Annotated in this window: 46 protein-coding genes (1 of these 46 running past the window's edge); 22 read left to right on the forward strand and 24 right to left on the reverse strand. The window is 57.1% G+C overall.

Annotated elements, in window-relative coordinates:
• Positions 1–238: 238 nt before the first annotated feature.
• The 3 genes from ACL2XQ_RS25125 to aegA all read right to left on the reverse strand — a co-directional run bounded on the left by ACL2XQ_RS25125 (position 239) and on the right by aegA (position 4,242).
• Positions 239–1,522, reverse strand: coding sequence for an acid phosphatase (locus ACL2XQ_RS25125; RefSeq protein ID WP_413739816.1), 1,284 nt, complete (start codon positions 1,520–1,522; stop codon positions 239–241).
• 161 nt (positions 1,523–1,683) lie between these two features.
• A complete protein-coding gene (locus tag ACL2XQ_RS25130; RefSeq protein WP_410013061.1) occupies positions 1,684–2,211 on the reverse strand; it encodes a 4Fe-4S dicluster domain-containing protein in 528 nt (175 codons plus the stop codon).
• An 18-nt stretch (positions 2,212–2,229) separates the two neighbouring features.
• A complete protein-coding gene (gene aegA, locus ACL2XQ_RS25135) occupies positions 2,230–4,242 on the reverse strand; it encodes a formate-dependent uric acid utilization protein AegA (protein WP_413739817.1) in 2,013 nt (670 codons plus the stop codon).
• 409 nt (positions 4,243–4,651) lie between these two features.
• Between aegA and ACL2XQ_RS25140 the strand changes: the two genes are divergently transcribed.
• Complete coding sequence (locus tag ACL2XQ_RS25140) at positions 4,652–5,866, forward strand: MFS transporter (RefSeq protein WP_413740552.1); 1,215 nt, start codon at positions 4,652–4,654, stop codon at positions 5,864–5,866.
• Between the two features lie 25 nt (positions 5,867–5,891).
• On the opposite strand, the gene ACL2XQ_RS25145 is transcribed toward ACL2XQ_RS25140, so the two are convergent.
• The 3 genes from ACL2XQ_RS25145 to ACL2XQ_RS25155 all read right to left on the reverse strand — a co-directional run bounded on the left by ACL2XQ_RS25145 (position 5,892) and on the right by ACL2XQ_RS25155 (position 7,678).
• Positions 5,892–6,449, reverse strand: a complete 558-nt coding sequence (locus ACL2XQ_RS25145) for a DcrB family lipoprotein (protein ID WP_410013063.1) — start codon at positions 6,447–6,449, stop codon at positions 5,892–5,894.
• Between the two features lie 81 nt (positions 6,450–6,530).
• Positions 6,531–6,965, reverse strand: coding sequence for a GNAT family N-acetyltransferase (locus ACL2XQ_RS25150; protein ID WP_410013064.1), 435 nt, complete (start codon positions 6,963–6,965; stop codon positions 6,531–6,533).
• 47 nt (positions 6,966–7,012) lie between these two features.
• Positions 7,013–7,678 carry a 7-cyano-7-deazaguanine/7-aminomethyl-7-deazaguanine transporter gene (locus ACL2XQ_RS25155; protein ID WP_413739818.1) on the reverse strand — a complete coding sequence of 222 codons (666 nt, stop codon included), beginning with the start codon at positions 7,676–7,678 and terminating at the stop codon, positions 7,013–7,015.
• Between the two features lie 181 nt (positions 7,679–7,859).
• Between ACL2XQ_RS25155 and tusA the strand changes: the two genes are divergently transcribed.
• Positions 7,860–8,102: a sulfurtransferase TusA gene (tusA, locus tag ACL2XQ_RS25160; RefSeq protein WP_410013066.1), complete on the forward strand. Its 243-nt coding sequence runs from the start codon at positions 7,860–7,862 to the stop codon at positions 8,100–8,102.
• Here the strand turns inward: tusA and ACL2XQ_RS25165 are convergent, their stop codons facing one another.
• A complete protein-coding gene (locus ACL2XQ_RS25165; protein WP_410013067.1) occupies positions 8,103–8,729 on the reverse strand; it encodes a lysoplasmalogenase in 627 nt (208 codons plus the stop codon).
• A 225-nt stretch (positions 8,730–8,954) separates the two neighbouring features.
• Here ACL2XQ_RS25165 and ACL2XQ_RS25170 point away from each other — a divergent pair, with 225 nt between their 5' ends.
• Positions 8,955–9,278: a DUF1820 family protein gene (locus ACL2XQ_RS25170; RefSeq protein WP_410013068.1), complete on the forward strand. Its 324-nt coding sequence runs from the start codon at positions 8,955–8,957 to the stop codon at positions 9,276–9,278.
• A gap of 16 nt (positions 9,279–9,294) precedes the next feature.
• On the opposite strand, the gene ACL2XQ_RS25175 is transcribed toward ACL2XQ_RS25170, so the two are convergent.
• Both ACL2XQ_RS25175 and rsmD read right to left on the reverse strand, forming a co-directional pair.
• Positions 9,295–9,582 (reverse strand): DUF1145 family protein, encoded by a 288-nt coding sequence (locus ACL2XQ_RS25175; RefSeq protein WP_410016695.1) that lies wholly within the window; start codon positions 9,580–9,582, stop codon positions 9,295–9,297.
• Positions 9,572–10,180: a 16S rRNA (guanine(966)-N(2))-methyltransferase gene (rsmD, locus tag ACL2XQ_RS25180; RefSeq protein ID WP_410013069.1), complete on the reverse strand. Its 609-nt coding sequence runs from the start codon at positions 10,178–10,180 to the stop codon at positions 9,572–9,574. The genes ACL2XQ_RS25175 and rsmD overlap by 11 nt, the downstream gene beginning before the upstream one ends.
• A 227-nt stretch (positions 10,181–10,407) precedes the next feature.
• Between rsmD and ftsY the strand changes: the two genes are divergently transcribed.
• The 5 genes from ftsY (at position 10,408) to ACL2XQ_RS25205 (ending at position 15,450) form a co-directional block, all read left to right on the forward strand.
• A complete protein-coding gene (gene ftsY / locus ACL2XQ_RS25185) occupies positions 10,408–11,829 on the forward strand; it encodes a signal recognition particle-docking protein FtsY (protein ID WP_413739819.1) in 1,422 nt (473 codons plus the stop codon).
• Between the two features lie 45 nt (positions 11,830–11,874).
• Positions 11,875–12,543 carry a cell division ATP-binding protein FtsE gene (gene ftsE, locus ACL2XQ_RS25190; RefSeq protein WP_410013071.1) on the forward strand — a complete coding sequence of 223 codons (669 nt, stop codon included), beginning with the start codon at positions 11,875–11,877 and terminating at the stop codon, positions 12,541–12,543.
• The gene (ftsX, locus tag ACL2XQ_RS25195) at positions 12,533–13,519 is read left to right on the forward strand and encodes a permease-like cell division protein FtsX (protein WP_410013072.1); all 987 of its coding nucleotides are present in this window, start codon (positions 12,533–12,535) and stop codon (positions 13,517–13,519) included. The genes ftsE and ftsX overlap by 11 nt, the downstream gene beginning before the upstream one ends.
• Positions 13,520–13,731: 212 nt before the next feature.
• Positions 13,732–14,589 (forward strand): RNA polymerase sigma factor RpoH, encoded by an 858-nt coding sequence (rpoH, locus tag ACL2XQ_RS25200; RefSeq protein WP_410013073.1) that lies wholly within the window; start codon positions 13,732–13,734, stop codon positions 14,587–14,589.
• Between the two features lie 357 nt (positions 14,590–14,946).
• Positions 14,947–15,450 (forward strand): hypothetical protein, encoded by a 504-nt coding sequence (locus ACL2XQ_RS25205; RefSeq protein WP_413727530.1) that lies wholly within the window; start codon positions 14,947–14,949, stop codon positions 15,448–15,450.
• Between the two features lie 84 nt (positions 15,451–15,534).
• Here the strand turns inward: ACL2XQ_RS25205 and panM are convergent, their stop codons facing one another.
• Entirely contained in the window at positions 15,535–15,936 is a 402-nt protein-coding gene (gene panM, locus ACL2XQ_RS25210) for an aspartate 1-decarboxylase autocleavage activator PanM (protein WP_410013075.1), read from the reverse strand.
• Between the two features lie 399 nt (positions 15,937–16,335).
• On the opposite strand from panM, the gene ACL2XQ_RS25215 reads away from it, so the two are divergent.
• From ACL2XQ_RS25215 to livF, 5 genes are all read left to right on the forward strand, one after another.
• Positions 16,336–17,445, forward strand: a complete 1,110-nt coding sequence (locus tag ACL2XQ_RS25215) for a branched-chain amino acid ABC transporter substrate-binding protein (protein ID WP_410013076.1) — start codon at positions 16,336–16,338, stop codon at positions 17,443–17,445.
• 81 nt (positions 17,446–17,526) lie between these two features.
• Positions 17,527–18,453 (forward strand): high-affinity branched-chain amino acid ABC transporter permease LivH, encoded by a 927-nt coding sequence (gene livH / locus ACL2XQ_RS25220; protein WP_331120756.1) that lies wholly within the window; start codon positions 17,527–17,529, stop codon positions 18,451–18,453.
• A complete protein-coding gene (locus ACL2XQ_RS25225; protein ID WP_410013077.1) occupies positions 18,450–19,721 on the forward strand; it encodes a high-affinity branched-chain amino acid ABC transporter permease LivM in 1,272 nt (423 codons plus the stop codon). The genes livH and ACL2XQ_RS25225 overlap by 4 nt, the downstream gene beginning before the upstream one ends.
• On the forward strand, positions 19,718–20,497 hold the full coding sequence (gene livG, locus ACL2XQ_RS25230; RefSeq protein WP_410013078.1) for a high-affinity branched-chain amino acid ABC transporter ATP-binding protein LivG: 780 nt from the start codon (positions 19,718–19,720) through the stop codon (positions 20,495–20,497). Before ACL2XQ_RS25225 ends, livG begins: the two co-directional genes overlap by 4 nt.
• On the forward strand, positions 20,497–21,216 hold the full coding sequence (gene livF, locus ACL2XQ_RS25235) for a high-affinity branched-chain amino acid ABC transporter ATP-binding protein LivF (protein WP_410013079.1): 720 nt from the start codon (positions 20,497–20,499) through the stop codon (positions 21,214–21,216). Before livG ends, livF begins: the two co-directional genes overlap by 1 nt.
• A 319-nt stretch (positions 21,217–21,535) precedes the next feature.
• Here livF and ACL2XQ_RS25240 read toward each other — a convergent pair whose 3' ends face one another.
• The 3 genes from ACL2XQ_RS25240 to ACL2XQ_RS25250 form a co-directional block, all read right to left on the reverse strand.
• Positions 21,536–22,744 (reverse strand): IS256 family transposase, encoded by a 1,209-nt coding sequence (locus tag ACL2XQ_RS25240; RefSeq protein WP_413740493.1) that lies wholly within the window; start codon positions 22,742–22,744, stop codon positions 21,536–21,538.
• A 224-nt stretch (positions 22,745–22,968) separates the two neighbouring features.
• The gene (locus ACL2XQ_RS25245; RefSeq protein WP_413739820.1) at positions 22,969–23,202 is read right to left on the reverse strand and encodes a hypothetical protein; all 234 of its coding nucleotides are present in this window, start codon (positions 23,200–23,202) and stop codon (positions 22,969–22,971) included.
• A gap of 243 nt (positions 23,203–23,445) precedes the next feature.
• Positions 23,446–25,899, reverse strand: a complete 2,454-nt coding sequence (locus ACL2XQ_RS25250) for an AsmA family protein (protein WP_413731649.1) — start codon at positions 25,897–25,899, stop codon at positions 23,446–23,448.
• Positions 25,900–26,151: 252 nt separating this feature from the next.
• Here ACL2XQ_RS25250 and ACL2XQ_RS25255 point away from each other — a divergent pair, with 252 nt between their 5' ends.
• Positions 26,152–27,093 (forward strand): sugar kinase, encoded by a 942-nt coding sequence (locus ACL2XQ_RS25255; protein WP_413739821.1) that lies wholly within the window; start codon positions 26,152–26,154, stop codon positions 27,091–27,093.
• A 95-nt stretch (positions 27,094–27,188) separates the two neighbouring features.
• Here the strand turns inward: ACL2XQ_RS25255 and ACL2XQ_RS25260 are convergent, their stop codons facing one another.
• From ACL2XQ_RS25260 to hmsP, 3 genes are all read right to left on the reverse strand, one after another.
• On the reverse strand, positions 27,189–28,673 hold the full coding sequence (locus ACL2XQ_RS25260; RefSeq protein ID WP_413721672.1) for a M16 family metallopeptidase: 1,485 nt from the start codon (positions 28,671–28,673) through the stop codon (positions 27,189–27,191).
• 273 nt (positions 28,674–28,946) lie between these two features.
• Positions 28,947–30,221, reverse strand: a complete 1,275-nt coding sequence (locus ACL2XQ_RS25265) for a dicarboxylate/amino acid:cation symporter (RefSeq protein WP_410013027.1) — start codon at positions 30,219–30,221, stop codon at positions 28,947–28,949.
• Positions 30,222–30,441: 220 nt separating this feature from the next.
• Positions 30,442–32,448 (reverse strand): biofilm formation regulator HmsP, encoded by a 2,007-nt coding sequence (gene hmsP / locus ACL2XQ_RS25270; RefSeq protein ID WP_410013026.1) that lies wholly within the window; start codon positions 32,446–32,448, stop codon positions 30,442–30,444.
• 805 nt (positions 32,449–33,253) lie between these two features.
• On the opposite strand from hmsP, the gene ACL2XQ_RS25275 reads away from it, so the two are divergent.
• From ACL2XQ_RS25275 to ACL2XQ_RS25305, 7 genes are read left to right on the forward strand one after another with little or no spacing between them, the layout of a single operon-like run.
• Positions 33,254–34,096 carry a hypothetical protein gene (locus ACL2XQ_RS25275; RefSeq protein WP_413731647.1) on the forward strand — a complete coding sequence of 281 codons (843 nt, stop codon included), beginning with the start codon at positions 33,254–33,256 and terminating at the stop codon, positions 34,094–34,096.
• Complete coding sequence (bcsQ, locus tag ACL2XQ_RS25280; protein ID WP_410013024.1) at positions 34,087–34,890, forward strand: cellulose biosynthesis protein BcsQ; 804 nt, start codon at positions 34,087–34,089, stop codon at positions 34,888–34,890. Before ACL2XQ_RS25275 ends, bcsQ begins: the two co-directional genes overlap by 10 nt.
• Before the next feature lie 17 nt (positions 34,891–34,907).
• Positions 34,908–37,007 carry a UDP-forming cellulose synthase catalytic subunit gene (gene bcsA, locus ACL2XQ_RS25285; protein WP_410013023.1) on the forward strand — a complete coding sequence of 700 codons (2,100 nt, stop codon included), beginning with the start codon at positions 34,908–34,910 and terminating at the stop codon, positions 37,005–37,007.
• Between the two features lie 20 nt (positions 37,008–37,027).
• Positions 37,028–39,556 carry a cellulose biosynthesis cyclic di-GMP-binding regulatory protein BcsB gene (gene bcsB / locus ACL2XQ_RS25290; protein WP_410013022.1) on the forward strand — a complete coding sequence of 843 codons (2,529 nt, stop codon included), beginning with the start codon at positions 37,028–37,030 and terminating at the stop codon, positions 39,554–39,556.
• Positions 39,557–39,605: 49 nt separating this feature from the next.
• Positions 39,606–43,541, forward strand: coding sequence for a cellulose synthase subunit BcsC-related outer membrane protein (locus ACL2XQ_RS25295; RefSeq protein ID WP_413739822.1), 3,936 nt, complete (start codon positions 39,606–39,608; stop codon positions 43,539–43,541).
• 2 nt (positions 43,542–43,543) lie between these two features.
• Complete coding sequence (gene bcsD / locus ACL2XQ_RS25300; RefSeq protein ID WP_410013020.1) at positions 43,544–44,023, forward strand: cellulose biosynthesis protein BcsD; 480 nt, start codon at positions 43,544–43,546, stop codon at positions 44,021–44,023.
• Positions 44,024–44,037: 14 nt separating this feature from the next.
• The gene (locus ACL2XQ_RS25305) at positions 44,038–45,039 is read left to right on the forward strand and encodes a glycosyl hydrolase family 8 (protein WP_413729226.1); all 1,002 of its coding nucleotides are present in this window, start codon (positions 44,038–44,040) and stop codon (positions 45,037–45,039) included.
• Between the two features lie 61 nt (positions 45,040–45,100).
• On the opposite strand, the gene ACL2XQ_RS25310 is transcribed toward ACL2XQ_RS25305, so the two are convergent.
• The 8 genes from ACL2XQ_RS25310 to ACL2XQ_RS25345 form a co-directional block, all read right to left on the reverse strand.
• Positions 45,101–45,817: a VUT family protein gene (locus ACL2XQ_RS25310; RefSeq protein ID WP_413739823.1), complete on the reverse strand. Its 717-nt coding sequence runs from the start codon at positions 45,815–45,817 to the stop codon at positions 45,101–45,103.
• Positions 45,818–46,224: 407 nt separating this feature from the next.
• Positions 46,225–47,235: a dipeptide ABC transporter ATP-binding subunit DppF gene (dppF, locus tag ACL2XQ_RS25315; RefSeq protein WP_410013014.1), complete on the reverse strand. Its 1,011-nt coding sequence runs from the start codon at positions 47,233–47,235 to the stop codon at positions 46,225–46,227.
• A complete protein-coding gene (dppD, locus tag ACL2XQ_RS25320) occupies positions 47,232–48,212 on the reverse strand; it encodes a dipeptide ABC transporter ATP-binding protein (RefSeq protein ID WP_410013013.1) in 981 nt (326 codons plus the stop codon). Before dppD ends, dppF begins: the two co-directional genes overlap by 4 nt.
• A gap of 10 nt (positions 48,213–48,222) precedes the next feature.
• Positions 48,223–49,125: a dipeptide ABC transporter permease DppC gene (gene dppC, locus ACL2XQ_RS25325; protein ID WP_410013012.1), complete on the reverse strand. Its 903-nt coding sequence runs from the start codon at positions 49,123–49,125 to the stop codon at positions 48,223–48,225.
• Between the two features lie 11 nt (positions 49,126–49,136).
• Positions 49,137–50,156 carry a dipeptide ABC transporter permease DppB gene (gene dppB / locus ACL2XQ_RS25330; protein ID WP_410013011.1) on the reverse strand — a complete coding sequence of 340 codons (1,020 nt, stop codon included), beginning with the start codon at positions 50,154–50,156 and terminating at the stop codon, positions 49,137–49,139.
• A gap of 195 nt (positions 50,157–50,351) precedes the next feature.
• Positions 50,352–51,959 (reverse strand): dipeptide ABC transporter periplasmic-binding protein DppA, encoded by a 1,608-nt coding sequence (gene dppA / locus ACL2XQ_RS25335; RefSeq protein ID WP_410016688.1) that lies wholly within the window; start codon positions 51,957–51,959, stop codon positions 50,352–50,354.
• Between the two features lie 897 nt (positions 51,960–52,856).
• Positions 52,857–54,014 (reverse strand): sigma 54-interacting transcriptional regulator, encoded by a 1,158-nt coding sequence (locus ACL2XQ_RS25340; protein WP_413729224.1) that lies wholly within the window; start codon positions 54,012–54,014, stop codon positions 52,857–52,859.
• A gap of 1 nt (position 54,015) precedes the next feature.
• Positions 54,016–55,629: a sigma 54-interacting transcriptional regulator gene (locus tag ACL2XQ_RS25345; RefSeq protein WP_413729223.1), complete on the reverse strand. Its 1,614-nt coding sequence runs from the start codon at positions 55,627–55,629 to the stop codon at positions 54,016–54,018.
• Positions 55,630–56,672: 1,043 nt separating this feature from the next.
• Between ACL2XQ_RS25345 and ACL2XQ_RS25350 the strand changes: the two genes are divergently transcribed.
• Positions 56,673–57,671 carry the 5' portion of a hypothetical protein gene (locus ACL2XQ_RS25350; protein WP_413739824.1) on the forward strand. Its footprint extends 675 nt past the window's final position, so only the first 999 of its 1,674 coding nucleotides appear in the window; its start codon is at positions 56,673–56,675; its stop codon lies off the right edge, out of view.

Here is a 57,671-nt window from a genome sequence, read left to right on the forward strand (position 1 = left end):
GCTCGGTTCCTCGGTCCATAAGCGCTCTCCCGACAGCCTGGACAGTCACTATGCCATGATGCCGGTAGGACTAAATTCGCGAGGAGTATAGTGTGAAATGACCAGGCTGGCAGAATATATCGTTCATTTCGTCAATTTAGCGGCCTGGTTGGCGCCAATGGCGGCATTTTTGGCGTTTTATTCCGCAGGTTTGATCCGCCGCCGGATTGCCGCAATGGGGCGGAGGCCGCGCCGGCCTTTATCGACGGGCCGCTGTGCCGATCGCCGCGTCATGTAAATCAAGGCGTTGCCAAAAATTCTGCTCGCCGTTGCCCCCGGACAGGGGATAGCCGTCCGCCAGGGCGGTTTTTACCAGCAACGCGCGTCGCTGCGCGCCGGAAAGGCCAGGCAGCGGCGCTTCCAGCAGCACCTCCGCGCCCGCGGGCACGCTGACGGGCCTGGCGGCGGTTTTCTGCGCCGGCAGGCCGTAGGTCATGGTATAGCGATAAAACGCCGTCATGGCGCTATCGCGATAGGGGTCGCTCCCGGCGTCGCTTTGGGCGCAAGCCGCCAGCGCCATGCCGCATTCTTTTTCCAGCGCGCCGCGCAGTTGGCTTTTGGCCTGCTCGAACAGCGCGCGGTATGGCGCGTCATTCAGGAAATGCGCCACGTTGCGCTCGGCAACCATCCGCGAACCAATGATATCCAATGGATAATGTACGCCCAGCACGATACGGGAATAGCCGTAACGGGCGCCGCGATCGAGAAGCGGCACAAACCGCTCGGGCAGCATCTCCGCCAGCAGCAGGGCATCGGTATAACCGGTATTGGTATGGCCGCTGGGAAAAGCGCCGGCGGTGGCGGTATAAGGATGGCCGTCTTTTACCACGCTGTCGTCCGGCACCAGATGGATTTGATTGGCCGGACGTAAAAAGGGCCGGTCATAATTAAAATGATCCTTGGCGGCCGAGGTACTGATTTCCGAGTTTTTGATTAATGCGGCGGCCTTGGCGATTTCGCCTTTTTCATAGGCGTCGAGAAAGGCTTTGCCCAGGCGCGGGCCCAACGCGTCGGCGAGGAAAAACAGGTAATTCTGCCCTTCGGCGTCCACCAGCGCCTGCCGGCGCTGTCCCTGGGTGGCGTCGCGGTTAATCTGGGTGACCGTGGCCAGGCTTTGCGCCTGTACCGCCGGCGATAACCGCGTGAATTCCTCCAGCAGCGCGATGTCGGCCTGCTGGTTCTGCTTGACGGCAAAATCATAACCGCTGGCGGCCAGCCACTGCTTATCCGCTTGTTTTGGCGTTTGTTTGGCTTTGTCCAATTGGGACCGGGCCAGCGTGGCGGCGCCGCCTTGCAGGGCCTGGCGCAAGTCCTGCTGGATACGCTGCTCAAGGGCGACAAATTGCGGATCCTGGCTGGCCGGCGTGGTGGCGTCGACGATGGCGACGGTGCGGCGCGGATCCAGGGTCGTGGACTGCGCCAGGGCCGGGCCGATAAATAATATCGCCGTGGAGGCGATAACCAGGGAAGTGAGAGAGCGCATGGCGAATCCTTCTGTTTTATTTCGCGGGGGAAAAGCAATTAACATCACGAAATAAAACTAGGCCGGATTTATGACAGTTTAATGTCAGCGGGGCACTGGCGATAAAAGGCGGTTTGCCGCCATGGCGCGGGCATCAGTTCAACCCGGCCGCGGCCGCGATATTATCCACCGAGGCCGGGCAGCGCGCCGTTGGCCGCATCCCGCTGCCTTTGCCGCAGCCGGCGTGCCAATTCGTCCGCGCGCATCAGTTCCAGCGCGCCGGTGGGACAGGCTTCGACACAGGCAGGTCCCCGCGCGCGCCCGCTGCAGATATCGCATTTGTGCGCCGTGGCCCGATACGACGCCGGCCGGGTCGCGGTCGCGGCCACGGAGACGGCGCTAACGGAAATCATGCCGTAGGGGCAGGCCAGCGCGCAGGATTTGCAGCCGACGCATAACGACTGCAGCACCTGGACGCTATTGTCGAGATAACGAATGGCGCCGGTGGGGCAGGCGTTGGCACAAGGGGCGTTTTCGCACTGGCGGCAAAGCACCGGCGTGGTGATGCGGGAGGTTTTGACCACCTTGAGGCGCGGCGCAAAATTCTGCGGACTGATGCCGCGTTCACCGCCGTGCGCCGTGGCGCAGGCGATCTCGCAGGTGCGGCAGCCGATGCACTGGCTGCTGTCGGCGATAATAAACTGGTTCATCGTTCGCTCCCGCCGCCCTTAGCGCACATGCAAATAACAGCTGATGCTTTCGGCGGCCTTGCGCCCTTCGGCGATGGCGGTCACGATCAGATCGGCGCCGCGCACGATGTCGCCGCCGGCAAAAATCTTGGCATTGCTGGTCTGGTAGGGATAGCCGGAGACCGTGGGCGCCACGACCCGTCCCTGCTTATCCAGCACCACGTTATGATCCGCCAGCCAGTTCATGCGGTGCGGCTTGAACCCAAACGCCATGATCACCGCGTCGGCGGCGATCAAATGCTCGGAGCCGGCCACCGGCACCGCCTGGCGCCGGCCGTTTTCATCCGGTTCGCCCATGGCGGTGGTTATCATGGTGACGCCGGTAACCCGGCCCGCCCCGTCGACTTCAATGCGCAGCGGCTGCTGGTTGAACATAAATTCCGCCCCTTCCTCACGGGCGTTTTTTACCTCGCGCTTAGAGCCGGGCATATTTTTTTCATCCCGGCGATAGGCGCAGATCACCTGGCGCGCGCCGTGGCGCAGCGACGTCCGCACGCAGTCCATGGCGGTATCGCCGCCGCCCAGCACCAGCACGGTTTTACCCTCCAGGCTGATATAGGTATGCTCGTCGGTATCGGGATATCCCATCAGGTGGCGGGTATTGGCGATCAGGAAAGGCAGGGCGTCGAGCACGCCTTCGGCCTGCTCGTTGTCAAGCCCGGAACGCATCGACTGGTACGTGCCGACGCCCAGGAACAGCGCATCGAACTCGCTTAACAGTTGCTCCATGGTGATATCCCGGCCAATTTCCGTATTGAGCCGGAATTCGACGCCCATGGCGCTGAAAATCTCGCGCCGGCGGCTCATAACGCTTTTTTCAAGCTTAAAGGCCGGGATGCCGAACGTCAGCAGCCCGCCGATTTCCGGGTACCGGTCGAATACCACCGGCGTAATGCCGTTGCGTACCAGGATATCGGCGCAGCCAAGGCCGGCCGGTCCGGCGCCGATGACCGCCACCCGTTTGCCGCTGGGTATCACCTGCGACATATCCGGCCGCCAGCCCATAGTGAACGCCGTTTCGGTAATATAACGCTCGATATGGCCGATGGTCACCGCTCCCTGGCGGTCGTTTAAGGTACAGGACTGCTCGCACAGGCGATCCTGTGGACAGACGCGGCCGCAGACTTCAGGCAGGCTGCTGGTTTTGTGGCTCAGTTCGGCCGCTTCCAGGATCCGTCCCTGATGGGCCAGCTTAATCCACTGTGGAATCGCGTTATGCAGCGGGCAGGTCCACTGGCAAATGGTGCGTTCGCCGCAGTTAAGGCAGCGCTCGGACTGTTCGCCAATCTGCGTTTCGTTAAACGGCTGGTAGATTTCGGCGAAACTGGTTTTGCGCTGTTCAAGCGGGATTTTGGCCGCTTCCAGCCTGGGCGTGCGCGGCATATCAAGCAGGTTAACCCTGGGATGCCGGCTGCGCGCCTGGCTTGCGGGCGGCGAGCTGACCGGGCGTGCGCCGGCCAGCAGGTAGCTGGCGGGATCTTTTAACGCGGCGGCGAAGCGCTTTTGCTGCTGACGCACGGCGATCTCCTGCTCATCCACCAATGTCAGTGCCTGTGTCGGGCAGGCGCCGACACAGGCGGGCGTGTAATTTTCCGCCGCGCACAAATCGCATTTTTGCGCCTCGGTTCTTTCATAGGCCTCGGCCAGACGCTGGCTGGCGGGCTGTACGGTCTCGGTCACCACCGTCATCATGCCGAACGGGCAGGCGATAACGCAGCTTTTGCAGCCGATGCATTTTTCCTGCAATACCTGGATGGAATCATGGCTGCGCACTATGGCGTCGTTGGGACAGGCGCTGGCGCAGGGGGCGTCTTCGCAATGATGGCAGGAAACCGCGATACTGGCTTTTGTGCCCTTGATGACCCTAAGCCGCGGCGTAAAGTATTCGCGTTTGCTGGGGAACTGGCCGCCATGATGGGCAACAACACAGGCCACTTCGCAACTGCGGCAGCCGATACAGGTTTCTGACTCTGCCACGATAAATCGGTTCATACGTCTTTCCTGCCGCGGTAGGCCCCACGGCGCAGCGTTATAGGTATTTTGCCCGTGCCGGTACGGGCGTGCCGCCAAAATAATAGCCCTATCTTTATAATGGTTACTGTTTCTTTAATGCAATCTTTTTTCTCGGCGAAAGGCGAAAGTTCGCTGCTTTTGCTACCTGGATGCAGCCGTTTTGTGCAGGTCGTGAAATAAACCGGCGGTCGTTGGGGTAAATGCCCAAGGCGGGAGGGCGCGGATTTTCAGGTATCGCCCGGTCGGCAAAAGATGCTTTTTTGGGCAAATGTCTGGAAATTTAGGCATCGCCACCATGATCGCCCGGGGACATTTCGTTATACTTGTTAATTATTTGTTCACCGGGCGGGTCCCGGTACAGCCGCCCTTTGCCGTGAGTATGATGTCGATGCCTGGTTCTTCACCTCAGCAGGCCGCCAGCGGATGGCGTCTTAATCTGAATATTCTCTCCATCGTTGTCTTCAACTTCGTGAATTATTTATCCATTGGCCTGCCGCTGGCGGTATTGCCCGGTTATGTGCATAACCATATGGGCTACAGTGCGTTTTGGGCCGGCCTGGTGATCAGCCTGCAATATCTCGCTACCCTTCTGAGCCGTCCCTGGGCCGGGCGTTATGCCGACCGGGTCGGGCCGAAGCGCATCGTGGTGTTGGGCTTGTTCGGCTGCCTGCTGAGCGGGGTATTTTACCTGTTGTCATTGCTGGGCGACGCCCTGCCGGTCGCGGCGTTAATCCTGTTATGCGCCGGACGGGTGATACTGGGCATCGGGCAAAGTTTTGTCGGCACCGGCGCCACCCTGTGGGGGGTGGGCGCGGTCGGCTCGCTGCATATCGGCCGGGTGATCTCCTGGAACGGCGTGGCAAGCTACGGCGCCCTGGCCGTAGGCGCGCCGCTGGGGGTATGGTTGTACTATCTGGGCGGCTTGGGATTAATGGCGGCGGCGATCATTGTGGTTTGCGCCTTGGCGATTATGGCGGCGGTGCGCAAACCGCCGGTGAAGACCGCCACCGGTAAGCAGATTCCCTTTAGCGCGGTGGTGGGGCTTATCTGGCGTTACGGGCTGGTGCTGGCGTTCGCGTCCTGCGGGTTTGGCGTGATCGCCACCTTCATTACCCTGTTTTATGGCGATAAAGGCTGGGACGGCGCCGCTTTCGCCCTGACGCTGTTCAGCGTTGCGTTTGTCGGCACCCGGCTATTTTTTCCCAACAGTATTAACCGCTATGGCGGATTACGGGTTTCCATGGCCTGTTTTAGCGTGGAAGCCGCCGGCCTGCTGCTGGTGTGGCTCTCAGGCTCGCCCTGGATGGCGGAGGTGGGCGCGTTCCTGACGGGCGCCGGTTTCTCGTTGGTTTTCCCTGCGCTGGGGGTGGTGGCGATGAAGGAAGTGCCGCCGCAGAACCAGGGCAGCGCGCTGGCCACCTTTACCGCGTTTATGGATTTATCGCTGGGTATCGTCGGACCGCTGGCGGGCGTGTTGATGGCCCATGCAGGCGTTTCGTCGATTTATCTTTCAGCCGCCCTGCTGGTGCTGCTGGCACTGTTGATGACGCTGTCGCTCAGGCGGCGGGTGCTGCGCAACCACGCGTCCGGCCAGGCGCGTTAGAGCCGGCCCGCGGGGGCCGGACGGTTTATTTTACCACCAGGGTATTGAGGATAGACTCAGCCGCGGTTTGCGCCGTTTGCTGGTTTTCGGCGGGGAGGGTGATTTGCATGGTCAGCAGATGATTATCCACCCGGCCGATGACCACCGACGAATAGGCCGGTTTGCCGCCGCTGGAGACGATGCTGTCCAGCTGCTGAAACGTTTGGCCATTGACGGTAACGGCTTTATTGGTGACGACCTGCAGGTCCGGGTCGCGCGAGCGCTGCTGATCTTCCAGCCGCTGGGCCAGTACATCCAGCCCTTCGGTGGTATTATCGCCGAGGATGACGATCACCGCCTTGTGGCCCGTTTCATCGGCATAGACGTGCATATTATTGGCCTGGGTGCCCACCTTGCCGCTCTGATCGCTCATATCCCCGGGCAGGGCGAAGGTGAGCTTGCCGTCAAGCAGGCTGACTTTGGTTTGTGCCTGGCTATGCGCCGCGCCGTTGTCGACCGTGGCGTTGCGATCGTTTTTATTGTCACAGGCCGCCAGCCCGAAAACCAGTAAACCGATGCCGAGATACTTCGCTGCTTTCTGCATAAATTTCCTTAATGACTCCATTTATTCAGCCGTTCAGCTGTTTATAATCCGATGCGCTTGGGAAAGGCAACCAACTGATTGTCATAACTTTTTCTCAAGCCAAACCTGATTTTCCCCTTCATCATCCTGCGTTCCGTTCCGCGTCGGCAGGTAATGATTTGATATAAGAAACAATAGCATCCCCTGGAAGCTGCTGCGCGTATTTACGTTAATGGTGTGATATCCCTGCGCTTTTGCCCATGTTTCCTGCGCGGCCAGCAGCGCCCGCGCCACTCCCTGACGGCGGAAATCGGGCAAAACGCCCGCCAGCCACAGGTGAAATTCGCCGGCATTAAGGGCATATCCCGCAATAAAGCCTACGGGGCGGCCGTTGATCTCGGCGATAAGCAATTGATGCGGCCGGTGCTGCAGCCGCATTTCGATATCCATCAGGGAGTGGTGCGCATTCAGCTCCGGCAACTGAGCATACAATAGATGGATCTCTTTCGCGCTGGCGGTACGGTGGTTAATTATCATGGCAATCTCCCAAAAGCGAGTAAGCCAAGAATAACGCAATATGGAGGTTAACTCAGTTGGAGAAATCCGTTATTGCCCGGCCGTGCCATCCGTTTAAGCAGCATATTCAGCAAGATACCGTACATCGGCAGAAAAAACACCATGCTTATCAGTAGCTTGAAGCTATAATCCACCAAGGCGATCTCCACCCAATGCGCGGCCATAAACGGATCGGTGCTTTTATAAAACGCGATAAAAAAGAACGCCAGCGTATCGCTGATATTCCCAAGCAGCGTGGAGGCCGCCGGCGCCACCCACCACGGAAAACCGCGGCGCAGCCGGTTAAAGACATGGACATCCAGGATCTGGCCCAGGGCGTAGGCCATAAAACTGGCGCAGGCGATGCGGGCGACAAACAGATTAAGCTGCGCGAGCACGGCCATACCCTGCCATTCCCCCTGGTAAAACAGCGATGAAACGATATAGGAGATCACCAGCGCCGGCACCATTACAGCCAGGATAATCCTGCGGGCCAGCGGCGCGCCGAATATCCGTACCGTCAGGTCGGTTGCCAGGAAGATAAAAGGAAAAGTAAAGGCGCCCCAGGTGGTTTTGAAGCCGAAAACAGCAATCGGCAACTGCACCAGATAATTGCTTGAGGTGATAATGATAATGTGGAACAGCGCCAGCCAGAGCAGCGCATGCAGCCGCTGGCGCGGGGTAAATTTGAACATATATGGCCTTTTTTTGATAAATGGGGTGAGGGAACCCAGAACAAGAGATGCGCCGTTCAGCTATTAATTAACCACTTATGGGCGCGGCGCGCATAATACCTGCTTGTATTTAAAATGCAACCGTTGAGTTTATCATCAAATTCAGCCAAGCTTGCACAGACTCACGAACGCTGGAAATTTTATGTCTGACTGCTTTGCCGATGCCGACCTCACCCTTGATGCCCAGGGCCTGCGCTGCCCTGAGCCGGTTATGATGGTGCGTAAAACCGTCCGCCAGATGCAAACCGGCCAAACGCTGCTGGTCATCGCCGACGATCCGGCCACAACCCGCGACATTCCCGGCTTCTGCCGGTACATGGAACATGCCCTGCTGGCGCAGTCGACCGGGGAATTACCCTACCGTTATCTGTTGCGCAAAGGCTAATCAAAAATACAGGGACCGCACAATCAGGAAGTGGCCGGCGAAATAACTGGCCGCAATCACCGCTTTCGCCGCCCCGAAAGGGTAACGGAAATGGCTGATAAGCCACAGCACGGTGGTCAGCAGCAGCAGGCACGCGCCCGCCAGCAGTGAAAAACTGTGATCGGTGCTGCGGGCAAAGTACTGTTCACCGGCGATCCATACCATCAGCAGGGTCATGCCGATATACGTACAAATCGCCCAGCGCAGCTCCGCCAGGCGCGACCACAGCACGGCAATCAGCGCCGCGCCGATAATCAGCAGCACCACGGGCAGCGGCCAGAAGACGGTAAAGGTCATCTGGCTGGCGAACCCTATGGTATACAGCAGGTACGATAAGAAATAGGCGCCGATAACGTACATCATGCGTTCATTGGTCAGCAGCAGCAGCGCATCGCCGACCATGGTCGCCACCAGGCCGAGGATAATCAGGTAACCGGCGACGGTCAGCACCGGCGCCTGCGCCGCCAGGGCCAGGAGCAGCAGCAGGGTAACCGGCTTGAATAACCAGCGTTGCCATACCGGGCCTCGATAGGTGGCGTCGACAAACAACCAACCTGAAAAAACGACAGCGATAAATGACCAGAGCATAGTGTTTTTATCCTTATGTGCAGTGAGGGGGCGTTCCCTGATGTCTCATTTGGTACGATTAGCGCAGAGAAATTATGACGATCGTAAATTCAGTGTAGGGGATCGATATGGGTTTAACCCAGATTTAGGGACTGAGTGTGTTGTTACGGCGCTTTATGCTATGTTAGCGCCAGAATTTTTCCATGCAAATGACAATTACCCAGAAATGTGGGAGATAGCCGGGTTATGAGCAGCGAACTGCCCTTATATCGGATTCAATTTATCAATAACGGCAAAAACTATCAGCTTTATGTGCGCGAACTCAGCCAAAGCCCTATGTTCGGCTTTATCGAAATCGGCGAGTTTGTGTTTTACAGCCAAAGCGCCGTGTTGGTCGACCCGTCCGAAGAAAAACTGAAAACCGAATTTGCCGGCGTCAGCCGCAGCTATATTCCGCTGCACGCGGTGATCCGCATTGATGTCGTGACGGAAAAAGGCAGCGCGCGTATTTCCGATCTTGGCGATAATGTCACCACGTTCCCCTATTTTCCCGGCAAAAAACCCTCTTAAGCGCTCGTCCCGCGCGCTATTTATCCAGGCCGGCCGGCTTTTGCGCGCGTTGTTTCTTTTGCCAGGCCAGCATTTCAAATACGCCGAATAAAAACATGCGCGCCTGGAAAAGACGGCTGAGCTTGGGTTCGTCGCGGGTCAGGGTGGCTTTGAGCAGCGTGAGCTGTAACCCGTGCATAATCACCATAAAAATCATGGCGATATCAAGAAAATATTTTAACGGGCGCGGAAAGGGATGGATCAGGTTAAACACCAGGAATCCCCAGATAAGCAACATCAGTAAACGGCCCAGATTAATCCACATCATGTCGCTCCTGAAAGGGGCCATCTTGACGAATGTACAACCGGCAGGCCACCTGGCCGGCGACTTTTTCGCGGTGCAGGCGCCAGTGCGCGGGCGTCGCGACGTCGTGGTTTTCCGTTTCGGTCTCGAGATAAATCCAGGCGCCGGGCGCCAGCCAGTGATGCTGTTCCAGTAATTGCACCGTCTGGCCGATAAGCCCGCGGCGAAAAGGGGGATCGAGAAAGACCAGATCGTGCGGGGTACCCGGCTGCGCCAGCCAGCGCAGGCTGTCGGTCACGACAACCCGGCCGTTGGCGGCGCCCAGCAACTGCATGTTTTTATCCAGCTGGGCGGCTACGGATCGGTCTTGTTCCAGCAGCGTGGCGGCGCCGGCGTGACGGGACAGCGCCTCCAGGCCCAGCGCGCCGCTGCCGGCAAAACAATCCAGGCAGCGCGCGCCCTGGATCATCGGCGCCAGCCAGTTGAACAGCGTTTCCCGCACCCGGTCGGTGGTAGGGCGCAGCCCCGGGCTATCCGGCACCGGCAGTTTACGCCCGCGCCATTGACCGCCGATAATGCGGATTTGCCCGGCAGGACGCGAAGGGATTTTTTTTGCCATAGATGTCTTATTGTTCGCCAAATCAGTCAAAAAACCGGGTCAGGGTCTGTTGCCGGCTATTCTACCGGGCCGGCGACGCTTGGGGAATGTTAATTCGCTCTTGTTCGCCGACGGCGGGGAAAAGCCAACGCCAGGCGTGTTGAGCGGCCGCGAAGGTGATAAACTATCAGGTTTATCAGTCACGTTATTCATCCGCCATGATTCTTCGGCGAGGAGTGTAGTCGCAAATGGCAAAAGAGAAAAAACGCGGTTTCCTTTCCTGGTTAGGCATTAAGCGGCAGGATGACGAACCGGAACAGGAAAAACCGGTTGACCAGGATGCGCCGATCGCGGCCGATGACGCCGCCGCGTCATCGCCCCCGGCCGGCGAGGCGGCGGCTCGCGATACGGCACGGGATATCGTCGATATCACCGAACAGGTATCGGCGCGACAAACGGAGGGCGACCACGCCGGGCGTGATGACGCGAGTCTGGCCCTTGCCGAAGATGTCCGTCCCGAAGATACGCAACCGCCGGCGCAGGACGATATCACCGTGGCCGACGGGGATCGCGCCGGATATGGCGAATCAGGCCTGGCCCTCGCAGAAGACGTCCGTCCCGGCGAAGGGGCGTTGGCGGCCGCGGAAGATCTCGCCTGGCGCGACGAGGATAGCGTCGGCGTTCCGGAGATCGACGGGGCCGGCGGCGTGCCCCTGACCGAGCAGCAACGCCCGACCCGGGAAGGTTTTTTCGCCCGCCTGAAGCGGGGGCTGCTCAAGACCAAACAAAACCTCGGATCCGGATTTATCGGATTGTTTACCGGTAAGAAAATAGACGATGATTTGTTTGAACAGCTTGAAGAACAATTGCTGATTGCCGACGTGGGGGTGGAAACCACCCGCAAGATTATCGCCGGCCTTATCGAGCATGCCGACCGCCGGCACCTGAAGGACGCGGACTCGCTTTACGTCAAATTAAAAGAAGAAATGGGCGCCATCCTCGCCAGGGTCGATCGGCCGCTGGACGTGGGCGGCAAGACGCCGTTTGTCATTTTGATGGTCGGCGTCAACGGCGTCGGCAAGACCACCACCATCGGTAAATTGGCGCGCCAGTACCAGGCGCAGGGCAAAACCGTGATGCTGGCGGCCGGCGACACCTTCCGCGCGGCGGCGGTGGAGCAGCTGCAGGTCTGGGGCCAGCGTAACCGGATCCCGGTTATCGCCCAGCACACCGGTGCCGATTCCGCATCGGTCATCTTTGATGCCATCCAGGCGGCCAAGGCCCGCGGCGTTGATGTCCTTATCGCCGATACCGCCGGGCGCCTGCAGAACAAAAGCCATTTGATGGATGAACTGAAGAAAATCGTGCGGGTCATGAAAAAGCTGGACGACGACGCCCCCCATGAGGTTATGCTGACCCTGGACGCCAGCACCGGCCAGAACGCCGTCAGCCAGGCGCGGTTATTTAACGAAACGGTGCCGCTCACCGGCATTACCCTGACTAAACTGGACGGTACCGCCAAAGGCGGCGTGATCTTCGCGGTGGCCGACCAGTTCGGTATCCCGATCCGTTATATCGGCGTGGGCGAGGGCATTGAGGATTTGCGGCCGTTTAACGCCCCGGATTTTATTGAGGCGCTATTTTCACGGGATGTTACACAAGAACATTGATTGGTTGCCCAACAGGGTCCATTTTGCCCGAGAGGATTAATTAGGATGATTCGCTTTGAACAGGTCAGCAAAGCGTATCTTGGCGGACGACAGGCGCTGCAAAGCGTCAATTTTCATCTTCGTCCCGCCGAGATGGCCTTTCTGACCGGCCATTCAGGCGCGGGGAAAAGTACCCTGCTGAAACTGATATGCGGTATTGAACGGCCTAGCGCGGGTCATATATTTTTCGGCGGCCACGACATCAGTCGCCTGAAAAATGGCGAGGTGCCCTTTTTACGCCGCCAGATCGGCATGATCTTTCAGGATCATCATTTGCTGCTCGATCGCACCGTCTATGACAATGTGGCGATGCCGCTGATTATCGCCGGCGCCAGCGTCGAGGATATCAGGCGTCGCGTTTCGGCGGCCCTGGACAAGGTCGGCCTGCTGGATAAGGCGCGTAATTTCCCCATCCAGCTGTCGGGCGGCGAACAGCAGCGGGTCGGCATTGCCCGGGCGGTGGTGAATAAACCCGCGGTGCTGCTGGCGGACGAGCCTACCGGTAATCTGGATGACGCCTTGTCGGAGGAGATTTTACGCTTGTTTGAGGAATTTAACCGGGCCGGCGTGACGGTATTGATGGCCACCCATGACCTGAGCCTGATTGCCCGGCGGCGCTATCGCATCATGTCCCTTAGCCAGGGCAGGTTAGACGGGGGCCAGGATGGTGAATAAGCTTAACCGGCCCAAGGGCGCGCGCAGCGCCAAGCCGTTAAAAAACAAAAGTAAGGCGCTGCAAAGCGGCTGGCGCGAGCAATGGGGCTATGCCTGGAAAAGCGCGCTGGCGGATTTGCGCCTGCAGCCCCTGGCGACCTTATTAACTATTGCGGTAATTGCCATTTCGTTGACCTTGCCCAGCGTATGTTATCTGGTATGGAAAAATGTCAGCCAGGCGGCGGAGCAATGGTATCCCGCGCCGCAGTTGACCGTCTACCTGGACAAGGCCCTGGACGACGACGCGGCGCTTAAGGTGCTGGGAAGGCTTAAGCAGGAAGCCGGCGTGGAAAAGGTCAACTATCTGTCCCGCGAGGAGGCGATGGGGGAATTCCGTAACTGGTCGGGCTTCGGCGGCGCGCTTGATATGCTGGAGGAAAATCCGTTGCCCGCGGTGGCCATTATTACGCCTAAGCTGGATTTTCAGAGCGCCGACACCCTCAAGACCCTGCGCGACCGGGTCGCGGCGGTGCCGGGAGTGGATGAAGTCCGCATGGACGACAGCTGGTTTGCTCGCCTGGCGGCGTTAACCGGGCTGGTGGGGCAGGTTGCCGCCACCATTGGTCTGCTGATGATTATCGCGGTGTTCCTGGTTATCGGCAACAGCATCAGGCTGAGTATTTTCAGCCGCCGCGAAACCATTAATGTAATGAAGCTGCTGGGCGCCACCGACGGCTTTATCCTGCGGCCGTTTCTTAACGGCGGCGCGCTGCTGGGCCTGGGGGGCGCGATTTTGTCGCTGATCCTTTCGGAAACACTGGTCTGGCGGCTGGAGTCGGTGGTGGCGAAGGTCGCCGCGGTATTCGGCACCTCCTTTGCGCTGCACGGACTGGACTGGGAAGAGACGCTGCTGCTGCTGCTGATTTCCGCCATGATAGGCTGGGTGGCCGCCTGGATGGCGACGGTGCAACATTTACGTCATTTTACACCCCAATAACGTTTTTTTGTTATAATAGGGCATCGGATGTTGCGACCGCACGAGCTGATCCCCGTAGATAATGGTTATGAACTAAAATCGCTGTGAGCTAAAAATGGCAATGAACTAAGGTGTTCATCCCCGGTCTCATTAATGGCTAGCTGATTAATGAGGCCCATCAACCGGGCGCGCCATAAGGCAGCAGCATCAGAACATATTACGAGAGGACTTGAATGATTAAAGATATGCAAGCTTTAGCCCTGATTCCCCAAGGCAGTCTGGAAGCCTATATCCGGGCAGCCAACGCCTATCCTATGCTTACAGCGGAGGAAGAGCGGTCATTGGCTGAACAGCTGCATTATCAGGGCGACCTGGAGGCGGCCAAGCGGCTAATCCTGTCACACCTGCGCTTTGTCGTTCATATTGCGCGTAATTATTCCGGCTACGGCCTGCCGCAGGCCGACCTGATCCAGGAAGGCAACATCGGGCTGATGAAGGCGGTCCGCCGCTTTAACCCCGAAGTCGGGGTGCGCCTGGTTTCCTTTGCCGTCCATTGGATCAAGGCCGAAATCCACGAATATGTATTGCGCAATTGGCGCATCGTGAAGGTGGCCACCACCAAGGCGCAACGCAAGCTGTTCTTCAACCTGCGCAAGAGCAAGCAGCGCCTGGGGTGGTTTAACCAGGACGAAGTGGAGATGGTGGCCAAAACCCTGGGCGTGACCAGCAAGGACGTGCGGGAAATGGAATCGCGCATGGCGGCGCAGGATATGACCTTCGATCCAACGCCGGATGAAGAAGCCCGTGACGGGCAAGCGATGTCCCCCATGCTGTACCTGCAGGACAAGTCCTCCGACTTTGCCGACGGTATCGAGGAGGATAACTGGGACGATCATGCGGCGGATAAGCTCAGCGTGGCGCTGGAAGGGTTGGATGAACGCAGCCAGCACATCATCCGCGCGCGCTGGCTTGACGATGACAACAAATCCACGCTGCAGGAGCTGGCGGATAAATATGGCGTCTCGGCGGAACGCGTGCGCCAGCTGGAAAAAAACGCCATGAAAAAGATGCGTCTGGCGATAGAATCCTGACGGGTTTTTCAATCAAATCATAATTCCAAACGGCCGGTATATATACCGGCCGTTCTCATTTTCAACTCCCGCCCGCTCATCAATAAGTGCCGTATTAAATATTTATTTAGTTAAATAACTCTGCAATAAATTATGAATGTAATGGAATATTTTTTTGTACTTAATGATGAATATTATTTTTACTAAAAATAGGCAGGGAATAACAATTTTCTGATTGATGTAGTCATCGTTATTTTATTATTGAACAAGCCTGCCTTTATCATCCCTATTGAAGTCGATAAACTTAACGGGTAAAGTTATACATAATCCGCTTATAATATTCTGCTATAGAGAAATAAAATAGTAACAGGAGATAATATGGAAAAGGTTAATGGGAATATTCCCACTGACAATGGAGTGATCGCATTTACGCCCCCACCTGCCGACAGCATGGTCGCACATAATACGATACTGGCCGGAAGACTACGCAACGCCGGAAACGCGCCCGGTTGCACAGCACTGAATCAGTGTCATCACCCCATGGGCCATTATCCAATGCCAACGGCCATCTATCTCCCCGTTTATCCCGTCTATATGGGATGTTATACGCCGGGATATGTTTATCCGCCCCGGGCTATGGTGCATAACCAAATAAACCTGTCTGTCTGCACTTCGCCTGAAATAGCCGCTTATCCGCAAGAGAGCCGGCAGCAAGCCGTTGGTAAAGAAAGACTCCCGGTTTTTCCCAGCCGGTTCCAAGGTACCTATCGCGGCCCGATACGCAACAAGAAAGATATCGCTAAGCCATCCATGCCTAATCCTGTTGACTCAGCTATTGATACCGGCTCATTAAATGAAAGTAAGAAATTCATATTAAAGTGAGCGGAATAATATAAATAGCCATAGTGGTATGTGATCATGCTGCCGCTTTACCCGCCCTAATGCATTCCCGGAAGCCGGCTGGAATCAACGGCGTTTGTGCCAGCCGTCCGGCTCCTGGCAAAAACCGCAGGCATCCATAAACTGCGCCATCACCGCCAGGTCTTCGAAGTATTGGTTATTGCCTAGCCACCAATGATTGATTTCCGGCAGCAGCCGCTGCACTTCCGTCATAAGATAGAGCCCTACGCCGCGGCGGCGGGTTACCGCGCGCACCTGCGGCGCCACCAGGCGGCCTTCGTTCCATTCGTTATCAATGATCACCTGCACCGCGCCTAATAACCTGTCGTTAAAACGGGCGGCGAACACCGCGTGCGAGCCGGAAAGGCGGGCGTTGAGCAACGCGATATCGGTATTTGGCCAAATTTTCGCCAAATCAATCATATCCTGCGGGGTAAAACGGGATAACTGCTCAATAGTCAATTTCATACGTGTAATCACTTAAGACATAAAAAAATAATGTAGCGAATTTGTTGACAAAAGATTGTCTAAATCTTGCGATGATTAAAATAGCAATAAGTGATGCCCATCACAATAATTCCGGGTAAACGATCTCCTTGAATAGCCTAACCTAGCACGACCCGCTAGAAGATGATGAAAATACCGATAATAATATCATTATTTTGTGCTGTCCATGCAGGTTATTTCTGAAAGTATAAGTTGATTTACAGCATAATATTTCTGTTTAATAATATGAAAAATAAAGCTTATTAGAGAAACTTCGCAATCTGTAGGCTAAAGCATTATTACATATAATAAAAATACCAAATAGCGGTGAAAAACCGGCCAAAAAACAGGCAGCAAACACAACAAAACGGAGAACAGTGGATGAAATTCAACAAAGGCAACGCTTTGCTGGCCGGCTGTATGGCCATGGCAATGAGCCATTCCGTCTGGGCACAAGATATCAAGGTCGCCGTGGTCGGCGCAATGTCCGGTCCGGTTGCCCAATATGGCGACATGGAATTTACCGGGGCGCGCCAGGCCATTGCCGATATTAACGCCAAGGGCGGGGTAAAGGGCAACAAACTGGTGGGCGTCGAATATGATGACGCCTGCGATCCAAAGCAGGCGGTGGCGGTGGCCAATAAAGTCATCAACGATGGCATAAAGTATGTCATCGGCCATCTTTGCTCCTCCTCCACCCAGCCGGCGTCCGATATCTATGAAGACGAGGGCGTCATCATGATCACCCCGGCGGCCACCAATGCCGACCTGACCACGCGCGGCTATAAGATGATTATGCGTACCACCGGCCTGGACTCCGATCAGGGGCCGACCGCCGCGAAATACATCCTTGACGCGGTCAAACCTAAACGCATCGCCGTGGTTCACGACAAACAGCAGTACGGCGAGGGTCTGGCGCGTTCGGTACAGGACAGCCTGAAGAAAAATGGCGGCAACGTGGTGCTGTTCGAAGGGATCACCGCCGGTGATAAGGATTTCTCAACCCTGGTGGCGCGCCTGAAGAAAGAGAACGTTGATTTCGTTTATTTCGGCGGGTATTACCCGGAAATGGGGCAAATCCTGCGCCAGGCTAAACAGGCCGGACTGACCACCAAATTCATGGGGCCGGAAGGGGTAGGCAATTCCTCGTTATCCAACATCGCCGGCGCCGCCTCCGAAGGCATGCTGGTGACCCTGCCGAAGCGTTATGATCAGGTACCGTCCAACCAGCCGATAGTCGCCGCGCTGAAGGCGAAAAAGCTCGATCCCACCGGTCCGTTCGTCTGGACTACCTATGCGGCGGTACAGTCCCTGGCGGCCGGTATGGAAAGCGCCGGCATGGAACCGGCCGATATCGTCAAGGACCTGAAAGCCAGGACCGTGGAAACCGTTATGGGTCCATTGAGCTGGGATGAGAAGGGCGATCTGAAAGGATTTGAGTTCGGCGTATTTACATGGCACGCAGACGGTACTTCCACACCGATTAAATAATCTGCCGTTCCTCCCTGGTTAAAAAAATATCGCCGCTCCCGTTGGCCTCGCGTCACCGGGAGCGGCTTCGAAGGTTAAGGTATGTCCGAGCAGTTCCTTTATTTTATGCAGCAGTTGTTCAACGGCCTGACGTTGGGCAGCACCTATGCATTGATTGCCATTGGCTACACCATGGTTTACGGCATTATCGGCATGATTAACTTCGCCCACGGCGAAGTCTATATGATCGGCAGTTATGTCTCCTTTATTGTTATTGCCGCGCTGATGATGATGGGCATCGACGCCGGCTGGCTGCTGATCGGCGCCGGGTTTATCGCCGCCATCGTGATTTCCAGCGCCTACGGCTGGAGCATAGAACGGGTGGCCTATAAGCCGGTACGCTCCTCCAAGCGCCTGATTGCCCTGATTTCCGCCATCGGCATGTCTATTTTCCTGCAAAACTACGTTAGCCTGACGCAGGGTTCGCGGGATTTGGCGCTGCCGAGCCTGGCCAGCGGCCAATGGGTGCTGGGCGAAAGCAATGGTTTTGTCACCAGCATCAGCACCATGCAATTTACCATCTGGGCGGTGACCTTTGTCGCCATGCTGGCCCTGACGTTGTTTATTCGTTATTCACGCATGGGCCGCGCCTGTCGCGCCTGCGCGGAAGATTTGAAAATGGCCAGCCTGCTCGGCATCAGCACCGACCGGGTTATTTCACTGACCTTTGTGATTGGCGCGGCGATGGCGGCGGTGGCCGGCGTGCTGCTGGGCCAGTTTTATGGCGTCATCAACCCCTATATCGGCTTCATGGCCGGCATGAAGGCGTTTACCGCCGCGGTGCTGGGCGGTATCGGCAGCATTCCCGGCGCGATGCTAGGCGGGTTGATCCTGGGGGTAGCAGAGGCGCTGACCTCGGCCTACCTGAGCAGCGAATATAAAGACGTGGTCTCGTTTGCGTTGCTTATCGTGGTGTTGCTGGTGCTGCCCACCGGCATCCTGGGCCGTCCGGAGGTTGAGAAGGTATGAAGATCAACCATTTATTAAACGCGCTGTTCTGCGCGTTTATGCTGCTGGTGCTGGCCGCCTTTATGATGGGTATGCGCCTGAGCCTGGACGGTACCCACCTGGTGGTGCATAACGCCGGTGCGGTACGCTGGTATTGGATCGGTGCCGGCTGCGCGGTGGTGTTCGTGTTCCAGCTATTGCGGCCGGTTTTCCAGCATAGCCTGAAAAAAATCAGCGGGCCGTCCTGGGTATTGCCGAGCTTTGACGGCTCCACGCCGCGCCAGAAATGGCTCGCGCTGGTGATGATCCTGGCCGCCATCGCCTGGCCGTTCCTGGTATCGCGCGGCACGGTGGATATCGCCACCCTGACGCTTATCTATGTGATGCTGGGCCTGGGGTTGAACGTGGTGGTGGGATTATCCGGCCTGCTGGTACTGGGCTATGGCGGATTCTATGCCATCGGCGCCTATACCTACGCGTTGCTGAATCATTACTGCGGCCTGGGTTTTTGGGAAAGCCTGCCCCTGGCGGGGCTGGTCGCCGCCGGTTTTGGCCTGTTGCTGGGTTTTCCTGTGCTGCGCCTGCGCGGCGATTATCTGGCCATCGTTACCCTGGGATTTGGCGAGATTGTCCGCATCCTGCTGCTTAACAATACCGAGATAACCGGCGGGCCGAACGGGATCAGCCAGATCCCGAAACCCACCTTTTTTGGCCTGGAGTTTAACCGCAGCCCGCGCGACGGCGGTTGGGACACCTTCCATAACTTTTTTGGCCTGACCTACGACCCCAGCGACCGGATTATCTTTTTATATATGGTGGCGCTGCTGTTGGTGATTTTAACCTTGTTTGTGATAAACCGTCTGCTGCGCATGCCGCTGGGCCGGGCCTGGGAGGCGCTGCGCGAGGATGAAATCGCCTGTCGTTCGCTGGGCCTGAGCCCGACCCGTATCAAACTGACCGCCTTTACCATCAGCGCGGCGTTCGCCGGTTTTGCCGGGACGCTGTTTGCCGCGCGCCAGGGTTTTGTCAGCCCGGAGTCGTTTACCTTCGTCGAATCCGCCTTTGTGCTGGCCATTGTGGTGTTGGGCGGTATGGGGTCGCAGTTCGCGGTGATCCTGGCGGCCATCCTGCTGGTGGTGTCCCGCGAGCTGATGCGCGACCTGAACCAGTACAGCATGCTGCTGCTGGGCGCGTTGATGGTGCTGATGATGATCTGGCGACCGCAGGGCCTGTTGCCGATGAAACGTCCGCAGATGAAAATGAAGACCGGTAAAGGAGCGCAGGCATGACGTCCACGGCATTGCAGCCCCTGTTATCCGTTAAGGCGTTGACCATGCGTTTTGGCGGTCTGCTGGCGGTTAACCAGGTTGAACTGGAATTATTCCCCGGCGAAATCGTGTCGCTGATCGGCCCCAACGGCGCCGGTAAAACGACGGTGTTTAACTGCCTGACCGGGTTTTATCGTCCCACCGGCGGCACTATCATGCTGCGCGATCAGCATCTGGAAGGGCTTCCGGGCCAAACTATCGCCCGTATGGGGGTGGTGCGAACCTTCCAGCATGTGCGCTTATTCCGGGAAATGACGGTAATCGAAAACCTGCTGGTGGCGCAGCATCAGCATCTTAAAAGCGGCGTATTTGCCGGCTTGCTGAAAACCCGCGCCTTCCGCCAGGCGGAAGCCGAGGCGCAGGATTATGCCGGCGCCTGGCTTGACCGCGTGGGTTTACTGGAGTTGGCTAACCGTCAGGCGGGTAACCTGGCCTATGGCCAGCAGCGCCGGCTGGAGATTGCCCGGTGCATGGTGACGCGCCCGTCGCTGCTGATGCTTGATGAGCCGGCCGCCGGCCTGAACCCGAACGAGACCGCCGAGCTGAACCTGCTGATTGCCGAACTGCGGTCACAGCATAATGTATCGGTGTTATTGATTGAGCATGATATGAAGTTGGTGATGGGTATTTCCGATCGCATTTATGTGGTTAACCAGGGCATGCCGTTGGCAAAGGGTACGCCCGCCGAGATTCGCAGTAACCCGGACGTGATTCGGGCCTATTTGGGAGAGGCCTGATGACTCAGGATACCGCTATGCTGTCATTGCACCGGGTGTCGGCGCATTACGGTAAAATCCAGGCGTTGCATGAGGTGAGCCTGCATATTAATCCGGGCGAGATCGTGACGCTTATCGGCGCCAACGGCGCCGGCAAAACCACGTTGTTGGGTACGCTGTGTGGTGATCCGCGCGCCTCCAAGGGCCGGATTATGTTTGAGGGCGGCGATATTACCGATTGGCCAACGGCGCGGATCATGCGTGCCTCGATTGCCATCGTGCCGGAAGGGCGGCGGGTGTTTTCGCGGATGACGGTGGAAGAGAACCTGGCGATGGGGGGGTTCTTTGCCGACCGTCCGCAGTATCAGCAGCGGATTAAGCGGGTGTTCGAGCTTTTCCCGCGTTTGTATGAGCGTCGTGTGCAGCGCGCGGGCACCATGTCCGGGGGCGAGCAGCAGATGCTGGCCATTGGGCGGGCGTTGATGAGCCAGCCGCGATTGCTGCTGCTGGATGAGCCTTCGCTGGGACTGGCGCCGATTATTATCCAGCAGATATTCGATACCATCGAGCAGTTGCGTCAGGAGGGGATGACTATTTTCCTGGTGGAGCAGAATGCGAACCAGGCGCTGAAACTGGCTGACCGCGGCTATGTGTTGGAAAACGGCCATGTGGTGCTGGAGGATAGCGGCGAGGCGTTGCTGGCGAACGAGGCGGTGCGCAGCGCTTATCTGGGCGGGTGAGGTTATGTTGCCGCGGCGGGGGTTTGGCTGATGCTTGCGGCAAGGGTTTGGTTGACGCTTGCGGGGAGGTTTATGTTGCCGCGGCGAGGGTTTGGCCTGATGCTTGCGGGGAGATTTATGTTACCGCGGTGAGGGTTTGGCTGACGCTTGCGGGGAGGTTTATGTTGCCGCGGCGAGGGTTTGGCTGATGCTTGCGGGGAGGTTTATGTTGCCGCGGCTGGGGTTTCGCTGACACTTGCGGGTGAGGTTTATGTTGCCGCGGCGAGGGCTTCGCTTGCCATGCGTTCGAGCCTGTTTAGGAATCTGTGTAAACGCCTTTTTATAAATGACCACTTAAACGATCTCCAAATTCTATACTAAAACGATTCAATGCCATCTTCCACTCCCTCACCGGCATCGACCATTTTTTTGACGCCGCCTGGATGGCCAGCCACACCACTTTTTTTACCGATTCGTCTGACGGGAATACCTTGCGTTTTTTAATAGCGTGTCGGATCACGCTGTTTAGCGACTCGATGGCGTTTGTGGTGTAGATCGCTTTGCGAATGTCTTCCGGATAGGCGAAGAATGTCGCAAGGTTAGTCCAGTTAGCCTGCCAGCTCCGGCTTACTTGCGGATAACGGGAGTTCCATACGCTGGCGAACGTCTCCAGCGCCCGCTGTCCCGCTTCCTCCGTCGGTGCCTGGTACACTGCCTTCAAGTCTCGCATGACGGCCCTGGCGTCTTTCCAGGAGACAAAGCGCAGGCTGTTACGCACCATGTGTACGATACAAAGCTGAATGCAGGTCCTCGGGTAGACCGTATTAATAGCGTCAGGAAAGCCTTTCAGGCCATCGACGCAGGCGATAAAAATATCCTGTAATCCCCGGTTTTTAAGCTCGGTCAACACGTTTAGCCAGAACTTCGCGCCTTCGTTCTCTGCCATCCACATGCCCAGCAGTTCCTTTTGGCCTTCAATGTTAATTCCCAACGCCAGATACACGGATTTATTGATGACGCGACCGTCGTGGCGAACTTTTACCACGATGCAGTCCAGGTAAATGATGGGATAGAGCGTATCGAGTGGGCGATTCTGCCATTCAGTGACCTGCTCCAGAACCGCCTCAGTGACTTTCGATATCAGTGCTGGTGAGACATCCGCATCGTACATTTCCTTAAACATCGCCGATATCTCACGGGTGGTCATGCCTTTGGCATAAAGCGCCAGGATCTGGTCATCCATTCCGGTAATACGGGTCTGATTTTTCTTCACTAGTTGGGGCTCGAAGGTCCCTTCGCGATCACGAGGTGTCCTCAGCTCTAGCGGGCCATCACCTGTGGTAACCGTTTTAGAGGAATAACCGTTACGGGCGTTGGAACCCGATTTGAGCTGATTTTTCTCATAACCCAAATGGTGAGTCAGTTCAGCTTTAAGGGCAGCCTCAACACTTAATTTTTTTAAAAACCGATCAAATTGGCTCAGATCCTCAGGGGTTTTGAGACTTTTAGCCAGCTCAGTTGCGAGAGCCTGTAGCAATTTTTCGTCCATAAATTCACCTAATTCTAATGATGGATTGAACATATCAAAATCAGGCGATTACACAATCTTATGTACAGGCTCGATGGATTGAACATATCAAAATCAGGCGATTACACAATCTTATGTACAGGCTCCGCAGCGACGCGCGACCTGCCGGGCGCGCGGAGGTCAAGGAGGCCGTCGCGCTACGGCCTCTTTGTCGCTTGCCGGCACCCGGCACGACATAAAACAGCCTAACGCATGGCAAGCGAAACCTTCGCCATGGCGACATAAATCGCTCCGCACACGACAAGCGAAACCTCCACCACGGCGACATAAATCGCCCCGCACACGACAAGCGAAACCTCCGCCATGGCGACATAAATCGCCCCGCACACGACAAGCGAAACCTCCGCCACGGCGACATAAATCGCCCCGCACACGACAAGCGAAACCTCCGCCACGGCGACATAAATCGCCCCGCACACGACAAGCGAAACCTTCGCCACGGCGACATAAATCGCCCCGCACACGACAAGCGAAACTCACACCGCGGCGACATAAATCGCCCCGCCAGCCGCAAACGAAGCCCCTAACGAGGCGACATAAACAGCGCGACATTTACTTCCCGGGGCGGCCAATATTGCCGGACCGCATCAGCCCCATCACGCGTCAGGACCGCGATCGCAAAATCTCCACTCGGCATATTAAAGGGAGAGCGTGCCGCCCTGTTATTTTTTGTTTTTCATTTCCTGCAAAATCGGACCGCACTGATTCTCTTCACCACCGCTGGGCGAAATCAACGCCAGCAGCGCCGCCGCCGGCGCCAGAACCGCGCCAAGCGCCACCGCCGCCGCCCCGCGCGCAATCAGCGGGCCGGGTTTTACCCCGGCGTCCGGGTTCTTAAAGGTGCCGCGCACATACAACGGCGAGCGCAATGTCACGATACGCATCCCTTTACTGTCCGGATTGATGGATAAATCCAGCCGTTCGCTGGAAAAATTAGTCGTGCCGGCAATATTGATGACCGCATTCTCTGTATCAAACACAAACAAGCGCGGCGTAGCCAACCCGTTACGCACCCCCAGGTCCGCCGCCGCGCAGTTAATCTTCACCTGTTCGTCGCCAAACAGTTTGCCGACCACATAGTTACCCACGTTCAGGCCGGCGATTTCCATCAGATTACGGCTGATAACGCCGTCGTTCATCAGAATACGCACATCGCCATTGGCGCTGCCCAACAGCGCGGCCACGGAATTACCGGTGCCGGTAAACTGCGCATCGCCGTTCAACTGCCCCATGCTGCTGCGCATGGCTTCCACGTCGGGGAACAACGCCTTAAGCTGCAGTCCGCGCGCGTGCAAATCCGCCCGGCCCCGCATCGGCGTCTTGTTGCCCTCAAGCTTAATGGTGGAATTCAGGTTGCCGCGCGCCATGCCAAAACGCAGCGGGTCAAGCAGCAGCACGCCGTCATCTAGCTTAACGTGGGTATAAAGATCGCTGATTGGCAGGTTTTTGCCGTGTTCGATGCGCTTGCCGGTGAATTTCACATCCGCGTCCATGGTATCCCACTTGGCGGTATCGAATTTATCGTAGGGCAGCACCTTATCCGCCGGCTGTACCGACTGGGTTTTGGCTTTCTGCTTACCGCTTTCCGTGCCGGAATCCGCGCCGATAAGCGGCCCCAAATCGGCAAAGCGCAGTTCATTCGACACCACTTCCCCGGTCAGGGAAGGTCGCGGTTTACCCTGCACGAACTCCAGCGTGCCGTGGATATCGCTTGAGCCGATTTTGCCGTTAAATTTCTCATAGCGATAATGCCCGGCCTCCTTGCCCTGGAAATGGGCAATCAGGTGCCCGTCCGTTGAATACGGCGGTGAATCCGGCAATACGACACCGGTCAGGGCATGCAGATCCCCCAGGTTATCGCCCGCCAGCCGCAGCCGCAAATCCAGGCCGCCCAGGTTCATCGGATCTTCCAGCGTCCCCTGGATAGCGACCCGGGTCGCGCCGGAGCGCACGTCCGCCTGCAAAGGGAAGGGCCGGCTGGCGCTGCGCAGCGCCAGCATACCGCCGATTTTACCGTCGCCGCTCAGGGGCTCGTTGTTATATTTCCCCGTCACCTTCCAGCCGAAGATATAGTCGTCGGTACGCCGCGCCGCGCCGCTGCCATCCGGATTGACGGCGGTATCGTCCTTGGCCGTTTTTTCATCGCCGCCGGACTTGGCCGCGGTATCGGCCTTGGCCGTTTTTTCATCACCACTGGACTTGGCCGCGGTATCGGCCTTGGCCGTTTTTTCATCACCACTGGACTTGGCCGCGGTATCGGCCTTGGCCGTTTTTTCATCACCACTGGACTTGGCCGCGGTATCGGCCTTGGCCGTTTTATCATCACCACTGGACTTGGCCGCGGTATCGGCCTTGGCCGTTTTTTCATCACCACTGGACTTGGCGGCGGTATCGGCCTTGGCCGTTTTATCATCGCCGCCAGATTTGGCCGAGGTATCATCGGCCTTGGCCGTTTTGTCGCCGCCCGCGCTGGAGGCGTCGCCCCGGGTGGTATTATCCTTGGTGCTGGCGCCGGCCAGCTCCGCGTAAGGGATAGGCTTGCCCAGCGGATTGACCGTCATATGAATGTCGGCCTTGGTTATCGGGTCGAGAAAGTCAATTTTCCCCTGGTCAAAGGCAATATCGTCCACCTTGAATGACCAGGCGGAAGGCGGCGTGTCCTGCTGCGGCTGATCGCTGTTGGCCAGGTTAAAGGTCCAGTTGTTCTTACCGTTGGCCAAACGCTTTAACGCGGCGTCGGGGCTGAAAAGAGTAATGCGCGGGAGGTAGATCTCCTTATGCAGCAACGCCAGCGGCGACAGACTGGCCTCCACCCGTTTCAGCCGGGCGGTATAATCGCCGGGCACGTCGGGCGGGTTGCCGAGTACCACGTCTTCCGCATGCAGATGCGGCCAGGGGATCCATGCCCGCCATCCCGCCTCGTCCCGCTGGCGCGACCACTGTACGCCCAGGTCGCCGTTAATGGCGAAGGGCCGGTGCAGCTCGGCGGTAACCTTTTCATTGATCGTGGGCTTCAGGCGATTCAGATCGTAGGTGGCGATAAAAATAACGATGGCAATCAATACCACCACTAAGAATAATACAATGCCTAAGATCGCCTTTTTCGTCCGGGTCATGGTGATAACATTCCTCATTAAACGGCCTTATGTCATTAATCATAGTTGAGGATTTCGGACCTGAGGCAGGATAATGATTGAATTTGTTACTGAAAATAGTGATTATCCCTGAACAAGGGCCCCCGCAGGGCGCGATCTAAGTCATGAAAAATTAAAACAACGTTTCAGTGCTATTGACGGCGGCGACCAATCTAGTGAGACTAAGTGCGTTAACCCCTTTCTATTCACTTTATTCATACAGGCTCGCAGTAAATGACAACCAAAAACATTGCCGTTATCGGCGAATGCATGATTGAACTGTCCGAAAAAGGCACCGATGTTAAACGCGGGTTTGGCGGCGATACGCTCAATACCTCGGTGTATATTGCGCGGCTGGTCACATCGGGCGAGTTGGACGTACATTACGTCACCGCGCTCGGCACCGACACCTTCAGTGAAGACATGATCGGCGCATGGCGGCAGGAAGGGGTGAAAACCGATCTTATCCAGCGCCTGGATAACCGTTTGCCGGGCTTATATTATATCGAGACCGACGCCACCGGCGAGCGCACCTTCTATTACTGGCGTAATGAAGCCGCCGCGCGCTACTGGCTGGAAAGCGCGGATTCAGAGCGTATCTGCCGGGAGCTGGCGGGTTTTGATTATCTTTATTTGAGCGGCATCAGCATCGCCATCCTCAGCGCCGAAAGCCGCCGGCGCCTGCTGGCGCTGCTGAAAACCTGCCGGGATAACGGCGGCAAGGTCATCTTTGACAATAACTATCGTCCGCGCCTGTGGGCGAGCAGGGAAGAAACCCAAAGCGCATATCGGGATATCCTCACCCACACCGATATCGCCTTCCTGACCCTGGACGATGAAGATATGCTGTGGGGCAAACAGCCGGTGGACGAGGTCATTAAGCGCACCCGCGGCTGGGGCGTGCAGGAAATTGTCATCAAACGCGGCGCCGAGTCCTGTCTGGTAACGACCCGGGAAGGGGAACTGCTGGACGTGCCGGCGATCAAACTGCCGAAGGACAAGGTGGTCGATACCACCGCCGCGGGCGACTCGTTCAGCGCCGGCTATCTGGCGGTGCGCCTGACCGGCGGCGATGCGGTCTCTGCGGCCAAATGCGGCCACCTGACCGCCAGCACGGTGATCCAATATCGCGGCGCCATCATTCCACGCGACGCAATGCCCGCAATACCTGCATAAGCCCATGATGCGTGAGGCGGCGAATGCCCTTTCCTGGCTATCGCCGCCATCATGCCCGCCGTTATTGCGTTGAAACCAGCCCCGCCCAGCCCGCATCAAGACGGCGGCGGGATATCCGTGACTTCCGGTTTGCTCTCATCGACGGCTGCCGGCTGCGGTCCCGGCGCCATGATATGCTCGTAGGTTTCCTGCAGCGCCTTCATATTCATTTCCGGCTCGCCCTTGGGCTGCATCAGCACCAGCGTGGCGTTTTGCGATAGCTGCGAGCGCAACTCTTCATTAAGCATCTGCAGCGTCAGCTTAGACAAAAACGCGTTGCGCAGCTTCTGGTACTGCTCCGGCGCGATATCCACCACGTCATTTTGCTGTGAACGCAGACGCTGGCTCATTAATATGTCGGTATCGGTACGGGCGTAAGTGGCGAACAGCGTGCCCAGCTCGCCGGTCTTGCGCGCCATAAGCGCGTCGAACTCCGCCTTGCTCAGGCCGTTATTGCGCAGGTTCGCCAGCTCATGGGAAACGAAGGTCAACGCGGCCGCCAGGTTGTCCATGGCGGTGTCCATATGCACGGCGCACTGGGAGCGCTGGTAATGCACGTTACAATCGAAACGCAGGTTGGTCTGCTTCAGGTTGCTGTCTTGCATGGCCTGCTGGACATGCCAGAACAGCGCCTCGCGGGCCAGATCGCTGCGCCAGTAGCGATCCAGGGAGCGCGAATCGCGGATAGGCTGCCAGGGAGTATCCCATACCAGCTTCAGGCTATCTTCTTTGGCGTCCTCGCTCATCAGGCTGACCGGCTGCGCCACCAGCGGCGACAGCGCCGGCAGCGTGGAAGGCGTATCACGCTTGCCCTTCAGCGATGAGAACGTTTTGACGATCTGCTCGTTCAGCCCGCGATTGTCGACGTTGCCCACCACATACAGCGTCATGGCGTCCGGCGTATACCAGCGCTGATAGAATTGCTGCAACTGCTGGCCGCTCACCGGCGCGGCCGCCTGCCGGCTCGGATCGTGGGCCAGCAAGACCGATCCTTTAAGGCGGTAATGCCACCAGGGGCTGCCGGCATTGGCGGGGGCGGTCGCCACCGGATCGGCCCCTTCCAGGGCGGCATGCAGCGTGGTGGGATTAATGGTTAAATGGCCGCCGGTGTTCATCATCCATTTCAGCGCCTCTTTCAACAGCTCGGGGCGGCCGTTGGGCAGGCTCAGGCTGTAAAGCGTGTAATCGTAGGAGATGACGGCCGGAGGCTGCGGACGTTCGCGGTCCACGCCCTGTTGCCAGAGTGATTTCAGCTGCGCGGAGGAAAAGTTTTCACTGTGTGTCAACGCCAGGCGCGGAAGCAGGCGCGCAAAACCGGTCTGCTGCGCGTTTTCAGCCAGCGAACCGGTATTCACCATTAAGCGTAATTCAATACGATCGTTCGGCCGTTGCGGTGTTGCCAACACTTGCCAGGAGAAGCCATTACTGAGTTTACCCTGTTGCCAGGCGGGATCGGGTTGTAATGCTTCTGCCTGAACATTGCCACCCACCGTCGCCAGTAACACTCCACTCATGAAAAGACGAATTCCGGTGCCCTGCATGTGAACCCCTACTCAATAACTGCCTATTAAAATATGTAATCTCACTCAGACGGTTTACCGTGCGTTCCATCGATTAGTACTTTTTCCGTCGGAAAAAAGCGTGGCGCAAAGTGTACCATGTTGTTAGACCGCAGACCTTTGCGGATGTCACGGCACGGCATAAAATAGTACCGCCTGGGGTATAAACGAGATAAAAATAGGCGTAACAGGGCATTACCGGCCGTATCGCCATGCATCGGCCGGTAAAAGGGGGGCAAAAACAGCAGGAAATGATCAGGTTCCGGAGGCGGCCGTTTTCGTGGGTTTAAGCACCGCGTTCAGCTGTTTTTCATCCAGTTGATCACACCACTTGGCCACGACGATAGTGGCGACGCCATTGCCCACCAGGTTGGTCAGCGCGCGGGCCTCGGACATAAACCGGTCAATGCCGAGGATAAGCGCCAGCCCGGCCACCGGCAGGTGCCCGACCGCCGACAGGGTCGCGGCCAGGACGATAAAGCCGCTGCCGGTGACGCCCGCCGCCCCCTTGCTTGACAGCAGCAATACCACCAGCAGGGTCACCTGATGGATGATGTCCATATGGCTATTGGTGGCCTGGGCGATAAACACCGCCGCCATGGTCAGGTAGATGGACGTGCCGTCGAGGTTAAAGGAATAGCCGGTGGGGATCACCAGGCCCACCACCGATTTTTCGCAGCCGGCGCGCTCCATTTTATCAAGCATGCGCGGCAGCGCCGACTCGGAAGAAGAGGTGCCGAGCACAATCAGCAGTTCTTCTTTGATATAGTTGATAAAACGGAAGATATTAAAGCCGGTGACCCGCGCAATCAGCCCCAGCACCACCACCACGAACAGGATGCAGGTCAGATAGAAACAGGCGATAAGCTGCCCCAGCTGTATCAGCGACCCCAGGCCATACTTGCCGATGGTAAAGGCCATGGCCCCGAATGCGCCAATCGGCGCCAGGCGCATGATCATATTGATAATGCCGAAAATCACCTTGGCGAAGCTGTCGATAACGTTAAAAATCACCTGGCCCTTTTCGCCCAGGCGGTGGAGGGCGAAACCGAACAACACCGCGAACAGAAGCACCTGCAGGATATTGCCGCTGGCGAAAGCGCCGATTACGCTCGCCGGGATGATATCCATCAGAAACGCCACCAGTCCCTGCTGCTCGGCCTGCTGCGCATAGATAGCCACCGCCTTGGCATCCAGGGTGGCCGGATCGATATTCATGCCGGCGCCCGGTTGCACCACGTTAACGATAATCAGGCCGATAATCAGCGCTATGGTGCTGACGATCTCAAAATACAGCAGCGCCACCGCCCCGGTGCGGCCCACCTCTTTCAGGCTTTCCATGCCCGCGATACCGGTGACCACGGTACAAAAGATAACCGGTGCAATGATCATCTTGATCAATTTAACAAAACCATCGCCCAGAGGTTTCATGTCCGCGCCCAGTTCCGGATAGAAATGCCCGAGCAGGATCCCTGCCGCAATGGCCACCAGGACCTGAAGATAAAGGCTTTTAAACGGGTTGAATGTCATACGCCAACCTTATTCATTAGTTATACGCGTTTAAGTGGGTTGAATATGTAGCAAGGATATTAATGATTTGATAATGAATTACATATCTCGAAATACCAATACACCACCGCGCGGGGGTTGTCGGCAGGCAACGGAGAGAAATTAGAATTGAAACGCTTCAGTTGGACTTTAGAAACTATAGTAACCGGCCATGGGAAGCGGCACACGGCCGCACCGGCGATCAAACGGCGGCGAGATGCAGGAAACGCTGCTCGAAATCCTCCTGGGGCAGAGGCTCGGAAAACAGGTAGCCCTGTCCCCAGCTGATGTTATGATCCAGCAGGCATTGCAGCTGCGCCTGGGTTTCCACGCCTTCAGCGATAACCGGCAGCGACAGCACCTCGGCAATGGCGCTGACAATACGCAGCATCACCAAATCCTCCGGCAGTTTTTCGATAAAACTCCGGTCGATTTTCAGCAAATCAATGGGCAGGTTGCGCAACCGGTCCAGATAATAAAGGCTGGAGTAGCCCATGCCGAAGTCATCCAGCGCAATCAAAATCCCCAGCTCGCGCATTTGCCGCAGCAGGCCGAGGGAGTGCTCGAATTCAGTAATGCGCGCGGTCTCGGTGATTTCCAGCACCAGTTGTGCGGGCGCGATCTCGTAGCGGGCCAGCAGCACTTTGAGAAACGGCACCAGATTGGATTCCTGCAGTTGTTTGGCCGAGAGGTTCACCGCCAGCTGGAGATGGATACCGCGTTTACGCCATTGCGCCAGAATGCGGCAGGAGGCTTCTAAGACCCAGTTGCCCAGCGGCACCATCGCGCCGATTTCTTCGGCGCCGCTGATGAAATCCGACGGCAGCGAGTAACTGCCGTCATCCTGGCGCCAGCGCAGCAAGACCTCCGCGCCAATCAGCCGCCGGTCGCGAATATCCACCTGCGGCTGGAAGAACAGTGCGCAGCGTTCCTGCTCTATGCCTTCCAGGATGGTGCTTTCCAGCGTCATGCGCCGGTGAACCATGGCGGTGAGCTTGGGCTCGAAGAATAAGATCTGGTTTTTGCCGTTGTCATGGGCCAGCATCATGGCGGACGTGGCGCGCCGCAGCAGTTGATGCGCGGACTCGTCGTTGCGCAGCCTCAGGGCAATGCCGATGCTGGCGGCGGGACGCAGCGACAGGCTGCCGATGGCCAGGGGGGCATTAATGCTTTTCATGATGCCCTGCGCCAGTTGCATTCCTTCGTAAGCGTTCTGGATTCCGTGATCGAACAACGCGAATTCATTGTGATTGAGCTGGCCGAGAAAACGATGATCGTTAAGGTGCCGCTTAAGCTGCCGGGTCAGCGTCATCAGCAGGATGCCCCGTTGCGCCTCGGTAAGAATGCCGGTGGCTTCCTGTAGCGTGCTGATACTGATGACCAGCAGGCAATATTGCTGCATATCCCGGCACAGGGCCATGCGCGAATCCAGCATGGCGGTAAACAGGTTTTTATTCGGCAGCGCGGTCTCGGCATGGCGGGTCGACAGCCGGTTAAGATCGTCGAACATGCCGGCCAGTATCTGCTGGTTGCGATTATAGCTGCGCACCAGCACGCCAAGCTCGTCGTCGCGGTGCATATCCGGCAGCGAAAGCTGGTGGCGGGGAATGTCCTGCGCCGGCAGCGTTTCCAGACTGCGGGCGATTTCACGCAGGGGATGGACCATCAGGCGGTTAATACACCAGGTGATCGCAATCGTCAGCACCAGCGCCAGCAGGAGATAGGTGGACATCATGGTGGAAAACGCGCTGGCGATAAACTGGTACAACCGGTAGGAGTCGGCTTGCAATACCAGCGACGCCAGGGCCCGTGGATGCGAAGGCCGCGGAAGCGCGTACAGCGGCACCGAGATTTCCACCGGCAGCCGGAACAGGCGCTCTATCAGCGCCGGCACCGGCCGCTCCGGCGGAAAATCCGCGTGCAGCACCTGGAAATCATCCGGCAGCACCACATCCGCCCGGCTCAGGATGCCCACCGGCTTCAGGGTGGCGAGAATCCGCTCGGCCTGCGGCACGTCTCCCTTTAATACCGCGCTGGATAAAGGCTGACGCACCGACATGGCTATATTTTGCAGCTGCTGGGCGTAATCCTCACGGCGCTGCTGCACAAAATGGAACAGCTGGATCACAATGAAAATGCAAATAGTCACCAGCGCCACGCCTGACACCGTAGCCATTTGTTTAATCGTTAATGAACGTCTGATCCGCAAACTGTTCTCCAAGGCGTTTTTCAGCTCGACCCGTTACGCTCCCTAACCCGGCGGACGGTTACCCGGCTCACCCCGGCCCCGGCCATGACGAAGGACAGCGCATATTTTCGCGATTCGGGCAGCAAAAGTTGCCGGGCGGGCCGCAGAGCGATTTTGTGCATACTAATATATACTATCTCACGCCGGGTTTTATTTTTTAAAACAGGCATTTCGTCTCTTTAACGCTTATCGGCGACACTCGGTTATAATGACGACGTTTTACCTAGGAATATTCTGATTCATGGCGGTCCTGGCGCGCGCCGGTGGGGTAGATAGGGCATTAATCCCCGCGCATCCCTGACGTTGCGGCGCTGGCGTGAAGAACAACAGCTGTGTAAAATGCAATCAGCGCCTTACATCAGTTTTGTTGCAGTTTGAAATGCCATTATTTTAACAAGACATTACGTTTTCTTTATAATTTTTCGCAGGCATCACGAATGGGATAGCATGAGCAGAGGATAATGGCATTTCCCAGGCTATCGCTTTTATTCATAGCCGCCCCATGCCGGCGTTGAAGATTTACATTTTCACTGCTTCGGCACTCAAGACGGGACTATAATTTTACCGCAGCTCAATGTGTTTCATTTGATTTAACTTTGTAAAAAATTGAAACTTGTATTAGTTTGTCTTGAGGACCTTCTCATTCATTTCATTGTGCCAGGCTCGAGGCCCATTACCATCCCTAACATAACCCGCGGGCGCCGTCTTGTTCATAAGATAATGCGGTCCGCAGAGTGGTCGCGCAAATTTATCCGGTGAGGTAGGAATGAATAATTACGATGATATTAAGCGGTTTAAAGAAAAACTCAATATGGAAGGCATTGATTATAAAGAAATCGCTGAAAGCAATCCTAATATTACCGCGCATAACTGGGCGATTATAAAACAAGTGGCCACGGCCGATGAACCTTTTCATCCCCTGGAGCAGGGGCGCCCCACACAGCCCACCCCCGCTCCCGTCTCGGATAAAGAATTCAGCGCATCGCCGCTGGGGCAACCGCTGGCGGCCCAGCAGCCGCGCGCGGGCGGAAATATTAATCGGGACATTGGCGCCATAAACGCCCACTATCAGCCGCAGGCCTCAACAGCGGCGGAGTCTTTTGCTTCCCCCCTGATGAGCGCGGTCGGCAAGGCGCTGCCGGCGATAGGCCCCGTGGCGCCCGTCGCCACGCCCCAGGACGGCAATGCGCCCGCGGGCGCCGCGTTTCTTAACGCCATACAGCAGGAATTTGCCGCTCCGCCCGCCGCCGTGCCCACGCGGTCACAGGAACCCGCCGCGGCATCGCCCTTCGACGCCGGGCAACATGGCCGCCCCGCCGCGGCATCGCCTTTCGACGCCGGGCAACACGGCCGCCCCGCCGCGGCATCGCTTTTCGACGCCGGGCAACACGGCCGCCCCGCCGCGGCATCGCTCTTTGACGCAGCGCGGCATGACCAACCCGCCCGGACGTCTTCTACGGCGGCGTCATCGGTCCGGGCGCCGGCCAATGCCGCCGGTACCATGCGCTTTAATGGTCTGTTTAACCGGAAATCCCAGTCATCGGCAATGCCGTCGGGTCGGGATACGCCCCTTTCACTTCTTTTAGAGAATATTGCGTTATGCCGTTAGTCTGTGTCTGTTCGCCGAAGGGCGGCGTGGGTAAAACAACCGTCAGCGCCAATCTTGCCTACGCCCTGGCCCGCAGCGGCAGCAAGGTGCTGGTTATCGATTTCGATGTGCAAAACGCGCTGCGGCTGCATTTCGGCGTACCGATTTCCGATACCCGCGGCTACGTGGCACAGGCCACCACCGCCGTGGACTGGAGTCAGTTTATCCTGAAAGCCGACGCCAATCTGTTTGTCCTGCCCTATGGCGAGGTGGAGGAAGAACAGCGTCTGGCGTTTGAAAACGCCATCAGCCGCGATCCGCATTTCCTGCTGCGCGGATTAAACACGGTATTAAATTACCCCGGCCTGGTGGTCATCGCCGATTTTCCTCCCGGCCCGGTGGCGGCGTTAAAAGCCGTGCAACCCTTCGCGGATATGCACATTGTGGTCATGCTGGCGGATACCGCCTCGCTTTCCTTATTACCGCAAATGGAAAACCACAAATTCCTCGGCGCGCCGATGAATAACCGCCTTGGGGAATATTATGTGGTTAATCAAAGCGATATGCGCCGCAACTTAAGCCGCGACGTATCGCAGTTTTTTGAACAGCGTCTGGGCGACCGGTTATTAGGCACCATACACCGCGATGAGTGCGTACCCGAAGCCAACGCGTCGCAGCGTTCAATCATTGAATTCAGCCCGGTGTCCGCCGCCGCGTTCGATATAGAACTCATCAGCAAAAAAGTCGCCGCCATTGTCGGCGTGAAAGTGGGCGATGGCGAGTTTTATGCCATGCCTAATCACGGCATCAAATAATAAGCACAGGAACAGGCATGAATAAGTTTCTATTTTCTATACTGCTTTTACTGTTACTGCCTGTTGCCGTGCTTATCATCATCACGCCGATGGACAGCGACAAACAATACATCTTCGGCCTGTTCAGTATCGGACTGATGTTGCTGCTGGGCGTAAGTAAAAGCCATTTAATCAGCGTCATCATGATAGTGATGTCTTTTTTGATGTCCACCCGCTATATCTATTGGCGCGCCACCGAAACGCTGCACTTTAATTCGGTGATTGAAGCGGTATTGGGGATCGGCCTGTTTATTGCCGAAATGTATGCCTGGGTTATCCTGGTGCTGGGTTACCTGCAAACCACTTGGCCGTTAAAGCGCAAAATTGAACCTATGCCGGACGACCCGGCCACCTGGCCGACGGTGGATGTCTACGTCCCGTCCTATAACGAGAGCCTGGACGTGGTGCGTGATACTGTCCTTGCGGCGCAGTGTATCGACTACCCGCGCGACAAGATGAAAATTTATATCCTGGACGACGGTAAACGCAATGAATTCGCGGTGTTTGCCGCCGATGCCGGGGTGGGTTATATCACCCGTAACGATAATAAGCATGCCAAGGCCGGCAACCTTAACCATGCGATGACCGTGACCAAAGGCGAGTTTATCTGCGTATTCGACTGCGATCATGTCGCCACCCGTGGCTTCCTGCAGGCCACCGTGGGCAGCTTTTTGATTGACGATCGCCTGGCGCTGATCCAAACGCCCCACCACTTCTATTCTCCCGATCCGTTCGAGCGCAACCTGTCGGCGGCGCGCGATATCCCCAACGAAGGCGCGCTGTTCTACGGGCCGGTGCAGCAAGGCAACGATAACTGGAACGCCACCTTTTTTTGCGGGTCCTGTGCGGTGATCCGGCGCAGCGCGCTGGAAGAAATCGGCGGATTCGCGGTGGAAACCGTCACCGAGGACGCCCATACCGCGCTGAAGCTGCAGCGGCTGGGCTGGAACTCCGCCTTTCTGTCCATTCCGCTGGCGGCGGGTCTTGCCACCGAGCGCCTGGGGCTGCATGTTATCCAGCGTACCCGCTGGGCGCGGGGCATGACCCAGATTTTTCGTCTGGACAATCCGTTATTCGGCCGCGGCCTCAAGTGGCAACAGCGTTTGTGTTATCTCAACGCCATGCTGCATTTCCAATACGGCCTGCCGCGCGTGGCGTTCCTGACCGCGCCGCTGGCGTATTTATTGTTTAACCAAAATATTATCGCCTCTTCCGCCAGCGCCATATTTGCCTATGTTTTGCCGCATTTGTTCCTGGCCATCTATATCAATTCCCGCATGAACGGGCGTTTCCGCTATACCTTCTGGGGTGAAATTTACGAAACGACCATGGCGTTCCATTTGATTATCCCCACCCTGCTGACCCTGATTTCCCCCCGGCACGGTAAGTTTAACGTCACCGATAAAGGCGGGTTACTGGATGTCGGCTTCTTTGATTTCCATATCGTCAAACCCCATCTGATCGTGGCGGTGCTTCTGGGCATGGGTATTGCCGCCGGGGTGGTGCGCGCGGTCATGCATGACTATTTTAACGTCGATCCCCGGGTGATTTTGCTCAATATCGTCTGGGCGTCCCTGAGCGTCATCATTTTGCTGGCGGCGATTGCGGTGGCCAAGGAAACGCGCCAGATCCGCAAGACCATCCGTATCGATGTCAGCATCCCGGCCATTATCCACTACGCCAGCGGTATTTCGGTGCGCACCGAAACCCTGGACCTCTCCATGGGCGGGATGAAGCTGGTGACCCCCGACGACCGCTATCAAACCGATCGCATCGAGGAAGTGGAACTGCGGCTGCAGTCCGGCGCGGTCTGTATCCCGGTAAGCCTGATTGGTGCCGACGCCAGCGTTATTCGCCTGATGTTCGAAGCGATGCCGCTGGAAAAACGACGTGAGCTGGTGCGCGTGGTGCTGGCACGCGCGGATGCCTGGATTGTGCCGCCCTATCCGAAAGATCGGCCGCTGCACTCATTTGCCAGCATTGTCCGCTGCGTCTTCGAGCTCTTTTACAACACCTGGAAAGAGCGCGGCCAAAAAAGAAAGAATGCCAAGTCCGCAGGACCTGGCGAAGCGACCTAAGCTCACGCGGAAAAAATTGCATGCCATTTCGTATCAGGAAGATAGCCCATTGTGTATTACTGATTGCCGCCTTGGGCGGCCTCGGCGCCACGGCATGCGTCGGGGCGGCCTTTGCCGCCGATCCGCAGGCCGCGCCGGTTTATCACCTGCCGCCGCTTCCGGCGGCGCAGGATACTGGCGGCGCGGGCGCCCAGTCCGCTGACGATACGCGCCAATCCCCGGCCGCCGACCCGGCGGCAACCGGTGCCGGCGCGCCGGCCGATGGCAGCGCGCCACCAACCGCAAGCGCCGTCGGCACACCTGCCGGCGGCCTGCCGATGGATTTTCCCCCGCCGGTAATAAGCGTGGCGCCGCAGGCCGCCGCGCCGGGCCAGGGCGTGGATAGCCAACTGGCGCAGGTGACCCCCCTCAACGATGACACTATCAGTGTTGCCGGCATGGGCCAGCCGAACGGCCTCACGCTGAGCGGCGGCCAGCTCCAGTCCGGCATTGTGTTTACCCTGCCCCGCGATCAGGTGGCGACCACCGCCCGGCTATACCTGGCGCTGAAAGTCTCCCCGGCCCTGGCCGCGCGGGACACCAGCCTGCGCCTGATGCTCAACGGCCAGGAACTGGGCAATGTGGCGCTTAGCCAGGCCAGCGCCACGGATAATGTCTATGAGCTGGATATTCCGGCGGCGATGATTGTCAGTAACAACAACCTTAGCTTTAGCGTGAATGACGACAATACCCTGACGTGCGAGCGGGATCTGTCGGATAAATATTGGGTGACCGTCCTGCCCACCAGCCATTTGCAGTTGAGCAGCCAGATACTGGATATCGGCCGCGACTTAAGCCATTTCCCGCGCCCGTTTTACGATCCGCTGTCGATGAAGGGCTCGTCGGTGGCGTTTATCTTCGGCCAGACGGTCAAATCCGACGCGGTGGCGGCCGCCAGCATGCTGGCGTCCTATTTTGGCCTGCTGTCCAGCTACCGTAATATGGAATTCCCGGTGCACCTGAACGAGCTGCCGGCGCAAAACGGCATCCTGTTCGGCCAGCCCGGCGATAAAATCGCCGATATCACCCTGCCGCAGGTAACCGGCCCCACGCTGCAGATGATCGATAATCCGCTCAATCCGGTGTATAAGCTGTTGCTGGTGGTGGGGCGCAACGGTAATGAAATGCGCCAGGCCGCCTATCGCCTGATTTCGTCGCCGCTGCCGGCCAGGCAGGATGTCATCCAGGTGCAGAACCAGACTATCCCGTTACGCCAGCCCTACGACGCGCCGCGCTGGATTGACACCACCAAGCCGGTCTATCTGAAGGATCTGGCGCAAAACCCGGAATCGCTGACCGCCAACGGCCTGTATCACGACGGCATACGCATCGGCTTTCGCGCCGCCCCGGATCTGTTTATGTGGGATGGCGATTTCATCCCGGTAAAAATTGATTACCGCTTTCCGACCGAAAACTGGATAGACGAAGATTCGTCGCAATTGAGCATTACGCTTAACGGCACCTTCCTGCACAGTTTACCGGTCAATAAGCACGGGCTGGTGGAAACCGCCTGGCGCAAGCTGGGCGGCGATACCCGCCAGGAAACCTTTACCCTGCAGCTGGCGCCTTATCTGATTTACGGCGATAACCAAATGGAATTTTATTTCGCCCTGAAGCCTAAGGCCGACGCGCCCTGCAGCCTGCTGACCAGCAATAATATCAAAAGCCGCATCGACCCGGACTCAACCATCGACCTGAGCCGGACGCACCATTTTACGCTATTGCCCAACCTGTCCTATTACGTCGGCGCGTCATTTCCCTTTAGCCGGCTGGCGGATTTCTCCCAAACGGTGATGCTGCTGCCCGCCAAACCGGAGGCCGGTGAAATCGCCACGCTGCTGGCGATGGCCGCCCGCGCCGGCAATGCCACCGGCATCGCCCTCAATCATGTGGATGTACGCCTGGGCCTGCAAGACCATGCCGCCGGCGGCATTCCCCTGGCGGATAAGGATATCCTCGCCTTCGCCTCGCTTAAACAGACCGATCTGGTGCGCGATTTGCTGGCCGGTTCGCCGTATGAAATGCGCAACGGCCTGCTGTCGGTCAAGGAAGAAACGCTTACCGCCCGCCTGAAAGGCTATTTTACCGGGCGTTTTTTCCGTCAGGGCGTGGAAGCGGACCGTTATCTGGCCTCCACCGACGCCTGGCGGGGATTCCTGAGTTTCGCCTCGCCCTGGGCCGGCAAACGGGTAGTGGTACTGGCCACGGCCACCGACAGCGATCAGTTGTCGCATATTAACGCTGATTTACAGGTACCGGCCATTAATGCCGGCGTTCGCGGCGATATAGCGGTGATCAATGCGGAAAACGGCGTAAAAAGTTTTACCGTGGGCAGCCAGTTCCCCAGCGGGGAGATGCCCTGGTACATGATGATAATCTGGTACGCCAATCAGCATATTATTTTCCTTTCCTTAAGCGGCCTGGTGTTCGCGGTACTGATAGGAAGTTGTATTTACGTTCTGCTGGCGCGGCATGCGGCTAAACGCCTGGCCAATAGCGCGAACAAATAACCGTATCGATAAGATGCGTTGCCTGACTGGGCCATATGGGTAAAAGAAAATGAAACGGCAAATAAAAAAAGACTTAAAAACGCTGTATGTCGCCGGCCTGGCGGGCCTGTCGCTGTTTTCCGCCCTGGCGCAGGCAGCGGATAATAGCCCGGCCATTAACGCGTTGCTGCAGCAGGCAGCCTATTGGCACGAAAAAGCCCATAACGATTTGGCCCAGGAATCGTTACAGAAAATCCTGGCGGTGGATGAAAATAACGCCGATGCCCTGTATCTGCTCTCGCTCTACGCGTTACGCGACGGACAAAAGGCCGAGGCCCAAAAATGGCGCCAGCGGCTGGTCAAGGCCTCGCCAGGCGACGCGCGCCTGCAGAACCTCGACAGCGCCAGCGTACTGCAAACCATCTCGCCGACCCAATTAGCCAATGCGCGCCAACTGGCGGCGCAGGGCAACACGGCGCGCGCCATCGAAAGCTACCGCACCCTGTTCCAGGGCAACCAGCCGCTGGACAGCCTGGCGGTAGAGTATTACGAAACCCTGGCCGGGGTTCCGGCCTCGCGCCCGGACGCTATCGCCGGCCTGCGCAGCCGCGTCAGCCAGCAGCCGTCCGATACGGCCGCCAGGATGGCGCTGGGCAGGATCCTGACCTATGACGAAAACACCCGTCGCGAAGGCGTCGGGCTGCTGGCGCCGATGGCGGCCAATAACAAGGCGGCGGACAACGCCCTGCGCCAGGCGCTGATCTGGATGGCGCCGCAGCCCGGGGATAAAACCGCCTATGACGATTATATGCAACGCCACCCCAGCGACGGCGCGGTATTACGCCATTTTCAGGAAAGCGTGGGCGGCGCTGAAAAGGGACAGGGCTACACAGCCCTGAACAGCGGCGATCTTACGGCGGCGCGCAGCCGGTTCGAGGCGGTGCTGACCACCAACCCCAACGACGGCGACGCCTTGGCCGGGCTGGGTTATATCGCTATGCGCGGCGGTGATTTCAGCGCGGCGGAAAACTACCTTAACCAGGCAATGAAGCAAGGCGGTCCGAACAGCGCCCAATGGGCGGCGCTGGCCAAGGACGCGCATTTTTACGGCGAACTGAACAAAGCCAAAGGCGCCGTCTCGTCCGGCGACCTGAACGCGGCGCTGGCGCTCAGCGAGCCGCTGGCGCAGGCGGAAGGCAGCAAAGGCGTCTCGGCGGAGCTGTTCCGCGCCGACGTCTTGCGCCGCAGGGGCGACCTGGCCGGCGCGGAGCAGGCCTATCGCACCGCGCTGTCGAGCGATCCGCAGAATACCGATACCAAGCTGGGACTCTACTATACCCTGCGCCAGGCCAATAAGACCGCCGACGCGCAGCAGGTGCTGGAAACAATACCGGCGGATAAGCGCCCGCAGGTGGCGGCGGGCGGCGTCAACGTCGAGCCGTTGCGCCGCCAGGCCGCGCAGGCAATGCAAGCCAACGATCCGCAGCGGGCATTGAATTTGCTGCAGCAGGCGCTGGAAAAACAACCGTCCAATATCTGGGTGCGCCTGGATATGGCGCGCATCCTGCAAAAGCAGGGAGACAGCGCGCAGGCCCAGGCCATGATGGCCGCCGCCGGCCAGCGCGGCGCGCCGGCGGACAACCTTTACGCCGCCGCCCTGTTCGCCAGCGAAACTCAGCGCTGGGCGGCGGCGGCGCAGTTGCTGGCCTATATTCCCGACAGCCGGCGCAACCGCGCCATGCGCGATCTGGCCGCGCGGGTAAACTTTAACCAGCAGATGGCGGGCGCCGAACGTTATATCCAGGAGGGCAACCGTACGGCGGCGTTAAACACCTTGCGCGCCCTGGCGCAAACGCCACCCGCCGCGCCGGCAGATGTGGGCAAACTGGCGCAGGATCTGATGACCCTGGGCGACAGCGCCGCCGCGGTGGCGCTGGTACGTAATAATATGCGCGCCGGCGTTAACGGCAATGCCGGTGATTATGCGGCCCAGGTCGGCGTGCTCAACCAGGCCGGCCTGACCGCGGAGGCGGAGGCCTGGATGAATAATCCGCGCATCGTGGCCAGCAGCACGCCGGCCGAACTGAGCCGCATTCGCCAGGGCTCGGTGATTAACCAGGCGGATGAACTGCGCGAACGCGGACAATACGCGGCGGCCTACGATAAGCTCATCGTGGCGATGCAAAGCGATCCGCAAAACGTCGATCTGATGCTGGCCATGGCGCGTCTTTACCAGTCCGGCAAAATGAACGAACAGGCGGCGCGGGTCTATGATTATGTGCTGGTGCGCGAACCGCAAAACGAAGGCGCCCGCGAAGGCGCCGCCAACGCGGCCCTGGCCCAGGGCGATATCGCCCGCGCCAAACGGCTGGTGGCCGGCATGCAGGGACCGCGTTCGGTAGATCGCATGGTGCTCGAGGCGCGCATTGCGGAAGCGGCGGGGGATCATGAGCAGGCCATCGCCCTGCTGCGCTCCGCCAAAGGCCGGGTCATCGGCCTGAATACCGCCGGCCCCGGCGGCGCGCCGGTTGTCGGTGGGCTGGAAACCGCCGACAATCCCTTCGTTAATAAAACCGTGGCCGCGCCGCGCACCGCTTCCGCTTCCGCCTACGGCACCATATTGCCGTGGCAGCGCTCCGATAGCCCGGCGCCGCTGCCGCTGACCGGCTTGACGCTGGCAACCGCCAGCGCCGAAACGCCGGAAGACCGTACGCTTAAACAAATCAATCAGTTGCTTGATCAGGAACAGCAAAAAACCGCCACCTGGGTGGAAGGCGATGTGGGGATCCGCAGCCGCGACGGCGAAAGCGGCCTGAGCGGCCTGACGGAAATCAAGGCGCCGCTGGTGCTCTCCGGCGTGCCGTTCGACAGCTCGCGGCTGAAACTATCGGTCACGCCGGTTTCGTTAAATTCCGGCTCCACCAGCGGCACGGTCAGCAACCGTTTCGGCACCGGCGCGCTGCAGCAGGGACGCATGGTGGAAAACGCCACCAATAACGCCACCGCCGCCGCCGGCGCCACCACGTCGACCACCACCACGTCCACCACCACCAATTCCGACGGCACCCAGAGCAGCACCACCACCACCACGTCCTCCACCGCGGATGCCGCCTCCACCGTCAATCCCGGCGATTACGCCGCCGATTCCTCCGGTTCGCAGCAGGCCTCCGGCGTGGAGGTCAACCTGGCGCTCAGCGGCGACAGCTACAAGGCCGATGTCGGCACCACGCCTCTGGGCGAGGATCTGAGCTCGCTGGTGGGCGGTCTTCAATGGTCCCCCAGCCTGACCAACTTCAGTAAGCTTATCTTTACCGCCGAACGGCGCGCGGTCACCGACAGCCTGCTTTCCTACGTGGGCACGCGGGATAAGATTAGCGGTAAAAAATGGGGGCAGGTCACCAAAAACGGCGGCGGCGTCCAGTACTCCTACGACGACGGCGACGCGGGCCTGTATGCCGGCGTCGGTGGTTACAGTTACCAGGGCGACAATATTCCCGGCAATACCGGCATCACCTCATCGGCGGGATTTTATGTCCGCCCGCTACGCGAGGACCATAGCGAGGTGAAGACCGGTATTAACATTACCTTTATGGATTATGATAAAAACCTCAGCTATTACAGCTACGGCCAGGGAGGCTATTTCAGTCCGCAAAACTATATCAGCGTCTCGCTGCCGGTGGATTACACCCAAAAATATGACGACTGGGACCTGACGCTGGGCGGCTCGGTGGGCTATCAGTCCTATTCACAGGATAAAAGCGCCTACTATCCGAATAATCCGGCGCTGCAAACCGCCCTGGAATCACTAGTGGCCGGCGGATATGTCGATTCGGCCTATTACGACGCCCGTAATGAAAACGGCGTCAGCTATAATGTGCACGCCAACGGCAGCTATAAAATCAATCCCAATATGTCCGTGGGCGGGCAGGTGGGCTACGACACCTTTGGCGACTACTCCGAGAGCACCGCGCTGGTGTACTTTAAATATTTATTGGGTGGTAAATAAGTATGCAGGATATATCTGACGCAACGTCCGAGCTGGTTTACTTCCGCCGGCGGCAATATCAGCCCGGCTGGCAGGATCTGCTCGATATCATGATCTCCGGCATCGCCGCCAATGCCGGCGACGAAGATCGCCGCCAGTTCCTTAACCTGATGGGTAGCCAACTGGCCGGGCGCTTTCCTTTACCCCATGCCGAAACGGTCGGGGATCTGGAAGATGGCTTTAACCGGCTCTGGTCGGAATTCAATTGGGGCTTTGTGCGGCTGCAGCCGGGTGAAACCCATCTCACGTTGATACATCATGCCGTTCCTCCCGCGGCTACGGGCGCTGAGCCGGAGGAGTGGACCGCCGGGCTGGCGGCGATCCTGGAAGGCGCCTATGCTGAATGGATATTAGCCCAGGGCGGACAGCCTCATGTCGCGCTGCGTTGGCAGCAGGACAGCGCGGAAGGCATAATGACTTTTAGTTATCAAAACACTATTTAAGGGATTGAAGCGTTATGAAATTTGCCCGCCATTTGCCGCTGCTGCTCGCTATGTTTTTCGCCCTGCTGACGGGCGCGGCGCAGGCCGACAGCGCCGGCTGGCAACATTATAAAAGCCGCTATATGCTGCCGGAAGGCCGCATTATCGATACCGGCAACCACAATGTCAGCCATACCGAGGGGCAGGGCTACGCCATGCTGCTGGCGGTAAACTATAACGACCGCGCCGCCTTCGATACCCTGTTGAATTGGACCAACCAGCATCTGTACCGTAAAGACATCGGCCTGTACTCCTGGCGCTACGATCCAGCCGCTACCCCGCCGGTGGCCGATATCAACAATGCCTCCGACGGCGACACCCTGATCGCCTGGGCGCTGCTCCAGGCCGGGGACAAGTGGAAACTGCCGAACTATACCGCGGCGTCGAACGCGCTGCAGGCGGCGATAATCAAACACAATGTGATTAAGTTCGCCGGCTTCAACCTGCTGTTGCCGGGGGCGTCGGGCTTTAACCAGACCAGCTCGGTGACGCTCAATCCGTCATACTTTATCTTCCCCGCCTGGCAGGCGTTTTACCAGGCCGGCCATTTGAAGATCTGGAACGATTTAACCGCCGATTCCCTTAAAATCCTGGGGCTGATGCGCTTTGGCGACCCCCGGCTGCCCACCGATTGGGTCACCCTGCGGGCGGATGGCGCCTTGACGCCTTCCGATCGCTGGCCGTCGCGCTTTAGCTTTGACGCGGTGCGCATACCGCTGTATATCAACTGGGCGCAGCGCAACAGCCTGGCGCTTGGGCCGTACGTCGCCTACTGGCGCCAGTTCGACCGGCTGGCCACTCCCGCCTGGGTCGATGTGCTGACCGGCGCCAAGGCCGATTTCATGCTATCGCCGGGCATGCTGGCCATTCGCGACGCCATCATGGGCAACGGCGCGCAGGTCAATGACAATATCCAGCCGCAGGAAGACTACTATTCCGCCAGCCTGCGGATGCTGACGTACTGGTCGCTGAAATAATTACCCGAACTACAAGTGCAGTCGCGTGCGGCCCTCGACAGGGCCACATGCATAAAAAATGTTACCCTTTATCATCGAATTTATTCCTCTTAACATCATCATTGGTCCCCTTGAATACAGTTAACGGATTATAAGAGATTCCCCAGTCGTAATAGTCCGTTTTTTCAATCTTTTTAATTTTGTGTACGATGTAAATGCCAACGGGTAAAAGTATAATTGACATAACCACTTTATAGCACCACGTAGTAGATATGATATTAACTAATTCATAAAATGAATATTTAGATGATAAACTGATTGGATAATCGGTAATCAGCAATACCGCCTGAGCCATCATGGCGGATAAGGTATAGCGGACGATGAAAAAACGACCGTTGAAATAAATTTTGAGTTTAGATATTAAAAAACTATTACAGAAATAAGATGCCGGCATCGAGACCCAGGTCGCAACGGTTACCCGCCAAAAGTCATTGTAGAGGCCATAATAATGCTGGGAATAGGCATTCGAGTCAACTTGGATAACTGCACATATATTTATTAAAAAAACATATATTGTTTGGCATAAAACCACAATCCAAACCGTACGCCCCCCTAATTTATAACCATAAACTTCCGTGGAAATAGTTGATAATAGATAGAATAAAGAAAACACAATGCCACTGGCGGTGATTCTGAAATCACCTAAATTGAACACCTTAAACATCAAGGTATCGCACATGACCATGATAGTCACGGTTAACCCGACAAATAGACCATATAACTTGTAATCTGTGTTCATATAGCTCCCTGTCTAAATATTTAATAATGTCTATATTTAATCGATAAAATATCACTATACTAAAATACATATTACTTGGGACGTGCAAGAAGGATAAATTGATATCATGAATGCGTTATTTTTCCAAAGCCATTTTTATTCATTTTTAAAAATAAAACACTACACGCCATATAACAACCATCATTACGCCATAATTGCATTCAATATTTCATAGTACAAATCCATTGAGTTTTAAAATATATTAATTTGAATATACACGCAAAGATATTTATATTTCAGATGGCGATTATTATTATCGACATGGACAACGGCGCAAATTCCCCTGGCCCGGCAGTGAATAAAAAAGGGCCGGGGAATTATCCCCGGCCCATTTTAACATCCGGCTATCGGCACTATCCGCTGGACTCTCAGCGAATGCCCTGCGCCTCGTCCTGATCGACGGCAAAACAGGCCACCAGCTGGTCGCCGTAGCGCTTAAGCTGCGGCTGCAGTTCGGTACAGGTACCGAAACGGCGGCGGCAGCGGGCGCTGAAGGCGCATCCCGGGGGCGGGTTCAGCGGGCTTGGCAGCTCGCCGGTCAGCTTGATGCGTTCGCGGCGCAGATCCGGGTTCAGCCTGGGTGTGGCCGACAGCAGCGCCTGGGTATAGGGATGGCGCGGATTACTGAAAATCGCCTCTTTGCTGCCCTTCTCCACGCAACGGCCCAGGTACATCACCATCACTTCGTCGGCAATGTGTTCCACCACCGACAGGTCATGGGAAATAAACACATACGACAGCCCCATGTCCTGCTGCAGGTCCATCATCAGGTTTAGTACCTGGGCGCGCACCGATACGTCCAGGGCCGATACCGGCTCATCGGCGATGACCACGTCGGGGTCGAGCATCAGCCCGCGGGCAATGGCGATACGCTGGCGCTGGCCGCCGGAAAACATATGCGGATAACGATCATAGTATTCGGTACGCAGTCCCACCTTCGCCATCATCGCCAGCGCTTTCTCACGCCGTTCGGCGCGGTTGAGCGAGGTATTGATTTGCAGCGGCTCCTCGAGGATTTGCCCCACCTTCTTGCGCGGGTTCAGCGAGCCGTAGGGGTTCTGGAACACGATCTGGATCTTCTGGCGCCGCAGGTGCGCGGCGGTCACATCAGGTTTCAGCAGATCCTGGCCCAGGTAATGCAACTGCCCGCCCGTTGGCGTTTCAATCATGGTCAGCAGACGGCCGAGGGTGGACTTGCCGCAGCCGGATTCGCCGACCACCGCCAGCGTCTTGCCGCGCTCCAGGGTAAAGGATACCCCGTCCAGGGCCTTGACCATGACCTCCTTGCCGAACAACCCTTTTTTCACCGGGTAGTATTTCTTTAAATCCACCGCATGCAGCAAGGCGGTTGCCTGCGGATCGTAAATAGTCTCGCTCATCGGGTGGGTCTCCCCGCATCATCCAGCGGATAGTGACATTTAGACTGACGATCCGGCAAATCCCGCAGCTCCGGCTCTACCTGGCGGCAATAATCGGTGGCATAGGGACAGCGCGGGTTCAGCAGGCAGCCGGTGGGGCGATCGTATTTGCCTGGCACCATTCCCGGCAGCGAGGCCAGCCTGGCCTTGTCGGTGGCAAATTCCGGCAGGGAGCGCAGCAGCGCCTGGGTATAGGGGTGGCGCGGCGCGCGGAAGATTTCCGTCGCCTTGCCGGTTTCCACCACCTGGCCGGCGTACATGACGATAATATGATGCGCGGCTTCCGCCACCAGCGCCAGGTCATGGGTAATCAGCACCAGCGCCATATTTTCCCGCTGCTGCAAATCCAGCAGCAGCTCGATGATCTGCGCCTGGATGGTCACATCCAGCGCGGTGGTGGGCTCATCGGCAATCAGCAGCTTGGGACGGCAGGCAATCGCCATGGCGATCATCACGCGCTGGCTCATGCCGCCGGACAGCTGGTGCGGATAGACATCCAGCCTGGATGCCGGCGCGGGAATGCCCACCAGGGTCAGCAGATCGATGGCGCGCTGGCGCCGGGTCCTGCGGTTGCCGCCCTGGTGCACCTTGATGGCTTCCATAATCTGGTAGCCTACGGTGTAGCAAGGGTTAAGGCTGGTCATCGGGTCCTGGAAAATCATGGCGATGTCGGCGCCAATCAGCTGACGGCGCTCGCTGTTGGAGATTTTCTGCAAATCCCGGCCGTTGAATACCAGGTTTTCCGCCATGACGCGGCCGGGAAAATCAATCAGGCCCATAATGGCCAGCGAGCTGACGGACTTGCCGGAGCCGGACTCACCGACGATGCCCACGACCTGGCCCTGTTCCACCTGGTAGCTGATGCGGTCGACGGCACGAAACGGTGTCCCTTCATCACCGAAATGCACCGATAATTTATCTATGGTTAATAACGCCATTGCTTCCTCGTTACTGCTTGAGTTTGGGGTCGAGCGCGTCACGCAGTCCGTCCCCCATCAAATTAAAGGCTAACACGGTGAGCAGGATAATGACCCCCGGGAAGGTCACCACCCACCAGGCACTCTGCGCAAACTGCAGCACATCGGAGAGCATGGTGCCCCACTCCGGTGTCGGCGGCTGCGCGCCCATGCCCAGGAAGCCCAACGCGGCCATGTCAAGGATGGCATTGGAGAAGCCCAGCGACGCCTGCACGATCAAGGGTGCCAGGCAGTTGGGAAGGATGTTGATAAACATCTGGCGCAGGGGTCCGGCGCCGGCCACGCCCGAGGCGGTAACATAGTCGCGGTTCACCTCGCCCAGCACCGCCGCGCGCGTCAGGCGCACGTAATGCGGCAGGGCGACGAACGTCAGCGCCAGCGAGGCGTTGACGATGGAGGGGCCGAAGATGGCCACCAGCACCAGCGCCAGCAGCAGGCTGGGCAGCGCCAGCATGATATCCACCACGCGCATGATGACCACGTCCACCAATCCGCCGATATAACCGGACAACAGCCCGAATATCACGCCGAATATCAGCGACAGGACCACCACCAGGCAACCGACCAGTAGCGAAAGGCGCGCGCCGTACATCAGGCGGGTCATGATATCGCGCCCGACGTCATCGGTGCCCAGGATAAACTGCCAGCTACCGCCCTCCATCCATACCGGCGGGCGCAGCAAGGCCTCGCGGAATTGCTCCGCCGGGCCATGGGGCGCGATGACCCCGGCGCCGATGGCGACGACGAACATCAGGACGATATAGCCCAGGCCGATGACCGCGCCCTTGTTGCGTTTAAAATAGTGCCAGAACTCCTGGAGCGGGGTCATGGGCTTCGGTGCGCCGGTTATTACCGGCTCAGAGATTTCAGTCATTTTCCATTCCCCTATTTCTTGTGGCGAATACGCGGGTTAACCACGCCATACAGCACGTCCACCAGCAGGTTCACCACAATAATCAGGATCGCCACCAATAACACCCCGCCCTGTACCACCGGATAATCACGGCGCTGCAAGGCCTCGACCAGCCAGCGGCCCAGGCCCGGCCAGGAGAAAATCGTTTCCGTCAGGATAGCGCCCGCCAACAGGGTGCCGACCTGCAGCCCGATAACCGTCACCACCGGCAACAGGGCGTTGCGCAGGGCATGGACAATAATGACGCGCATGCGGCTCAGGCCTTTGGCGCGGGCGGTGCGGATATAATCCTCGCTCAGCACTTCCAGCATCGCCGAACGGGTCATGCGCACAATCACCGCCAGCGGGATAGTGCCAAGCACGATGGCCGGCAGCACCATATGCATCACGGCGTCTTTAAAATCCCCCGGCTGGCCCCAAATCAGGGTATCGATCAGCATAAAGCCGGTAAGCGGCATGCTGTCGTCCAGGAAGACCGTGTCGCCCACCCTCCCGGACACCGGGGTGAGGTTAAAGTGCACCGACACCAGCATGATGAGCATCATGCCCCACCAGAAAATAGGCATCGAATAGCCGGCCAGCGAAATACTGACGGCAGTATGATCAAACAGCGAACCACGTTTGACCGCCGCCAGCACCCCGGCGGGAATACCGACCAGCACGGCAAAAATCATTGCGCAAACACCCAGTTCCAGGGTTGCCTGGAAACGCGGCACGAATTCCTGCCAAACGGGGATGCGGCTTTTAAGCGAAATGCCCAGGTCACCGTGCATAATGCCGACGACATAATGAACATATTGCTGAAATAAGGGTTTATCCAGGCCCAGCGCCGCCATCATCTCTGCGTGGCGCTCGGGGGACATTCCGCGTTCACCCGCCATGATCAGCACCGGATCGCCGGGAATCAAATGGACAAACGCAAACGTCAGCAAGGTAATACCAATAAACGTCGGGATTACGAGTCCCAAACGTCGGAGTATGAACTGCAACATATTCCGAACTCTCTGTTTCTGTAGATAGTTTACCCGGGCGCATTACGCGCCCGGGTTATCAAAGCTCACATCTTCAGGATTCCCCCCTGGCCTCGCTGGCGCGATTCCTTCCCCGGTGCGGCACCGGGGAACACTCCCGCTTCCCCGCATGGGTGGGGGAAGCTCCCTTTAGGGATATGGGGGGTTAATTGACCTTTAGTCTAAAGATACGTTCTCGAAATGATGTTTACCCAGTGGATCGACCACATACCCTTTCACTTCCTTACGCACAGGCTCGTATACCGTGGAATGGGCAACGATAAGCGCCGGCGCCTGATCGTGCATGACCACCTGGGCCTGTTTGTACAGATCCACGCGTTTCGCATGATCGGACGTGCTGCGCGCCGGCTGGATCAGGTCTTCAAACGGCTTGTAGCACCACCTTGAGTAGTTGGAGCCGTCTTTTGCCGCATCGCAGCTGAACAGGGTGGCGAAGAAGTTATCCGGATCCCCATTGTCCCCGGTCCAGCCCATCATAACAGACTGATGCTCGCCGGCCTTGGCGCGTTTAAGGTACTCGCCCCATTCGTAGCTGACGATCTTGGCCTTAACGCCGATTTTAGCCCAGTCGGACTGAATCATTTCCGCCATGCGCCTGGCGTTCGGGTTGTAGGGACGCTGTACCGGCATAGCCCACAAATCGATGGAGAAACCCTCCGGCAAGCCCGCTTCCTTCAGCAGTTCTTTCGCTTTGGCCGGATCGTAAGCGTAATCCTGCACCGCGTCGTTATAGCTCCACATGGTCGGCGGAATCAGGTTTTTCGCCGGCTGGCCCGCGCCCTGGTATACCGCGTCGATGATGGCGGATTTGTTTACCGCGGTGATCAGCGCCTGGCGAACCTTCAGGTTATCCAGCGGTTTTTTCTCGACGTTAAACGCCAGGTAGCCCACGTTCAGGCCCGGCTGTTCCATCAGGTTGATGGTTTTGTCTTCTTTCATGCGCGCGATGTCGGCCGGATTAGGATACGGCATGATCTGGCATTCGTTTTTCTGCAGCTTGGCATAACGTACGGACGCGTCCGGCGTAATGGAGAACACCAGGCGGTCGATTTTCGGCTTGGTGCCCCAATAGTTTTCAAACGCTTTGTACAGGATGCGGGAATCTTTCTGGTACTGCAGCAGTTGGAAGGGGCCGGTACCGATCGGGTTGAGATCGATTTTTTCCGGCGTGCCCGCTTTTTGCATCAGATCGGCATACTGGGCGGACATGATGGAGGCGAAGTCCATGGCCAGGTCGGCCAGGAATGGCGATTCCTCGCGGGTCAGGTTGAAGCGCACGGTGTAGTCGTCGACTTTTTCCACGCTGGCGATCAAATCGCCCATGCCCATGCCGTCAAAGTACTCGTAATTGCCGCCGGAGACTTTATGGTAAGGATGGTTGGCGTCTTTCTGCCGCATAAAGGAGAAGATCACGTCGTCTGCGTTGAAATCGCGGGTCGGTTTGAAATCCTTGCTTTCCTGCCACTTCACGCCTTTACGCAGATGGAAAGTATAGGTTTTGCCGTCGGCGCTGACTTCCCACTTTTCGGCCAGGCTCGGAATCACTTCCGTGGTGCCCAGCTTGAAATCGACCAGACGATTGTAGATCGGCACGGAACTGGCATCAAAACTGGTGCCGGACGTGAATAACTGCGGGTTGAACCCTTCAGGCGAGCCCTCTGAACAATATACCAGAGTCTTTGCCTGAACGCTGGCCGCCACGGCTAATGCCGCCAGGCTAATGCCGACCTTCAGTATCCCTGATTTGGTCAAGGAAATTGTCATCATTCTGCTCCATTGTGTGATGTGATGTTGTGTGTTGTACGGCCAGACGCTGTTTTTTTTAATGCTGCGGTCTGTGCAGTGCGCCTTGCGGCATCAGAACCAAAGAAGGGAATATATGCCGGGATGCCCATGAGGCAGCACCCCCCGACGCGTTGAATGCGTGGGACCATTCAAACAATCCATTGCCCCTCCTGAATTCCGAGGCTCCCAATTTGGCAACTGTTTGCCAATACGTCAATATAACCCGTAGGGATTTACACATTTTGTGAGACGCAGCAAACGAAAACAATCCACAGGTGTTTGGCCAAAAATGAAGCACGATCGCCAGTCAATATAGCTAAACTGTGAAGTAATTCACTTTATGACAATGAGTAAGCAGTCATACATACTATTTAAAAACTAAAAAAAAATTTGATCGTGTGGCGAATATATGAACTGTTATTTCAGAATTTCCGGATGAAAGCAGGTAAAAATGCTGACATTGGTTCGCCTTGATGACCATATCGACAACCTTTCCGTCCAGTCTGCCATACTATCTGCGCGCTATCCATCAGCCATAAACAAAGGTTATGACCGACCATAAGAAAACCTTGTTTATTGATGCCGGAAATAAGGATAACTTTGTAATATACTGATAATTATGCTTATTTTTAACGCTAATCGCTCTCTGCAGTATTGACTCCGCGGGACGTTTTATCGGGGGGCGTAATAAAATGAGGCGCAATGCAACAAACCGCTTTTTCGGCTATACATCGCGATAAGATCAAATAACGGTGTCATATTTTCCCTGATAAAAACAAAATAAATAAATTAACTATTTGCTGCCATAAAATAAATAAGTTATTAACCTTAGAGAGAATATGCGCTTGCCGGGAAATCGGTACCATGACGGCGCAGTTAAAATTTCTTTACCTCAATGTGCAGTTTTTTCAAGGCATAATAAAGCTGCCGGGGGGTGATATGGAGCAAACGGGCGGCTTTGGCCTTGACCCCGCCGCTTTTTTCCAGGGCGGCGACCAGGCGATAGCGCAGCTCCTCATCGGCGTCGTCAGGGGCGCCGGCCGTCGCGGTCATGGCGCTCATCATTATTTCCGCCGGCCATAGCGGCGTAGCCGGGCCATACCCCGCCTCGTGGCCCGCCTCCTGCGGCACCGTCTCCTGCTGCCGGCTGATTTCCTGGTTCAAACGCTGGCGCAGGCAGCGCCCGGACAGGCAGGGCAATTGCTGGATAACGCCATCCCGGGCCTGGATGGCGGCATGCTCAAGGCAATTCTCGATATCGCGCACATTCCCCGGCCAATGGCACAGATAGAGTGGCGCCTGGGCCGCCTCGGTCAGCGTGAGCGTCCTGTGATTATCGCGGTTATAACGTTCGAAAAAATAGTTAACCAGGCCGGGAATGTCTTCTTTACGCTCGCGCAGGGCCGGCAGGGCAATGGTGGCGATATGGATGCGATAATAGAGTTCGGCTAAAAAGGTCCCCTGCGCCATCCTCTGCTCCAGGTTTTTCTCGGTGGCGCAAATTATGCGCACATCGCAGGCCAGGGTGCGGGAGCCGCCGAGCGGCTTATAACGCTGTTCTTGTAAAATGCGCAGCAGCCGCTTTTGCAATAACAGGGAAAAATGGCCGATTTCGCTGATAAACAGCGTTCCGCCCGCCGCCAGGGCAATATCGCCGGGATAGCCGGCGATATTGCCGGAAAAGCCCGCTTCACAACCGAACAATTCGCGCATGATATCGTCGCTGGCAAGGTAATCGCAGCACACTTTAATAAACGGACCGGCGCGATGTTGCGACTGGAGGTGAATCGCCCGGGCGATAACATCCTTACCGGTTCCCGGCTCGCCGCGCAATAATACCGCTGAGCGGGTGGGCGCAATGTTTGCCACCGCCGCCAGGGTGCGTTTCATGGCATGGGAATGGGCGATGATCTGATCGACCGCATGGCCGCCGCGTCCTTTACGTGAGCGCGCTTTTCCCGCCGGCCCGCAAAGGTCGACGGCGCAGCGCGGAATGGCTAACCGCCCCGCGGCGAGATCACCGGTGCCGGCCATATCAGTCTCCGCTCCGGTAATCTTTATAGTTCAGCTGATATTTCGCCATGCGCAGGCCGAGCATGCGCCGGGTCAGGCCCAACTGCGCCGCCGCCCTGGACATATTGCCCTGGAAGCGGGCCAGCGCCTCGACGATCAGTTCATACTCCATCATGGATAAACGGGCCTCCAGGCCCGACTGCTCGCCAAGCGTGCCCAGCACGGCCGGTTGCAGGGCGGCGGGCAGATGATAGCTGTGGACCACCCCCTCTTCCGCCAGCAATACCGCGCGCTCCATCATATTTTCCAGCTCCCGCACGTTGCCCGGCCAGTCGTAGTTGAGCATTAAGTTCAGCGCGGGCGTGGAAATGGCAGGGACATCAACCCCCTGTTCCCGGGCAAACCAGGCGTTGAAATGTTCGGCCAGGATCAGGATATCGTTACCCCGCTCACGCAGCGCTGGAATAGTAATAGGGAAGACATTCAGACGATAGTACAGATCCTCGCGAAAGGTGCCGTTGGTGACCATGGCGGTTAAATCGCAGTGCGTCGCCGCCAGGATGCGCACGTTGACCTTAATGGACTCGTTGCTGCCCAGGCGTTCAAAGCACCGTTCCTGGATCACCCGCAATAGCTTGGCCTGGGCCGAAAGAGATAATTCGCCCACTTCATCCAGGAAAATCGTGCCGCCATCCGCCTCCTCGAACCTTCCGGCCCGGCGCGCGACGGCACCGGTAAAGGCGCCTTTTTCATGGCCGAACAGCTCACTTTCGATGACGCTTTCCGGCAGCGAGGCGCAGTTGAATTTAACAAACGGCCCGCTGCCGCAGCTGCTGTTATAGTGGATGGCGCTGGCGACCCGTTCCTTGCCGACCCCGCTTTCACCGAGGATCAGCACCGTGGTGCGGGCGTGGCTGACTTTGTCAATCATCAGATAAACCGACTGCATCGCCCTGGAGTTGCCGATGATATTCGCCGGTTTGAATTTTTCCTTCAGCTCTTTATCCAGCCGGGCGCTTTGAGCCTGCAATACCTGCTTATGGGCGCGCTCCAGCAGATGCAGCTCCACCGCCTGGGCAATAGTGGTGGCGATAATGGCCAGCACTTCCAGATCCAGATATAACAGTTGCCGGTTATTGTATAAACGTTCCACCCCAATGGTGCCCATTACTTTCATGCCGCGCATGATGGGCACGCAGATAAAGGAAAGATGGCCATCGACCGTTTTATCCCAACTGCCGGTGCGATTGAGAAACAACGGCTCTTCGGCAATGATCGGGACAATAATGGGCTGGCGGGTTTCCACCACCCTGCCGGTGATGCCCTCGCCGGGATAATAGACGCCCTTTTCGATTTCATCCTTGGATAAACCGTAGCTTTCATGGATAAAAATCTGGTCGCAGCTGGCATCGTAGAGCGAGATCATCGCCCGGGTAACCTGCAAATGTTTTTGCATCAGCTCCAGCACCAGCTTGAGCGTCTTGGATAAAGAGCCTTCCCTGCTGACCACCTTGCTGACCTCGGACAGCAGGGGCAGCAGTTCGGAGCGGCACTCGCCCAGTTGGCAGGTAAAGGATAATGAATCCGCCAGCGTCGGATGGGCGGATGCGGTGTCATTAAGCATGGCCGGTGGCATAAAGCGCGCCTCCCTTTGGCGCCCAATGGGCGGTGAAGGTCAAAAAACCGATGTGCCGGCATAGGTTTTCCGGCCCGAGTGAGAGTGGTGCAAGTTGCCGGCCATCTATCGTTATATAATTAAATATATAACGATATGATTTGACGTCGTTTTCCCATTGGCGCATTGACGCCAGTGGCTTTTTTGTCTTGTATGTGACAACGGATAATCAACAATGTACGTTTCACGCCGGAGTCAGGCGCCCGGCTGAAGCGGCGCGCCCTGCAGCAGCCTGAGTCCGCATCATCATGTTGATAAAAACCGGGATGGGGACACTCATACCGCGCTGTGGACAAACCGCAGCGATAATGGGATAGCAGGCTGATTATCCCGATGGGTGGTGCCTGCCGGCACGCGTTTTAACACATTATTATTAGACCATCCGCCTTCAGCATCTTAGAGAATACGCAGTATTTTTTACTGCTCACACAGGAATAATGCTAATCAGGAAGGTTAAAATTTTTAATAAAAAAATAAATATGCCAAAATGCTGGCTAACTCGTTTATCTTATTTAAGCAAAGATAATGATTTAGGAAATTAAAAAAATAATATCATCCGTGCCGCTGAATTTGTTATTCAACAAATACATTCATAGACAATAACCTGTCGCCAGCAACCCAAAAAATATTGCGGCAATATAGCTTTCAATTGACTTTCAATTAATAATATTTTCACCCATGGACAACAATGCCGGTTTTAAAAAGGTTTCTCTTTGATATTGCCGTTTAACTCTTTGTTAACTTTTTCATGCTTTACTTGCCCTATTAGCACACCCCTATCCGCGTCTTATGTGATGAACCAAATTAATCGGGAATAATTTATTATCATTCAAATAAGGGAATAAATGAATATCGGCGGCTGTGGCAGTTCATCGGGCAACAGATGCGGCAGCTCATCCAGGGGCTGTGGCGGCGGCAATTCCCGTGGAGCATGCGCGACGAACAGCGGCGGGGGTGGCGGTGATTATGCCGGCCGGGTCACCTCGTCGAGAAATGAAGATGTCATGACCGTAACCGCCACCCCTGGCAGACACCACTCCGCTAATCATCATTTTCGTCTGCATGGCGGCGGCAACGGCGGTAATACCAGCGGGAGCGGAGGTTTTAATAATACACAGCAATTAGAGACGGCGAGAAGAAGGGATTTTCAAGCACTTACGGAACAATTTCAATATCACATTAATTTATCAAAAGAAGTGTTGGATAAAGCCCTGGCGGAATGCCAGGAAGATCATGATGGCTATCACTCCCAGCCAAGGCCTGCCACATTGGCGGCGGCGGAGGCGCTGGACAATGATATGCGGGCGCAGGTGTTTTCCGCCCAGCATAAAAAGCAATCCGCCTACCAAGCGCTGAGTGAGATTAACGACCGCCTTTGCCATCTCAGTACCGGCGTTATCGCATTACATAAAGAACTAAGCACTAACCCGAGTACGTCTGTTCGGGAACGCTATTTACGGCAAGAACATCAGCTCAATCTAGAAAAGACCAAACGGAATAATCTTGACCATGCCGCCCGGGCAAGGGCTGGACAGGTGGATAACGCGCTCAAACGGAAAAATGAAACCGGGCAAATTTTAGCGGCAATAAGAAACTCTATTGCAGAACAAAAGGCTGCGGCGGCTCCCCCTGAAGCACGGAAAGCCGATATCAAGGCTGGAAACGCCGCAAACTCCCGTAGCGAACCCTTGGCGGGCAATAGCGCTATTCCCGCATCGGTCACACCGTCCATGGCGCAGGTTAACGCGCGGCGCGCCATAGCGTTATCCGGCATGGCAGTTGCCCTATCGCCCAGGATGGCGCCGGTCGCCGCCGGCAGCGGGGCTAACGGTATTGCGCTACGCACCGCGATAAGCGAATTAGGCGCGGCCGCGCTCGGGCTGGCAAAACATCCCCTCGGCCTGGGGGTGGGGCTGTTAGCCTACAGCGGCAACGTGGGCGAAGGCAGCGATAAAGTGCCGGGGCGCGACCTGGCGCAACGCTTTTCATCTGCTCCAGCGGCT

It is taken from the genome of Sodalis sp. RH14, from assembly GCF_047324285.1.
Taxonomy (GTDB): domain Bacteria; phylum Pseudomonadota; class Gammaproteobacteria; order Enterobacterales; family Enterobacteriaceae; genus Acerihabitans.

What these genes read in the sequence shown, in the direction of transcription:
- ACL2XQ_RS25125 (WP_413739816.1), bottom strand. Translation starts at nt 1,522, where the DNA reads ATGCGCTCTCTCACTTCCCTGGTTATCGCCTCCACGGCGATATTATTT.
- ACL2XQ_RS25130 (WP_410013061.1), bottom strand. Translation starts at nt 2,211, where the DNA reads ATGAACCAGTTTATTATCGCCGACAGCAGCCAGTGCATCGGCTGCCGC.
- aegA (WP_413739817.1), bottom strand. Translation starts at nt 4,242, where the DNA reads ATGAACCGATTTATCGTGGCAGAGTCAGAAACCTGTATCGGCTGCCGC.
- ACL2XQ_RS25140 (WP_413740552.1), top strand. Translation starts at nt 4,652, where the DNA reads ATGCCTGGTTCTTCACCTCAGCAGGCCGCCAGCGGATGGCGTCTTAAT.
- ACL2XQ_RS25145 (WP_410013063.1), bottom strand. Translation starts at nt 6,449, where the DNA reads ATGCAGAAAGCAGCGAAGTATCTCGGCATCGGTTTACTGGTTTTCGGG.
- ACL2XQ_RS25150 (WP_410013064.1), bottom strand. Translation starts at nt 6,965, where the DNA reads ATGATAATTAACCACCGTACCGCCAGCGCGAAAGAGATCCATCTATTG.
- ACL2XQ_RS25155 (WP_413739818.1), bottom strand. Translation starts at nt 7,678, where the DNA reads ATGTTCAAATTTACCCCGCGCCAGCGGCTGCATGCGCTGCTCTGGCTG.
- tusA (WP_410013066.1), top strand. Translation starts at nt 7,860, where the DNA reads ATGTCTGACTGCTTTGCCGATGCCGACCTCACCCTTGATGCCCAGGGC.
- ACL2XQ_RS25165 (WP_410013067.1), bottom strand. Translation starts at nt 8,729, where the DNA reads ATGCTCTGGTCATTTATCGCTGTCGTTTTTTCAGGTTGGTTGTTTGTC.
- ACL2XQ_RS25170 (WP_410013068.1), top strand. Translation starts at nt 8,955, where the DNA reads ATGAGCAGCGAACTGCCCTTATATCGGATTCAATTTATCAATAACGGC.
- ACL2XQ_RS25175 (WP_410016695.1), bottom strand. Translation starts at nt 9,582, where the DNA reads ATGTGGATTAATCTGGGCCGTTTACTGATGTTGCTTATCTGGGGATTC.
- rsmD (WP_410013069.1), bottom strand. Translation starts at nt 10,180, where the DNA reads ATGGCAAAAAAAATCCCTTCGCGTCCTGCCGGGCAAATCCGCATTATC.
- ftsY (WP_413739819.1), top strand. Translation starts at nt 10,408, where the DNA reads ATGGCAAAAGAGAAAAAACGCGGTTTCCTTTCCTGGTTAGGCATTAAG.
- ftsE (WP_410013071.1), top strand. Translation starts at nt 11,875, where the DNA reads ATGATTCGCTTTGAACAGGTCAGCAAAGCGTATCTTGGCGGACGACAG.
- ftsX (WP_410013072.1), top strand. Translation starts at nt 12,533, where the DNA reads ATGGTGAATAAGCTTAACCGGCCCAAGGGCGCGCGCAGCGCCAAGCCG.
- rpoH (WP_410013073.1), top strand. Translation starts at nt 13,732, where the DNA reads ATGATTAAAGATATGCAAGCTTTAGCCCTGATTCCCCAAGGCAGTCTG.
- ACL2XQ_RS25205 (WP_413727530.1), top strand. Translation starts at nt 14,947, where the DNA reads ATGGAAAAGGTTAATGGGAATATTCCCACTGACAATGGAGTGATCGCA.
- panM (WP_410013075.1), bottom strand. Translation starts at nt 15,936, where the DNA reads ATGAAATTGACTATTGAGCAGTTATCCCGTTTTACCCCGCAGGATATG.
- ACL2XQ_RS25215 (WP_410013076.1), top strand. Translation starts at nt 16,336, where the DNA reads ATGAAATTCAACAAAGGCAACGCTTTGCTGGCCGGCTGTATGGCCATG.
- livH (WP_331120756.1), top strand. Translation starts at nt 17,527, where the DNA reads ATGTCCGAGCAGTTCCTTTATTTTATGCAGCAGTTGTTCAACGGCCTG.
- ACL2XQ_RS25225 (WP_410013077.1), top strand. Translation starts at nt 18,450, where the DNA reads ATGAAGATCAACCATTTATTAAACGCGCTGTTCTGCGCGTTTATGCTG.
- livG (WP_410013078.1), top strand. Translation starts at nt 19,718, where the DNA reads ATGACGTCCACGGCATTGCAGCCCCTGTTATCCGTTAAGGCGTTGACC.
- livF (WP_410013079.1), top strand. Translation starts at nt 20,497, where the DNA reads ATGACTCAGGATACCGCTATGCTGTCATTGCACCGGGTGTCGGCGCAT.
- ACL2XQ_RS25240 (WP_413740493.1), bottom strand. Translation starts at nt 22,744, where the DNA reads ATGGACGAAAAATTGCTACAGGCTCTCGCAACTGAGCTGGCTAAAAGT.
- ACL2XQ_RS25250 (WP_413731649.1), bottom strand. Translation starts at nt 25,899, where the DNA reads ATGACCCGGACGAAAAAGGCGATCTTAGGCATTGTATTATTCTTAGTG.
- ACL2XQ_RS25255 (WP_413739821.1), top strand. Translation starts at nt 26,152, where the DNA reads ATGACAACCAAAAACATTGCCGTTATCGGCGAATGCATGATTGAACTG.
- ACL2XQ_RS25260 (WP_413721672.1), bottom strand. Translation starts at nt 28,673, where the DNA reads ATGCAGGGCACCGGAATTCGTCTTTTCATGAGTGGAGTGTTACTGGCG.
- ACL2XQ_RS25265 (WP_410013027.1), bottom strand. Translation starts at nt 30,221, where the DNA reads ATGACATTCAACCCGTTTAAAAGCCTTTATCTTCAGGTCCTGGTGGCC.
- ACL2XQ_RS25275 (WP_413731647.1), top strand. Translation starts at nt 33,254, where the DNA reads ATGAATAATTACGATGATATTAAGCGGTTTAAAGAAAAACTCAATATG.
- bcsQ (WP_410013024.1), top strand. Translation starts at nt 34,087, where the DNA reads ATGCCGTTAGTCTGTGTCTGTTCGCCGAAGGGCGGCGTGGGTAAAACA.
- bcsA (WP_410013023.1), top strand. Translation starts at nt 34,908, where the DNA reads ATGAATAAGTTTCTATTTTCTATACTGCTTTTACTGTTACTGCCTGTT.
- bcsB (WP_410013022.1), top strand. Translation starts at nt 37,028, where the DNA reads ATGCCATTTCGTATCAGGAAGATAGCCCATTGTGTATTACTGATTGCC.
- ACL2XQ_RS25295 (WP_413739822.1), top strand. Translation starts at nt 39,606, where the DNA reads ATGAAACGGCAAATAAAAAAAGACTTAAAAACGCTGTATGTCGCCGGC.
- bcsD (WP_410013020.1), top strand. Translation starts at nt 43,544, where the DNA reads ATGCAGGATATATCTGACGCAACGTCCGAGCTGGTTTACTTCCGCCGG.
- ACL2XQ_RS25305 (WP_413729226.1), top strand. Translation starts at nt 44,038, where the DNA reads ATGAAATTTGCCCGCCATTTGCCGCTGCTGCTCGCTATGTTTTTCGCC.
- ACL2XQ_RS25310 (WP_413739823.1), bottom strand. Translation starts at nt 45,817, where the DNA reads ATGAACACAGATTACAAGTTATATGGTCTATTTGTCGGGTTAACCGTG.
- dppF (WP_410013014.1), bottom strand. Translation starts at nt 47,235, where the DNA reads ATGAGCGAGACTATTTACGATCCGCAGGCAACCGCCTTGCTGCATGCG.
- dppD (WP_410013013.1), bottom strand. Translation starts at nt 48,212, where the DNA reads ATGGCGTTATTAACCATAGATAAATTATCGGTGCATTTCGGTGATGAA.
- dppC (WP_410013012.1), bottom strand. Translation starts at nt 49,125, where the DNA reads ATGACTGAAATCTCTGAGCCGGTAATAACCGGCGCACCGAAGCCCATG.
- dppB (WP_410013011.1), bottom strand. Translation starts at nt 50,156, where the DNA reads ATGTTGCAGTTCATACTCCGACGTTTGGGACTCGTAATCCCGACGTTT.
- dppA (WP_410016688.1), bottom strand. Translation starts at nt 51,959, where the DNA reads ATGACAATTTCCTTGACCAAATCAGGGATACTGAAGGTCGGCATTAGC.
- ACL2XQ_RS25340 (WP_413729224.1), bottom strand. Translation starts at nt 54,014, where the DNA reads ATGGCCGGCACCGGTGATCTCGCCGCGGGGCGGTTAGCCATTCCGCGC.
- ACL2XQ_RS25345 (WP_413729223.1), bottom strand. Translation starts at nt 55,629, where the DNA reads ATGCCACCGGCCATGCTTAATGACACCGCATCCGCCCATCCGACGCTG.